Origin of the sequence: Phytopseudomonas seleniipraecipitans (assembly GCF_900102335.1) — a bacterium.
GTDB classification, from domain to species: Bacteria; Pseudomonadota; Gammaproteobacteria; order Pseudomonadales; family Pseudomonadaceae; genus Aquipseudomonas; species Aquipseudomonas seleniipraecipitans.
This window is the reverse complement of sequence record NZ_FNBM01000004.1, coordinates 56,340-111,248: the sequence shown is the minus strand read 5'-3', so window position 1 is coordinate 111,248 and position 54,909 is coordinate 56,340. Positions and strand designations below refer to the sequence as shown.

56 protein-coding genes, 1 tRNA gene and 1 pseudogene (1 of these 58 cut by a window edge) are annotated in these 54,909 nt (G+C 61.9%); 23 read left to right on the top strand and 35 right to left on the bottom strand.

The annotated features are described in order from the left end of the window. Positions 1-86: 86 nt before the first annotated feature. Positions 87-1,796: an amidase gene (locus BLS60_RS10530; protein WP_092367666.1), complete on the bottom strand. Its 1,710-nt coding sequence runs from the start codon at positions 1,794-1,796 to the stop codon at positions 87-89. A 228-nt stretch (positions 1,797-2,024) separates the two neighbouring features. Between BLS60_RS10530 and BLS60_RS10525 the strand changes: the two genes are divergently transcribed. From BLS60_RS10525 to BLS60_RS10510, 4 genes are all read left to right on the top strand, one after another. Next, a complete protein-coding gene (locus BLS60_RS10525; protein ID WP_070881950.1) occupies positions 2,025-2,597 on the top strand; it encodes a flavin reductase family protein in 573 nt (190 codons plus the stop codon). 80 nt (positions 2,598-2,677) lie between these two features. Next, positions 2,678-3,019 carry a hypothetical protein gene (locus tag BLS60_RS10520; protein WP_092367663.1) on the top strand — a complete coding sequence of 114 codons (342 nt, stop codon included), beginning with the start codon at positions 2,678-2,680 and terminating at the stop codon, positions 3,017-3,019. 125 nt (positions 3,020-3,144) lie between these two features. Beyond that, the gene (locus tag BLS60_RS10515; RefSeq protein ID WP_070881952.1) at positions 3,145-3,456 is read left to right on the top strand and encodes a DUF485 domain-containing protein; all 312 of its coding nucleotides are present in this window, start codon (positions 3,145-3,147) and stop codon (positions 3,454-3,456) included. Continuing rightward, positions 3,453-5,108, top strand: coding sequence for a cation acetate symporter (locus BLS60_RS10510; protein ID WP_070881953.1), 1,656 nt, complete (start codon positions 3,453-3,455; stop codon positions 5,106-5,108). The genes BLS60_RS10515 and BLS60_RS10510 overlap by 4 nt, the downstream gene beginning before the upstream one ends. Before the next feature lie 122 nt (positions 5,109-5,230). Here the strand turns inward: BLS60_RS10510 and BLS60_RS10505 are convergent, their stop codons facing one another. The 9 genes and pseudogenes from BLS60_RS10505 to BLS60_RS10465 all read right to left on the bottom strand — a co-directional run bounded on the left by BLS60_RS10505 (position 5,231) and on the right by BLS60_RS10465 (position 11,590). Then, positions 5,231-6,262: a GGDEF domain-containing protein gene (locus BLS60_RS10505; RefSeq protein ID WP_092367660.1), complete on the bottom strand. Its 1,032-nt coding sequence runs from the start codon at positions 6,260-6,262 to the stop codon at positions 5,231-5,233. 172 nt (positions 6,263-6,434) lie between these two features. Continuing rightward, positions 6,435-6,758, bottom strand: coding sequence for a GNAT family N-acetyltransferase (locus BLS60_RS10500; RefSeq protein WP_338061635.1), 324 nt, complete (start codon positions 6,756-6,758; stop codon positions 6,435-6,437). Positions 6,759-6,902: 144 nt separating this feature from the next. Continuing rightward, a complete protein-coding gene (locus tag BLS60_RS10495) occupies positions 6,903-7,235 on the bottom strand; it encodes a DUF2025 family protein (protein ID WP_092367658.1) in 333 nt (110 codons plus the stop codon). Between the two features lie 96 nt (positions 7,236-7,331). Next, the gene (locus BLS60_RS10490) at positions 7,332-7,586 is read right to left on the bottom strand and encodes a hypothetical protein (protein WP_092367655.1); all 255 of its coding nucleotides are present in this window, start codon (positions 7,584-7,586) and stop codon (positions 7,332-7,334) included. 134 nt (positions 7,587-7,720) lie between these two features. Continuing rightward, positions 7,721-8,126 (bottom strand): annotated as a pseudogene (locus BLS60_RS10485) (NUDIX hydrolase). A 3-nt stretch (positions 8,127-8,129) separates the two neighbouring features. Continuing rightward, complete coding sequence (locus tag BLS60_RS10480; RefSeq protein WP_092367652.1) at positions 8,130-8,723, bottom strand: hypothetical protein; 594 nt, start codon at positions 8,721-8,723, stop codon at positions 8,130-8,132. A gap of 179 nt (positions 8,724-8,902) precedes the next feature. Then, complete coding sequence (locus BLS60_RS10475) at positions 8,903-9,604, bottom strand: YebC/PmpR family DNA-binding transcriptional regulator (protein ID WP_070881960.1); 702 nt, start codon at positions 9,602-9,604, stop codon at positions 8,903-8,905. A gap of 117 nt (positions 9,605-9,721) precedes the next feature. Next, positions 9,722-10,228, bottom strand: coding sequence for a hypothetical protein (locus BLS60_RS10470; RefSeq protein ID WP_070881961.1), 507 nt, complete (start codon positions 10,226-10,228; stop codon positions 9,722-9,724). Between the two features lie 105 nt (positions 10,229-10,333). Then, a complete protein-coding gene (locus tag BLS60_RS10465) occupies positions 10,334-11,590 on the bottom strand; it encodes a serine hydrolase domain-containing protein (protein ID WP_070881962.1) in 1,257 nt (418 codons plus the stop codon). Positions 11,591-11,742: 152 nt separating this feature from the next. Here BLS60_RS10465 and BLS60_RS10460 point away from each other — a divergent pair, with 152 nt between their 5' ends. Then, entirely contained in the window at positions 11,743-11,988 is a 246-nt protein-coding gene (locus tag BLS60_RS10460) for a DUF2789 domain-containing protein (RefSeq protein WP_070881963.1), read from the top strand. On the opposite strand, the gene BLS60_RS10455 is transcribed toward BLS60_RS10460, so the two are convergent. After that, entirely contained in the window at positions 11,985-12,176 is a 192-nt protein-coding gene (locus tag BLS60_RS10455; RefSeq protein WP_070881964.1) for a hypothetical protein, read from the bottom strand. The genes BLS60_RS10460 and BLS60_RS10455 overlap by 4 nt on opposite strands. 117 nt (positions 12,177-12,293) lie before the next feature. Here BLS60_RS10455 and dgt point away from each other — a divergent pair, with 117 nt between their 5' ends. Next, positions 12,294-13,766, top strand: a complete 1,473-nt coding sequence (gene dgt, locus BLS60_RS10450; RefSeq protein WP_092367649.1) for a dGTPase — start codon at positions 12,294-12,296, stop codon at positions 13,764-13,766. Positions 13,767-13,768: 2 nt separating this feature from the next. Here dgt and BLS60_RS10445 read toward each other — a convergent pair whose 3' ends face one another. After that, complete coding sequence (locus BLS60_RS10445) at positions 13,769-14,503, bottom strand: sulfite exporter TauE/SafE family protein (protein ID WP_092367647.1); 735 nt, start codon at positions 14,501-14,503, stop codon at positions 13,769-13,771. 97 nt (positions 14,504-14,600) lie between these two features. Here BLS60_RS10445 and BLS60_RS10440 point away from each other — a divergent pair, with 97 nt between their 5' ends. Then, positions 14,601-15,431 carry an inositol monophosphatase family protein gene (locus tag BLS60_RS10440; protein ID WP_092367644.1) on the top strand — a complete coding sequence of 277 codons (831 nt, stop codon included), beginning with the start codon at positions 14,601-14,603 and terminating at the stop codon, positions 15,429-15,431. A 7-nt stretch (positions 15,432-15,438) separates the two neighbouring features. On the opposite strand, the gene BLS60_RS10435 is transcribed toward BLS60_RS10440, so the two are convergent. The 3 genes from BLS60_RS10435 to BLS60_RS10425 form a co-directional block, all read right to left on the bottom strand. After that, positions 15,439-15,855 (bottom strand): GFA family protein, encoded by a 417-nt coding sequence (locus tag BLS60_RS10435; protein WP_092367641.1) that lies wholly within the window; start codon positions 15,853-15,855, stop codon positions 15,439-15,441. A 281-nt stretch (positions 15,856-16,136) separates the two neighbouring features. Beyond that, on the bottom strand, positions 16,137-16,418 hold the full coding sequence (locus tag BLS60_RS10430) for a peptidylprolyl isomerase (RefSeq protein WP_070881969.1): 282 nt from the start codon (positions 16,416-16,418) through the stop codon (positions 16,137-16,139). A 283-nt stretch (positions 16,419-16,701) separates the two neighbouring features. Continuing rightward, positions 16,702-17,625: a LysR family transcriptional regulator gene (locus BLS60_RS10425; protein ID WP_092367638.1), complete on the bottom strand. Its 924-nt coding sequence runs from the start codon at positions 17,623-17,625 to the stop codon at positions 16,702-16,704. Positions 17,626-17,776: 151 nt separating this feature from the next. Here BLS60_RS10425 and BLS60_RS10420 point away from each other — a divergent pair, with 151 nt between their 5' ends. Both BLS60_RS10420 and BLS60_RS10415 read left to right on the top strand, forming a co-directional pair. Next, a complete protein-coding gene (locus tag BLS60_RS10420) occupies positions 17,777-18,040 on the top strand; it encodes a DUF2798 domain-containing protein (RefSeq protein WP_092367635.1) in 264 nt (87 codons plus the stop codon). Between the two features lie 121 nt (positions 18,041-18,161). Continuing rightward, a complete protein-coding gene (locus tag BLS60_RS10415; RefSeq protein ID WP_092367632.1) occupies positions 18,162-19,199 on the top strand; it encodes a DUF2167 domain-containing protein in 1,038 nt (345 codons plus the stop codon). Positions 19,200-19,288: 89 nt separating this feature from the next. On the opposite strand, the gene BLS60_RS10410 is transcribed toward BLS60_RS10415, so the two are convergent. The 3 genes from BLS60_RS10410 to stpA all read right to left on the bottom strand — a co-directional run bounded on the left by BLS60_RS10410 (position 19,289) and on the right by stpA (position 22,346). Further along, entirely contained in the window at positions 19,289-19,615 is a 327-nt protein-coding gene (locus BLS60_RS10410; RefSeq protein WP_070881973.1) for a hypothetical protein, read from the bottom strand. A 489-nt stretch (positions 19,616-20,104) separates the two neighbouring features. Then, positions 20,105-21,004 (bottom strand): bestrophin family protein, encoded by a 900-nt coding sequence (locus tag BLS60_RS10405; protein ID WP_092367629.1) that lies wholly within the window; start codon positions 21,002-21,004, stop codon positions 20,105-20,107. Between the two features lie 79 nt (positions 21,005-21,083). Then, entirely contained in the window at positions 21,084-22,346 is a 1,263-nt protein-coding gene (stpA, locus tag BLS60_RS10400; RefSeq protein WP_092367626.1) for a glucosylglycerol 3-phosphatase, read from the bottom strand. A gap of 107 nt (positions 22,347-22,453) precedes the next feature. Between stpA and BLS60_RS10395 the strand changes: the two genes are divergently transcribed. Further along, positions 22,454-23,332, top strand: a complete 879-nt coding sequence (locus BLS60_RS10395; RefSeq protein ID WP_092367623.1) for a CAP domain-containing protein — start codon at positions 22,454-22,456, stop codon at positions 23,330-23,332. A 112-nt stretch (positions 23,333-23,444) separates the two neighbouring features. Here the strand turns inward: BLS60_RS10395 and BLS60_RS10390 are convergent, their stop codons facing one another. The 11 genes from BLS60_RS10390 to napE all read right to left on the bottom strand — a co-directional run bounded on the left by BLS60_RS10390 (position 23,445) and on the right by napE (position 35,197). Then, a complete protein-coding gene (locus tag BLS60_RS10390) occupies positions 23,445-25,340 on the bottom strand; it encodes a M48 family metallopeptidase (protein WP_092367620.1) in 1,896 nt (631 codons plus the stop codon). Between the two features lie 14 nt (positions 25,341-25,354). Continuing rightward, positions 25,355-25,951, bottom strand: a complete 597-nt coding sequence (locus BLS60_RS10385) for a LemA family protein (RefSeq protein ID WP_070881978.1) — start codon at positions 25,949-25,951, stop codon at positions 25,355-25,357. A gap of 101 nt (positions 25,952-26,052) precedes the next feature. Further along, complete coding sequence (locus tag BLS60_RS10380) at positions 26,053-28,242, bottom strand: mechanosensitive ion channel family protein (protein WP_476742260.1); 2,190 nt, start codon at positions 28,240-28,242, stop codon at positions 26,053-26,055. 64 nt (positions 28,243-28,306) lie between these two features. After that, complete coding sequence (gene lpcA / locus BLS60_RS10375) at positions 28,307-28,894, bottom strand: D-sedoheptulose 7-phosphate isomerase (protein ID WP_092367614.1); 588 nt, start codon at positions 28,892-28,894, stop codon at positions 28,307-28,309. A gap of 7 nt (positions 28,895-28,901) precedes the next feature. Beyond that, positions 28,902-30,191, bottom strand: a complete 1,290-nt coding sequence (locus tag BLS60_RS10370; RefSeq protein WP_092367611.1) for a M18 family aminopeptidase — start codon at positions 30,189-30,191, stop codon at positions 28,902-28,904. Positions 30,192-30,391: 200 nt separating this feature from the next. Then, a complete protein-coding gene (locus tag BLS60_RS10365; protein ID WP_092367608.1) occupies positions 30,392-31,117 on the bottom strand; it encodes a 4'-phosphopantetheinyl transferase family protein in 726 nt (241 codons plus the stop codon). Positions 31,118-31,138: 21 nt separating this feature from the next. Continuing rightward, positions 31,139-31,735: a cytochrome c3 family protein gene (locus tag BLS60_RS10360; protein ID WP_070881983.1), complete on the bottom strand. Its 597-nt coding sequence runs from the start codon at positions 31,733-31,735 to the stop codon at positions 31,139-31,141. 9 nt (positions 31,736-31,744) lie between these two features. Then, on the bottom strand, positions 31,745-32,230 hold the full coding sequence (locus BLS60_RS10355) for a nitrate reductase cytochrome c-type subunit (RefSeq protein WP_092367606.1): 486 nt from the start codon (positions 32,228-32,230) through the stop codon (positions 31,745-31,747). Between the two features lie 11 nt (positions 32,231-32,241). Next, positions 32,242-34,746, bottom strand: a complete 2,505-nt coding sequence (napA, locus tag BLS60_RS10350; RefSeq protein WP_092367604.1) for a nitrate reductase catalytic subunit NapA — start codon at positions 34,744-34,746, stop codon at positions 32,242-32,244. Next, a complete protein-coding gene (locus BLS60_RS10345; RefSeq protein ID WP_092367601.1) occupies positions 34,743-35,003 on the bottom strand; it encodes a chaperone NapD in 261 nt (86 codons plus the stop codon). The genes napA and BLS60_RS10345 overlap by 4 nt, the downstream gene beginning before the upstream one ends. Before the next feature lie 26 nt (positions 35,004-35,029). Beyond that, positions 35,030-35,197: a periplasmic nitrate reductase, NapE protein gene (napE, locus tag BLS60_RS10340; protein WP_070881987.1), complete on the bottom strand. Its 168-nt coding sequence runs from the start codon at positions 35,195-35,197 to the stop codon at positions 35,030-35,032. 290 nt (positions 35,198-35,487) lie between these two features. Between napE and BLS60_RS10335 the strand changes: the two genes are divergently transcribed. The 4 genes from BLS60_RS10335 to BLS60_RS10320 all read left to right on the top strand — a co-directional run bounded on the left by BLS60_RS10335 (position 35,488) and on the right by BLS60_RS10320 (position 39,818). Then, positions 35,488-36,096 (top strand): outer membrane protein, encoded by a 609-nt coding sequence (locus BLS60_RS10335; protein WP_070882056.1) that lies wholly within the window; start codon positions 35,488-35,490, stop codon positions 36,094-36,096. Between the two features lie 70 nt (positions 36,097-36,166). Further along, on the top strand, positions 36,167-36,844 hold the full coding sequence (locus BLS60_RS10330; protein WP_070881988.1) for a response regulator: 678 nt from the start codon (positions 36,167-36,169) through the stop codon (positions 36,842-36,844). After that, positions 36,841-38,211, top strand: a complete 1,371-nt coding sequence (locus BLS60_RS10325; protein WP_070881989.1) for an ATP-binding protein — start codon at positions 36,841-36,843, stop codon at positions 38,209-38,211. The genes BLS60_RS10330 and BLS60_RS10325 overlap by 4 nt, the downstream gene beginning before the upstream one ends. Before the next feature lie 281 nt (positions 38,212-38,492). After that, on the top strand, positions 38,493-39,818 hold the full coding sequence (locus tag BLS60_RS10320) for a dicarboxylate/amino acid:cation symporter (protein ID WP_070881990.1): 1,326 nt from the start codon (positions 38,493-38,495) through the stop codon (positions 39,816-39,818). A gap of 170 nt (positions 39,819-39,988) precedes the next feature. Here BLS60_RS10320 and BLS60_RS10315 read toward each other — a convergent pair. From BLS60_RS10315 to mobA, 3 genes are all read right to left on the bottom strand, one after another. Further along, positions 39,989-40,065, bottom strand: a tRNA-Pro gene (locus tag BLS60_RS10315). A gap of 105 nt (positions 40,066-40,170) precedes the next feature. Next, positions 40,171-40,392 (bottom strand): YgdI/YgdR family lipoprotein, encoded by a 222-nt coding sequence (locus BLS60_RS10310; protein ID WP_070881991.1) that lies wholly within the window; start codon positions 40,390-40,392, stop codon positions 40,171-40,173. A gap of 110 nt (positions 40,393-40,502) precedes the next feature. After that, a complete protein-coding gene (mobA, locus tag BLS60_RS10305; protein WP_092367598.1) occupies positions 40,503-41,075 on the bottom strand; it encodes a molybdenum cofactor guanylyltransferase MobA in 573 nt (190 codons plus the stop codon). Between the two features lie 69 nt (positions 41,076-41,144). Here mobA and moaB point away from each other — a divergent pair, with 69 nt between their 5' ends. The 5 genes from moaB to BLS60_RS10280 all read left to right on the top strand — a co-directional run bounded on the left by moaB (position 41,145) and on the right by BLS60_RS10280 (position 45,820). Beyond that, positions 41,145-41,684: a molybdenum cofactor biosynthesis protein B gene (gene moaB, locus BLS60_RS10300; RefSeq protein ID WP_070881993.1), complete on the top strand. Its 540-nt coding sequence runs from the start codon at positions 41,145-41,147 to the stop codon at positions 41,682-41,684. Continuing rightward, positions 41,681-42,892 (top strand): molybdopterin molybdotransferase MoeA, encoded by a 1,212-nt coding sequence (locus BLS60_RS10295; protein WP_092367595.1) that lies wholly within the window; start codon positions 41,681-41,683, stop codon positions 42,890-42,892. The genes moaB and BLS60_RS10295 overlap by 4 nt, the downstream gene beginning before the upstream one ends. 106 nt (positions 42,893-42,998) lie before the next feature. Beyond that, positions 42,999-43,895, top strand: a complete 897-nt coding sequence (yegS, locus tag BLS60_RS10290; protein WP_092367591.1) for a lipid kinase YegS — start codon at positions 42,999-43,001, stop codon at positions 43,893-43,895. 122 nt (positions 43,896-44,017) lie between these two features. Beyond that, on the top strand, positions 44,018-44,947 hold the full coding sequence (locus tag BLS60_RS10285; protein ID WP_070881996.1) for a chemotaxis protein CheV: 930 nt from the start codon (positions 44,018-44,020) through the stop codon (positions 44,945-44,947). Positions 44,948-45,019: 72 nt separating this feature from the next. Beyond that, positions 45,020-45,820: an MOSC domain-containing protein gene (locus BLS60_RS10280; RefSeq protein WP_092367588.1), complete on the top strand. Its 801-nt coding sequence runs from the start codon at positions 45,020-45,022 to the stop codon at positions 45,818-45,820. Between the two features lie 98 nt (positions 45,821-45,918). Here BLS60_RS10280 and BLS60_RS10275 read toward each other — a convergent pair whose 3' ends face one another. Beyond that, positions 45,919-47,844, bottom strand: a complete 1,926-nt coding sequence (locus BLS60_RS10275; protein ID WP_092367585.1) for a transglycosylase SLT domain-containing protein — start codon at positions 47,842-47,844, stop codon at positions 45,919-45,921. Between the two features lie 384 nt (positions 47,845-48,228). Between BLS60_RS10275 and BLS60_RS10270 the strand changes: the two genes are divergently transcribed. Continuing rightward, positions 48,229-50,157: an ATP-binding cassette domain-containing protein gene (locus BLS60_RS10270; protein ID WP_092367582.1), complete on the top strand. Its 1,929-nt coding sequence runs from the start codon at positions 48,229-48,231 to the stop codon at positions 50,155-50,157. Between the two features lie 93 nt (positions 50,158-50,250). On the opposite strand, the gene BLS60_RS10265 is transcribed toward BLS60_RS10270, so the two are convergent. Beyond that, positions 50,251-50,694 carry a universal stress protein gene (locus tag BLS60_RS10265; protein WP_070882000.1) on the bottom strand — a complete coding sequence of 148 codons (444 nt, stop codon included), beginning with the start codon at positions 50,692-50,694 and terminating at the stop codon, positions 50,251-50,253. Positions 50,695-50,781: 87 nt separating this feature from the next. Here BLS60_RS10265 and BLS60_RS10260 point away from each other — a divergent pair, with 87 nt between their 5' ends. Beyond that, positions 50,782-51,219: a hypothetical protein gene (locus tag BLS60_RS10260; RefSeq protein WP_092367579.1), complete on the top strand. Its 438-nt coding sequence runs from the start codon at positions 50,782-50,784 to the stop codon at positions 51,217-51,219. Positions 51,220-51,254: 35 nt separating this feature from the next. Here BLS60_RS10260 and BLS60_RS10255 read toward each other — a convergent pair whose 3' ends face one another. After that, positions 51,255-52,082 (bottom strand): hypothetical protein, encoded by an 828-nt coding sequence (locus tag BLS60_RS10255; RefSeq protein WP_092367576.1) that lies wholly within the window; start codon positions 52,080-52,082, stop codon positions 51,255-51,257. Positions 52,083-52,513: 431 nt separating this feature from the next. Between BLS60_RS10255 and fadB the strand changes: the two genes are divergently transcribed. Further along, positions 52,514-54,661 carry a fatty acid oxidation complex subunit alpha FadB gene (gene fadB, locus BLS60_RS10250; protein WP_092367573.1) on the top strand — a complete coding sequence of 716 codons (2,148 nt, stop codon included), beginning with the start codon at positions 52,514-52,516 and terminating at the stop codon, positions 54,659-54,661. 30 nt (positions 54,662-54,691) lie between these two features. Then, on the top strand, positions 54,692-54,909 hold the 5' portion of the coding sequence (fadA, locus tag BLS60_RS10245; RefSeq protein ID WP_092367570.1) for an acetyl-CoA C-acyltransferase FadA. Its footprint extends 958 nt past the window's final position; the window shows 218 of its 1,176 coding nt (coding positions 1-218); it begins with the start codon at positions 54,692-54,694; its stop codon lies off the right edge, out of view.

The following is a 54,909-nucleotide window of genomic DNA, read 5'->3' as shown; positions in this document are numbered from 1 at the left end:
AGAGCCTTGGTGCAACTCAACTGCGCTCAGGCCAGGTGTGGAGAGGGCTGCAAGACCGGCCGCTCCGCGCCGGCCCCGCGGACCGATCAGTCCTTCGACAATGGCGGTGTACGTGGCGGAATCTGCCGTTTCGAGCCGGTGGACTCGTAAGCGCAGGCCAGCTTTAGCAACGCCGAATCGTCGTAGGCGCGGCCGGCAAAGGTCAGCCCGACCGGCATGCCGATATCCGTCATCACGCCCATCGGCACGGTGACCGTCGGCACGCCGAGGTGGCGAATGGCGAGGTTGCCGTTGGCGACCCACACACCATTGCTCCAGGCGATATCCGCAGAGGCCGGGTTTACATCGGCGTCTGCCGGGCCCACATCGGCAACGGTGGGGAACAGCACGGCGTCCAGCCCCAGCTGTTCCATCCACTGCTCGAGATCGATCTGCCGGGTTTTCTCCAGGCCGCGCAGCCCATCGGGCAGCGTGGCAATCTCGTTCCAAGGTGTGATCCCGCGCTGGGCCATGCGCACGTATTCATCCATGCCAGCAGCGAGGTCGTCCTCGCGGTTCGGCAGGGTGCCGGGGTCGTGGGGGAAAATCAGCGGGCCGTCGACATCGGCCAGGCGGTTCAGCTTGGGGTCGCCATTCGCACGCAGGAAATCGTCGAAGGCCCAACCGGACAGCTCCCACAACTCGTCATGCAGAAACTCCCTGGAAACCATCCCGCGGTTGTACACAGTCGGCGCGCCTGGGCGATCGCCCTCGCAGTTGGAAACCAGCGGGAAATCCACCTCGACTACGTTAGCGCCGGCGGCCTCCAGCGCCTGACGGGCGTTTTCCCATAGGGCGATCACCGAGGCGCGAGTGTGGATGCGCTGCCCGGTCGGGCCGCCGATGCCTGGCGATTCGCTGGTGCCTGCGTCGGGATCGGCGTTGATAAACATACGTGGCACGCCGAAGCGCTTACCAGCGAGCGCCGCTGCACCTGCGGCCAATGCCTGGTAAGCAGCGGGCCTGACCGACGACGCTTTGGGAATCGGCACCCAGTGCTGCAAGCGCCACAAGTCGCCGCGGGTATCGGCGTCATCGGCGACGATTACATCCAGCACCTCGAGCAGGTCGGCCATATTGCGCGCGTAGGGCACAACCACGTCCATGGTCGGGGTCAGCGGCCAGTTGCCGCGCACCGAGATCACCCCGCGTGACGGCGTATAGGCGCACAGGCCGTTGTTGGACGCCGGCCCGCGACCGCTCGACCAGGTTTCCTCGGCCAGGCCGAATGCGGCGAAACTTGCTGCCGTAGCGGTGCCGGCACCGTTCGACGAGCCCGAGGCAAAGGGCGCGGTGAGGTAATCCGGGTTGTACGGACTTTCGGCGCGACCATATACGCCGCGCTGCATGCCGCCATTGGCCATCGGTGGCATGTTGGTCTTGCCCAGGCAGATGGCACCCGCCGCGCGCAGCCGTTCGACCGTGAAGGCATCGCGATAGGCAACCAGGTCCTTGAAGGCCGGGCTGCCGGAGGCGGCGGTCATCCCCTTGACCAGGTAACTGTCCTTGGCCGTATAGGGGATGCCATCGAGTGGGCTTAACGTCTCGCCGCGCGCCCGGCGGCCATCGGACGCTTCGGCTTCGCGCACGGCATCCGGGTTGCGCACCACCACCGCATTGAGTGCGGTAGCCGTCTGTGGACCATCGTAGGCGTCGATCCTGGCGAGGTAAGCATTGACCAACTCGACGGCTGTGGTACGGCCGGATTCGAGCGCGGCGCGCAGTTGGGCGATGGAAGCTTCGGTTACCTCGATCATGGTCTCACCACTGTTAGCTGACAGGCGGGTGACGTGCTGCGTCACGCGGCGCCCGAATAGGTTGGTGGCTATCAAAGCCAGGCACGGGCATCGATTCTAGTGTGCTGGAGGCGTTAGGGGCAGTCCGCTCGCTCAAGTTGTTCCGGGCGCGCTCGGCACATGGGTAGCGCCGGAGACATGCCATGTGATGCTGTAAAGTGGCGCTCTGGTCTTTCAGAGAGGTTCGTCATGCATAACCCGATCAAGCCCGTTAGCCTCGACAGGGCCTACCGACTGATTAACCACGGCCCCACGGTACTGGTTTCGGCACGGCACGACGGTGTCGACGATGTGATGGCGGCCGCCTGGGTCTGTGCCCTGGATTTCGATCCGCCCAAGCTCACCGTGGTGCTGGACAAGATCACCGCAACGCGCGTGCTGGTCGAGCGCAGCGGCCTGTTCGTCATCCAGGTGCCCACGGTCGCGCAGCTGGAGCTGACTCACCAGGTCGGTACACGGAGCCTCAATGACGAGCCGGCCAAGCTGGCCAGTGTCGGCGTCGAGTGCTTCGGCCTGGGTGACCACGACCTGCCGTTCGTGGCGGGTTGCTCAGCCTGGCTGGCCTGCCGCCTGATCGCTGAACCCCATAACCAGCAGGCGTATGACCTGTTCATCGGCGAAGTAATCGGTGCTTGGGCGGACTCGCGGGTTTTCCACGACGGCCGCTGGCACTTCGAAGAGGCCGATCCCGCTTGGCGCAGCATCCATCATGTGGCCGGTGGTCATTTTTATGGGATCGGCGAGGCGCTGGGCAGCAAATAATCCGCCGTCGACGCTGTCTCAGCTAGGCATGGGGCCGCGGCGCCATTCGCCCGCTGCCTGAACCGTATTCGGAGCTCGAGATGAAATCACTGATCCGCTTCACCCTGCTGCTGGCCGCGCTGGCCACCACGGCGGCCTGGGCCGACGAGCGCACGCCGCAGACCATCCGCGTGATCCCCAAGGCATACATCAGCCCGGGCGCCAGCGGCAGTATCCAGACCTACGAGCGTCAGGAGCGTTACGACATTCACGGCGGCCAGTACATTCCGCGCAACATCGACTCGACTCGCTATGAAAGCGGCCAGCGCAGCTCGACGTTCGAGACCCGTGGCGGCATTCGGCAGAGCACCGAATACCCGAACGGTTATGAAATCCAGCGGTACCCGGGGCAGGGCACGCAGCAGTACCAGCAGCAGCGCTGACCGTACCGGAGCATTAGACTTTGGTCTAAAAAGCACCGGGCTTCGACTAAGGTCGTCTGTCGCCGGCTGAGCGCCGATTTACAGTTGTCCCAACCAGCATCCAGCTGGGTGAGGATAACAATAAAATGAACGACAGCATTTATCGGCGGATCGAGCAAAGTCCGCATTTCAAGGAGCTGGTAGCCAAGCGTGAGCGGTTCGCCTGGATACTCTCCGCCATCATGCTCGGCATCTACGTTGGCTTTATTCTGCTGATCGCATTCGTGCCAGGCTGGCTCGGAACACGTATCTCTGATAGCTCCCCGGTCACCTGGGGTATTCCAGTGGGTCTCGGCGTCATCCTCTCGGCGTTCGTGCTGACCGGCATCTACGTGCGTCGTGCCAACAGCGAGTTCGACAACCTGAACCAGGTGATCCTGGATGAGGTGGGCAAATGATTGGCCGTATTCTTTCCGCGTTGGCCTTGATGGCCCTGGCCCCTGCGTTGTGGGCCGATGCGCTGGCCGGCGATGTGCAGAAACAGGCGGTCAACACGCCCGCAATCCTGATGTTCCTCGCGTTCGTTGGCGGCACGCTGTGCATCACCTACTGGGCCTCGAAGCGCAGCAAATCGACTTCCGACTTCTACACCGCTGGGGGCGGTATCACTGGCTTCCAGAATGGTTTGGCAATCGCTGGTGACTACATGTCGGCAGCGTCCTTCCTGGGTATTTCCGCGCTGGTGTTCACCTCGGGCTACGACGGCCTGATCTACTCCATCGGCTTCCTGGTCGGCTGGCCGGTGATCCTCTTCCTGATCGCCGAGCGCTTGCGCAACCTGGGCAAGTACACCTTTGCTGACGTGGCGTCCTATCGCCTGAAACAGAAGGAAATTCGCACCCTTTCAGCCAGCGGCTCGCTGGTTGTGGTGGCGTTCTACCTGATCGCGCAAATGGTCGGCGCCGGTAAGCTGATCCAGCTGCTGTTCGGCCTCGATTACCATGTGGCGGTCGTGCTGGTCGGCATCCTGATGGTGATGTACGTGCTGTTCGGCGGCATGTTGGCCACCACCTGGGTACAGATCATCAAGGCGGTGCTGCTGCTCTCCGGTGCGTCGTTCATGGCCTTCATGGTGATGAAACACGTCGGCTTCAACTTCAACACGCTATTCACCGAAGCCATCAAGGTTCACGCCAACGGCGAAGCCATCATGAGCCCAGGCGGTTTGGTGAAAGACCCGATTTCGGCGATTTCCCTCGGCCTCGCGCTGATGTTCGGTACCGCTGGTCTGCCGCACATCCTCATGCGCTTCTTCACGGTTGGTGATGCCAAGGAAGCCCGTAAATCAGTTTTTTACGCCACTGGTTTTATCGGTTACTTCTACATCCTGACCTTCATCATCGGCTTCGGCGCGATTCTGCTGGTCAGCACCAACCCGGCCTTCAAGGACGCTGCTGGCGCACTGCTGGGCGGCAACAACATGGCGGCGGTTCACCTGGCCAACGCGGTAGGTGGCAGCATCTTCTTGGGCTTCATCTCGGCAGTAGCCTTCGCCACCATCCTCGCGGTGGTTGCAGGTCTGACCCTGGCAGGTGCCTCGGCGGTGTCTCACGACCTGTACGCCAGCGTGATCAAGAAAGGCAACGTCAACGAGAAGGATGAACTGCGCGTATCGAAGATCACCACGGTGTGCCTGGGCGTCCTGGCCATTGGCCTGGGTATCCTCTTCGAGAAGCAGAACATTGCCTTCATGGTCGGTCTGGCATTCTCGATCGCGGCGAGCTGTAACTTCCCCGTGCTGTTCCTCAGCATGTACTGGAAGAACCTGACCACCCGTGGCGCCATGATCGGCGGCTGGCTGGGCTTGATTACAGCGGTCGTGTTGATGGTGCTCGGCCCAACCATCTGGGTCACGGTACTCGGCCACGAGAAGGCGATCTTCCCGTACGAATACCCGGCACTGTTCTCCATCATCGTCGCGTTCGTCGGTATCTGGTTCTTCTCGATCACCGACAAGTCCGAATCGGCTGCGGAGGAACGCGCTCTGTTCCTGCCACAGTTCGTGCGCTCGCACACCGGTCTGGGGGCCAGTGGCGCTTCGTCCCACTGATCAACGGGCAGGACAAGAAAGGGGCAGCCTCAGGGCTGCCCCTTTTCTTTTGCGTAGTGATTGGTAATGGATGGCCGAGCTACACAGCGGAGGGCTCGCTCGCCTGGCATGGATAGCGCTTGCTAGGCCAGTTTCAGCGTCTCGCTGTGATCGATACGGATGCAGTTACGGCCGGCATGTTTGGCGTGATAGAGCTGTTGATCTGCCCGTTGCAGCCAGCTTTCCCAGGTCTCACTGGCGCGTAGGACCGCGCCGCCCATGGAGACAGTGACCGGGCCGCCCGGGCTCTTCAGATGTTCGGCGATGTCTGCCTGCAGGTGCTCAGCGGCGCTGAGCAGCCCGTGCTCGTCGGTGTTGTTGAGCAGCAGCAGGAATTCCTCGCCGCCAAAGCGAAACAGCCGGTCTGCATCGCGAATATTAAGGGTGATCCGTTCCACCAAACTGACCAGCACCTGATCACCCGCCTGGTGGCCGAAGCGGTCGTTGATCTGTTTGAAATGGTCGAGATCCATCAACAGAACGGCAGCGCTGGTGCGGTGGCGACGGCGAGTGGAGACGGCAATCTTCAGCTCCTCGTTCATTACCCGGCGGTTACGGGCGCCGGTCAATGGGTCGCGGGTCGCCCAGGCGTGCAGTTGTTCGCGTTGGTGCTGGGTGCGGTAGGCAAAAATGAACGTCAGTATGCTGGCCATCAGGGCTGTGACCAGAAACGACAGCATCTGATAGCGGCTTTCGAATACCGTGCCCGGCTGCAGCAGTGCATAAATCGACAGTGCCGCGACGACCAGCACCGTGGCGAGCAACGCCCGTGGCGGCGATACCATGAAAAAGTTGAAGAGGATCAGCGGGTAGATCCAGAACAGTCCGTTGACACCCAGATTGATGGTGATCAGCGTGGCGCACAACGAGAAGATACCGGCCAGGCAGACGCCAGGCTTGACCGTGTCGCCCGTGCGCCAGGCATGGATGACCGCCAGAACGGTCGAAAGCACGATCACCGTGTCGGCGATGCTGACCAGGTAATTACCGTGCAGAACTCGGTACACGGCGTACGGCGATACGCCGAGTACGCCGAACAGGCCCATGAGGGTGATGATCGAGAGTTGGAAGTCCTTGCGCAGCCGCACAAGCACACGCTTCACGTGAATAGCCATGACTGTCATCTAGGGGGTGGACGCACGCACGCTCGGTAACTGCAAGTCTGAATACCTGCAGATAGAGTCTCGAGGTGGCACAGCCGTTCACATTGGCGGGGTATGAAACGCCTTACAAGCGGGTAAAGTGGTCAAAGTGCCAGCATATGTGCCAGCAGGACCAGCGGTATTGTCAGCGCACCAGGGCGTTCAGGTTTTTAGTGCGACGATATCGAGCCAGACGCTCGCTCAGAGGCGCTGGCAGCTGCGCACAGAGTGCAAAACCCCGACGCTCGTAGAATGGCTGCAGATCCGGATGGCAGAACAGCCAGGTCGGCAGTTGAGCGTCGCCTAGCGCATGTTGGAGCAGGGCGCCTGCAACACCCTGCCTGCGGTGGCCGGCGGCAACCAGCAGGCTGGTGAGCCACTGGCCATGAGCGGCAGGCTGGAGGCACAGGGCGGCGACAATCTCATCATCCTTCGCGACCCATACGCGATGCTCAGATCGAGTGCGCATTGCAGAGCGCTGGCTGCGGTAGAACTTGTCCGCCAGCGGCCGTTGTTCGTCGGGCAAGAGGTAGAACGCCAGCATAAAGATCGTAAAGGATGGTGGGGCTTACAGTTTAAATTCCAGCTGCCCGCAAAAACCAGTTCGGCGTTATCAGGTCGGAGTTCGCAGATGGCGTTCGGCGCAGATTTCCGGCAGGTCTTCGCGGCGCAGGTAAACCTGCAAGGGTTCGCCGATATGCAGGCGCTCGTCGATGCGCAGCTTGCACAGCAGTTGCAGGCGGTCGCGCTTGAGCGTCATCAGCGCGGACGACGCAGTGCTTTCCCAAACGAATTCGCTGGTGGGCGTTATGCTGCTTTCGATGACGTCGAGGCCGAAGGAATCTTCGCTAAAACGCACAATGTGTTTGCCAGTCTTGCTATTAAAGCCGACAAAGCCTTGCAGCTGGTCGGCGGCGGCGCAGATGACGGTGGACGTTATGGCCATGATGAACCCTCGCGAATAACAGAGTGGATCACCACAGACTAAAGCTCGGGCGGCAATGGCCTTTGCCGCAGGTCAACGAATCATCGCGGGCGAGGCTCAACCTTCGGGAGTGATAGTGCGCAGTTGCTCAATGTCGCGTATCGAGTTCGACACCCGATAAGTAGGTGCCTGCAGCGCGCTACGAATCTTTTCGTAGTCCTCGTAAGAGAGGCCGCTACGGCTTAGAATTTCCAGCGCGTACTGCTTCACTTCTTCGTTGGTATACGGTCGCTCAGCCGCCGATTGAGGGCTGGCGCAGCCAGTGAGTAGCAGGGTGAGAGCAGTGAGCAGAGCGAGCAGTGAGCGTTGCATGAGAGCACCTGTGAACGAGTCCGTTTGTATGGTTCATAGGCTATTCACTGGGCGCATCGGGCAGAAATCATTCGCTTCGATAGTGGCTATCGCTGCTTCAGCGCAATTCGGCAATTTCTCAGCGCGCTTGGGTATCAGGCGTCTGGCCAGATCAGCGGCAATACGTGGCGGCGTAGCAGCGGCGCCAGATCGACGCTCCGCGGGTCGCTTGCACTCAGCCAGCGTAATTCTTCCAGTTCGGCCGCAGGCTGCACGGGATGTGGAAGTGGGGCGCGGAAGATATCAGCTTCGACCCGGGTGTCCGGCTCATTGGCTGCTGCCTCGCTGAAGTGCCCCCAACGGTGTGAGCGCCGAGGCGGGCAATTGCAGATGCAGCTCTTCGTCGAGTTCGCGTATCAGGGCTTGCAGCGGCGTTTCGCCGCTTTCGCGCTTGCCGCCGGGCAGCATGAACATCTGCGTGCCGCACTTACGCACCAGCAGCAGGCGACCTGCTTCGTCAAACAGGCAGGCGGCTGCAATGTGCAGGGTGCGTGGCGACATGGATCAATGCAAGGTGCTGGGGCGCATAAGCCCGTCGAGGAGACCGACTTTCACCGCCATCAGCGGCGAATTGTTGATCCACACATCGTCGATGACGATGGTGCGACCGATGTCTTCCTTGTCGGCGGCGACGAGCAGGTAGTAGGTGCCGTCCTCCGGTGCTTCGCCGTCCCAGCCGAGGGTAGTCATGCCGACCACGGTGGACGGGCGGGCAGGCTTGTTGGGGATCACCGTGCCGTAGGCATCCATCAGCACGGCGCGCGGCTTAAGGGCGAACTTGTTGATGCCCATACAGGTGTGATCACACAGCGAGTTGACGTTCAGGCGATAGCGCTCGCCCTGTTTCAACTGCAGGGAATACACCCGATAGTTGGACAGCGAGCTGCCGAACTGCATGTTGGCATTGCCGGCCTTGCCAGGCTGCAGGCTGGAATGTGAATCGAGCGGCAGCGGAACGACCTGGGCGTTGTGGATCGCCTCCAGGTTGCTGCGAATGATGCTGTCGTGGGCGGCCACCTTGGACGGCGACGGTGCCTGAGGCGCGCTGCTGCAAGCTCCGAGCATTAAGCAGGCGGCGAAGATAAATGACTTGTGCAAGATGAAGCTCCTGGGCGGCAAATTCCAATTTGCGAATTGCTCGCAAAGAAGGAAGCCGAGCAGTATATCCGGTTATTGCGGCGATACCGTGATGGATGCCCCAATTTCCCGTACATGGAGGATTTTTGAAGCGTGTGCTAGCGCCGCAGGGCCGAGGCCCTGCGGGCATTTATCCGTTCTTAGCCAGCCAGCCCCACGTAGACATTTTGCACGTCGTCGTGGTTGTCGATGGCCTCAAGGAACGCTTCAACCTCCTCGCGTTGCTCGGGTGTCAGGCTCGATACCGGGTTCTTCGGGCGGTAGCCGAGGGAGGCCGAATTGACGGTGAAGCCTTGCTCGGGCAGGGCACGACTGACCAGATCGAGATCGGTCGGCTCGGTGATGAACAGGGTGTTGCCTTCATCAGCTTCGTCGAAGTCCTGAGCGCCGGCTTCGATCGCCGCCAGTTCGGGATCGGCACCGCTGTCGCTGGAGGCTTCGATCAGGCCTACGTGATCGAAATCCCAAGCCACCGAGCCGCTGCTGCCAAGTTGACCCTTGCGGAACAACACGCGTATCTCCGCTACGGTGCGGTTCACGTTGTCGGTCAGGCATTCGACGATCAGCGGCACTTGATGCGGCGCAAAACCTTCATAGGTGGTGCGCTCGAAGTTGACGGTCTCGCCGCTCAGGCCTGCGCCTTTCTTGATCGCGCGGTCCAGCGTGTCCTTGGGCATCGAGGCTTTCTTGGCCTGATGGATGGCCAGGCGCAGCTTGGGGTTCATGTCCGGGTCGGCGCCATTACGTGCGCAGACCATGATTTCCTTGACCAGGCGGCCGAAAATCTTGCCCCTGGCGTTGGCGGCGGCTTCTTTAGGTTTGGCTTTCCACTGGGCGCCCATGTCTGTTCTCTCGGCTATGCGGATAATGGCTTGGCGCGGCCCTTGCTGGGGCCGCACGACGAATCTGGTGGCGGATTTTAATCGCTCGCCGCCGCGCTGGCACCTGCAAATCTCAGATCAGGGGGTTCGCACCAGGCCGTTGACCAGCTCCAGCGCCTTTTCGAACGAGGGATAGCCGCTCTTGGCGACGTCCAGCTCCGCGTAGTCGGCGCGATATTGCTCGGCGCGGATGGGGTCGGCCTCGTCAACCAGAAAGGGTTCGGACCAGATCTTGTACAGCAGCGCCACGGCATAAGGCTGGTGCTGCTGCGCGGCATCCTCCAGCTTGCTGAGTACCTCGTCGGTCTGCGGGCCTTCGCGGATCATCAGGATCGCCTGGTAGAACGCCACCTCGCCAAGCTCGTCCTCGCTTTCGGCGCGGCGTAGCAGGGCGCTGGCCAGTTCATGGGTTTCCATGTCGCCGGACGCCACCAGCAATTTGGCCTGCAGCATGTCGTTCTGGTGGAGCAGCTGGCGGTCCCGGCAGCTGTCACCGCTCAATGGCTCGTCGCAGGAGGTCGAGGCGCAGCCTGCCAGCATCAAGCTCAACAGCACGCAGCCAACGCCGTGTCGGCAATCAATCATAGGTATCCCTCAGGTAAATCTGATGTATCGACCAGCAGGGCGCGACGGGGTTCGGCCAATCAGCGATCTTAGTCCGCCAGCGCCCCGCCTGCACCTGGCCTTCGTTCAGCGCAGCGCTTTGATGGCGGCGCCGATGAACGCGTAGGTTTCCATTTCCCGCTCATCCATCTCCGGTTTTGGCCAAGTGCTCCAGATTACCGCCACGACTTTCTCTTTAGGGTTGATATAGAGGAACTGGCCAAAGATGCCTTGAGCTTCAAAGGCGCCACCAGTGTGCTCCGGCAGCGCTGCGGCGCCAGTTGGGAACAGCCACCACTGGTAGCCATAGCCAAGTGCATACTCGCCGTCGTACAGCTTGCCGGGCTCCAGGTGTGAGCCGGGCACTGCACGGGTGGCGCTCGCCAGCCAGTTGGCGGGCAGGATGCGCTCGCCGTTGATGACTCCGTCATTGAGGATGAACTGACCAAAGCGTGCGTAATCACGCAGCGTTGCGGACAGGCCGCTGCTGCCGATTTCCTGCCCGGCGCGGCTATCCAATTGCCAGAACGCGTCGCGCTCCATACCCAGTCGCGCCCAGATGCGTTCAGAGAGGTAATCGGCGCTGGTCATGCCAGTCGCGGCGCGAACCAGCTCGCTCTGCAGGTGCGACTCGCCGGTGCTGTAGGCGAATGTCGTGCCCGGCGTGTGGGCTTTCTTGAGTGCAGACATCTGCTTGAGCAGGGCGCCCGGGTTGTTGGCCAGTTGCAGCTCGAACATCCGACGCCGGTCGGATTTCGGGTCACGGTAGGTTTCGTCCCAGGCAGCGCCCGAACTCATCTGCAGCATCTGCTCGACGCTCACGCCGTCATAGGCGCCGCCTTTGAGTTGCGGCAGGTAGCGGGTCAGCGGGTCTTTGACGCTGGCGATTTTGCCTTGCTGCACCGCGGCGCCGACCAGGGTCGAGGAAATCGACTTGACCACGCTGAAGGACGTCCAGCGGGTGCTGGCATCGTTGCCCATCGCGTACTTCTCGAGCGCCACCTTGCCGTCCTTGAGGATCAGCACGCCACTGACCTGGTTACGACGCATAAACGCCGCGGTGTCCAGCGATTGGCCGTCGATGCTGTACTGCACGGGCACTTCGGCCCGTGCGGGCAATGGGTAGACCTGCGGGCCGCGGGGCACCGCGCGGGTGAAGAACAGATCGTCCATGTGACGGTAGGTGCCGGGCTGGTAGGCCTGGGGCAGCTCGTAGAGGTCCTGGGCACGGCCAATCAGTTCGGGTTTGTCAGCGGGAGGCGTCTGCGAGCTGGTGCAGGCGCTGAGCAGCAGGGCGATTGCAGACAGAAAAGGCGCGTTGCGACACGGGATTCCGATGCTCATGGTTATTGCCTGAAGGTGGGTAGTGGCATCAACCATAGCTGATATCGGCATCGAACTGGCAGGCCGCGCGGCTGGAGAGGTTGAACTGTCGTTCGGCTACCTCGCTCTACTCAACACTTGTACGAAAAACCACCCACTTGATGGAGAACCCCATGGAGCTTCCTAACAAAGACCTCGGCACCCTGTTCGAACAATTGGGGCTAGCGTCCGACCCCGCTAGCATCGACACCTTTATCGCCAAGCACTATCCGCTGGCCGACGACGTGAAGGTATCGGAAGCTCCATTCTGGAATCAGGCCCAGGCCGCTTTTCTCAAAGAAGAGCTGCTCGAAGACGCCGAGTGGGCGCCTGTGGTCGATGAGCTCAATGTGCGCCTGCACGAGAACAAGCCGGCTTAATCGGGCGAGGTCAGGCGTTGCAACTCACGCCTGACCATCGCGGCGTATTCGGGCGGCGACAGCTGATAGAGTTCGCTGGCCACCCAACCTAACCAGCGCGGGCCGAGAGTCGCCTGCTGAGCCAACAAGCGCTGTGCTTCACGGGTGGCTTGTTCGGCCTGCTGCTGGTGGAAATCGGCGCGGCTCATCTGTATCTCTCGTTTGCTGAATGGCAGAAGCGTACATGTTCTCCACGTGCAGGCGCTTGGTAAACCGCCTGCTGCGCGTTAGTCTCGGGCTTTCCGCGCCAGCTCGAGACGATAGCGATGCCGCCAGTGGTGAACTTCCAAGACAGGATCTGCGCATTGCGCCCTGGCGATCAGGCCGGCGGTGCAGCGGATGTTGATCTGCTCTACGCCTTCGAAAGTGATCGCGGGCGCATCATCAATTCCGCCGCGATCCGCCGCTTGCAGCAACGCACTCAGGTGTTTCCGCTGGAGCGCAACGCAGCAGTGCGCAGCCGTCTGACGCATTCCATGGAGGTGCAGCAGACCGGTCGCTTTATCGTCCGTACGCTGTATGCGCAGCTGGGTGATCGCGCTGCCGACTACGGCCTCGATGGTCTGCAGAGCGCACTGGAAAGCCTGGTGGAGATGACGTGCCTGATGCACGACATCGGCAACCCGCCGTTCGGCCATTTCGGCGAGTTCGCGATTGGTGAGTGGTTTGAAAGAGCGCTGGACGGGTTGTTCGCCGTGGCCTTGCCGCAGCCGCCGGATAACGATGAGCTGCATGCGCAGATGCGTGCCGACCTGCGCAACTTCGAAGGCAATGCCCAGGCCGTGCGGCTGGTGGTCAACCTGCAACGTTTGCGCCTCACCTACACGCAGACCGCCGGCCTGCTCAAATACCTGCGGCCCGCCTATCAACCAACGCCGGACAAGGGCAGCGCCAACGCCTACCTGAACAAGAAGCCCGGCTTCTACCTCTCCGAGGAAGGCTTCGTCGCCGGTTTGCAGCAGGCGCTCGGCCAGTGTCCAGGCACCCGCCACCCGGTGGCCTACATCATGGAAGCCGCCGACGACATCTCCTACTGCCTGGCCGACATCGAGGATTCGGTGGAGAAGGGCATCCTCGGCGTCGCCGAACTGGCTCCTCTGCTGATCGACACCTTTGCCGGCATGCAGTCGCCCGATGTGCAGATTCCGGGGTCGCGTCATTCGTTTCGTGGCCTGGTCAATCAGGCGCTGGAATCCTATCAGCAGGAAGAGATCAACAAGGCTGGCGAGTTCTTCGTCAAGCTGCGTGTCGGCATGATCCACCCGCTGGTGCAGCATGCGGCGCGGCAGTTCATCGACAATATCGAGGCGGTCTACAGCGGTACCCTCGACCGCGCGTTGATCGAGGACGACAGCCTGCCCCACGCCATCGTGCAGACGTTCAAGGACGTCGCCATGGCGCGGGTGTTCTGCCATCGCGAAGTGGAGACCCTGCAGCTGCAGGGCTATCGAATCCTTCAGGGGTTGCTGGACAACTACGGCGCCTTGCTGCGCGTCGACGCTCAGACCTTTCTTGACCTTACCGAAGGCAATTGCCGCCGCGAGGCGCACCTGCAGATGCTGGTGCGGCGCTTGCCAAGCCAGTTGCTCAAGGCCTATCGCCAGGCGGTACGTGAATGCGGCGAAGCGGATCGGGCGGCCTGGGAGTTCTACCACCGTTGCCGATTGCTGCAAGACTTCATCAGCGGCATGACCGACCAGCACGCCCAGGATGAGTACCGCACGCTATCGGCGCTGTAGTCTCAGATGTTCTTCCAGATCAGCTGCAGCCCCGCGATCAGCATGCCGATGCGGGCAATACGGTAGAACCAGGTGTGGTTGATGCGCGATTGCAGCCACAAGCCCGTCCACACGCCGAGCGGCACGATGGGTGCGAGCATCAGGCTGAGCAGCAGGTTTTCCCGGGTGAACTGGCCGAGCCAGGTGTAGGGAATCAGCTTCATGGCATTGGTCAGCAGGAAGAACAGGTTGATGGTCGCCACGTAACGCAGTTTCTCCAACTGCTGGGGCAGCAAATGCATCATCACCGGCGGCCCGCCGGCGTGGGCGACGAAGCTGGTGAAGCCGGCCAGTGATGACAGAATCAGGCCGCGTCTGGGCTGCAGCGGTCTTGGCGCCGGGTCGCTCTTGAGCAGCCCGAGGAGCACGAAGGAAATGGCGATGATGCCGATCAGCAGGCCGATAAGGTTGTCGTTGAGCAGTTCGAAGGTCAGCGAGCCGATACCAATGCCTATTATCGCGCCGGGCAGCATGACCTTGAGGTTGGCAACGTCCCACTTTCCCCAGTAAGCCTTGAGGCCGACCACGTCGGCCAGGCAGAGTATCGGCAGCATCACCGCCACCGCTTGCATTGGCGACGTAGCCAGGGCCAGCAGTGGCACCGCGATGCCGCCAAGGGCGCCGCCAAAGCCGCCTTTGGAAAGGCCGGTGAGAAAAACCGCCGGAATGGCGAACAGCAGCAGGTCGGCGAGAGTCATTGCATGGCAGCCCGATCAGGAAGCGCGCAGGGTAGAGGCTGTTGCCGCTGCCTCGCAAGCCGCCCATTCATACCGTCACCAAGGAGCACACCCGAACATGCCCAGCGCCAGTGAACTCGCCGATCTCGATGTGACCCTGACCGCTCGTTACGACTTCGCCAAGTGTGTTGCTCTGGCCGCTGCCGAGCGCGGCATGGCCTACTATGCGCGCCGCCGTAGTCTCATTGTCGAGCACAAGGGTGGCGATATGCAGGACGTGGTGAGCATCGCCGATCAGGATGTCGAGACCTTTATCCGTGGCGAGCTCGCAGCGCATTTTCCCGAGGATGGGATCGTCGGTGAGGAGGGTGGCAGCGGCGGCTTGCAGGCGCGCTGCATCTGGGTCATCGACCCTATCGACGGCACCGCGTGCTTTCTCAACGGCTTGCACAATTGGTGCGTTTCCATCGGCCTGCTGGTCGACGGCGAGCCGCTGCTCGGTGCGATTGCCGACCCCAATCATGACGAGCTGTTCCACGGTTTCATCGGGCACGGCGCGTTCGTCAACGACACGCCGCTGAAAGCTCACGACGCAGTGCATGTGCGTGAAGGTCTGGTCGGTGTCGGCACCACGCACCGTGCGGGAAAAGAGCATTTCCTGCCTTTTCTGAGTGGCCTGCTGGATGAGGGCGGCATGTTCGTGCGCAATGGCTCCGGCGCGTTGATGACGGCCTACGTCGCGGCCGGGCGCTTGATCGGATACTACGAAACTCACCTCAAGAGTTGGGATTGCCTGGCCGGCCTGGTGCTGGTGCGCGAAGCAGGTGGCCGGCACAACGATTTTCTACGCGGCGACGGGTTGCTTGGCGGCAACCCGTATCTGGTTGCAGCGCCCGGGGTCTATGCGCAGCTGGCAGCTCTGATAGGCCCATCACTGGACGCTGAGTGAACCAAGGTCAGGTTTGCCCGAATTCTGCGAACAGCTGCTCGCCCGTCAACTCACGCGTCTGGTTGGCGAAGCAGTAATAGTCCGGTTTGGCATCGATAAACACCTGGCTTTCGAAACGCCAGCTGTCCTCGCCCTCGAGCACACCGACCGGCACGGCATACATGTCGGCACTTTTCAGGCGATAGAACAGGTGCGTGCCACACTCGCTGCAGAACCCCCGCTCTGCCCACTCGGACGAGGCATAAACGCGCACATTCCGTTCGCTGTTGAACCGCGCGGCCTTGCCTTCGACCACCAGCAGCGGCCCGCCGCCCCATTTACGACAAGTAGCGCAGTGGCAAGCGCTGACGACTGGCTGTTCGATCTCTAACGTCAGGGTGACGGCACCGCACAGGCAGCTGCCGCGTTTTTCCATATGAGCCATGATGGATGCTCCTCGCGATGAATTCCCAGCTTAGATCGTCCCGCCACGATAGGGCCGCAGAGCAGACGAAGGGCGTGCCGGTCAGCGGCTCGATAAACTTTGGGGCGTGATGCGGATGCAGGGTTTGCGATGCGCACAGGCTGATCATCTCGTGGCACGCACAATTGCCGACAAGCAAAGCGGTAGCGAGGGGGCGCTGGCGGTTAACCGAAGGGAATTGGCCGGTCTGGCCGAGCCGTGAAGCAGAGGCCTGGTGCCGGGCGGCACCAGGCGCAGGGTGATCAGTCCTGGCGGCTGGTCACTTCGAGCAAGTGATAACCGAACTGGGTTTTCACCGGGCCTTGAACCACGTTGATCGGGGCGCTGAACACGACTGTGTCGAATTCCTTGACCATCTGGCCTGGGCCGAACGAGCCCAGGTTGCCGCCGTCACGGCTGGACGGGCAGCTGGAGTTGTCTTTGGCGACCTGGGCGAAATCAGCACCACCTTCAATCGCGGCTTTCAGTTCGTTGCACTTATCTTCGGTGGAAACCAGGATGTGGCGGGCAGTGGCTTTGGCCATGGGGGAATCACTCCATTCAAATGAGCTGCCGAGCCTACCGGATTCACCCGGCGAGTCAAATTCGTCGAAAGCCTGTGCAGGGTTCCCGCGCGCTTGAACGGGCGCTACGCAAGAGCTGCACCCTCAGCGAAGACAGACGAAGAAGCGCTGGGCGTTGCGGGTATCTTACCGGCAGTAAATGAACGCTGAATCGGAGCAGCGCTAGCACGCATCCGCCGCAAGCGACTTGCCGAGCCCGCTTGCAACGCAGAGTGGCCGACGCGCGGTAGCCGTTGCGCAGGTGCTAGGGCCGCCACTCATGGCGCAGGTTGCCATGCAGGTGCTCGATGAACGCGCGCACCTTGGGGGTTAGCTCGTAGCGGTCGCGTACGCACAGGTAGTAGTCCAGGGGCTCGCTCAGCGCCTGGCTGGCCGAGGGGTGCGGGACGCTGAACAAGGCCTCTAGCTGGCCGCTTGCGAGGTACGGCTCGGCGACGAAAGCCGCGAGGCGGGTGATACCGCCGCCGTTGGCCGCGACCCGGGCGAGCACGTCGATGTCGTCGCTGACCAGTGCCACGCGAATCTGCGCCTCGAAGCCAATGCCGTCGCGCATGAAGCGCCAGGGCATCAGACGACCATCCGCCGCGACCTTGAAGGCCAGGCAGTCATGTTCGCGCAGATCATCGGGGCTGGTCGGCGCGCCGGCTTTGCGCAGGTAAGCGGGCGATGCGCAGTAGATCGATGGCACGCTGGCAATATGTCGCGCCACCAGACCATCTTCCAGCTGCGCTGGAATGCGCACACTGACGTCCACCGATTCCTGGATATGGTTAACGCTGCGGTCGGTGGTGATCAGCTCGCAGGCGATATGCGGGTAGCGCGCCGTGAAGGTCGGTAGCAGAGGCGCCAGCACATGGCGGCCAAAGGCCGCGCTGGACGCGATGCGCAAGCGGCCCCGCGGGGCGTCGTGACCTTGGGTGGCGGCACTGCGGGCCAACTCGAGGTCACTCAGTACATCGCGCACCTGCTCGTAATACAGCACGCCACTGTCGGTGAGTGCCAGGCTCCGCGTGGTGCGAGTCAGCAGGCGCACGCCCAGCGAGGCCTCCAGCCTGGCGATGTTCTGGCTTGCGGCCGCCGCGCTGATCCCCAGTAAGCGGGCGCCTGCAGCGATGCTGCCGGTCTCCACCGCCTTCACGAAACTCTCGATACCGCGCAACGTATCCAAGGCTAAAGCTTTCAACCGAAGTGGCTATTGATAAGGTTTGCTTGATACTGACCTTACCTGTAGCCCGCTACCGCAAGCAACGGGCAATCCTGATAATGGCCGCCGATGTGGCCTGCAACGGCGCTTTTCGCTTATCTCAAGGATGTTATCCATGCACGAATCAACGCTTCGCCCCGCTCGCCGAAACTGGAAGCTGCCTGCCCGGCTGACGCCTGTCGCCTTTGCCTTCTTCATGTCCGGGATCATGGCGTTTCTCATGTGCCTGGTGATTACGGCGACCAACCGTGGCTTGAGCGATGGTTACCTGTCAGCCGTGCTGGACGCTTACGCGCTGGCCATGCCCGTGGCATTCCTCTGCGTAATGGGCGTGAGGCCGATCGTGATGCATCTGGTACGGCTCTCCGTGCGCTCGTGAGCGGCTCGCGGAAGGCAGCAGCTTTGTGAGGTGTATCTGGAAATGACAGGAAGTTACCAAATGATTCGGCGCTAAATGATAGGCTTGGCGCCTGAAATTCAAGCCAATCATGGAGTGTTACATGTACAAGGAGTTGATGCTGGCCAGCCTGCTGGCTGCGGTTGTTCCCCTGAGCTGGGCCGATCAGGCCCCAGCCACGCCGCAGCAGCAGGAGGCGCCCGTTGCCGAACCGGCTGATGACGGCACCATCAGTGAAGAGCAGTTCCTCGATAGTCTTACTTTCCGTTCCGGCAACGTGGTGGTTGGCAGCAACCTGGCGACCCTCGATCTTCCCGAAAACCTGGTGTTCCTCGACGGCGCCGATGCCGAGCGCGTGCTGGTCGAGGCCTGGGGCAACCCGCCTGACGAAAAGCTGCCTTTGGGCATGATCCTGCCCAAAGGCGTGTCACCGCTGGCTGACGAGTCTTGGGCGGTGACTGTCGAGTACGAGGAAAACGGCTACGTCTCCGACGAGGACGCCGCGGATATCAACTACGACGACATGCTCAAGGACCTGCAGGACGGCGCCGAGGCCGAGAACGCATGGCGCGCCGAAAACGGTTACGAGCCTATCGCCATTGTCGGCTGGGCATCGGCACCGCACTACGATGCCGAGGGCAAGAAGCTGCACTGGGCCAAAGAAGTGAAGTTTGGCGACAGCGATGAGCACATTCTCAACTACAACATCCGCGTGCTGGGCCGCAAAGGCGTGCTGGTGCTGAACTTCATCGCCGGCATGCACCAGTTGCCGCAGATCGAAGAGAACCTGCCGGCGGTGTTGGCGATGACCGATTTCAACGATGGCAACCGCTACGCCGACTTCAATCCCGACCTCGACCAGGTGGCTGCCTACGGCCTTGGCGCGCTGATCGCGGGTAAGGCCGCAGCCAAGGTCGGCCTGTTCGCTGCCGCCCTGATCCTGCTCAAAAAGGCCTGGTTCCTGCCCGTGCTGCTGATCGGCTGGGTATGGCGGCGCATGAGTGGAAAGAACAAGCAACCTCAACCCGTGGCTGTGGAGCCGCAAGTTCAACCTGAGACCAAGCCCAAGGCCGAGGCCGCGCCGGAGCGGACGTCCAGTGTGATGGATCTGAACAACCCGCGTGATGACGACAAGCGCTGACAGCCTTGTCGCTCTGACAAAGCCCCGGCCAATGCCGGGGCTTTTTATTGCTCGATCGTAGCGAGGCGTCGTTTCTGCGCGATGAGCTTTCAGCAATAGCGGTCGAGCAGGCGATCCTGACGAGCTTGCTGGCCCTGCCACTCATGCTCGAGGGTGCTAAGCACATTTCTCAGGAAATGTCGGTCGGCAGCGGCGCGGCGACCGACATAACCCTGACCACGGCGGTAGGTGCGCAGGCGAGTGCGCATCGTCGGGCGCTGGCTCACGAACGCGCACTCATCCTGGTCCGCCGGCAAGCAGTCGATACGTACTTCGCCGGATTCGCATACCCACAGAATGTGGTTGTCGAGGCTGTCCTTGCGCGTGGCGAACAGTTGGGCGAGTTCTTCGATGGTGGGTTGTTTGTTCAGGTTCATGGCGTGTACCCCTTCATTCTTTGATCTGTCTAGGGCTGCCGCGTGGCGTGCGGTGCCGTCGTTGCCCGTGGCGTTTGAGTGCTGCCGATAAGCGTGTAGCGACAGATGGATAGCGCTACGCGGAACGGCTAACCGAGGTCGGGCAGGCAGGGGAAAGGAGGTGGCGAAGACGTGACGGATGCAGGTGATCCGCAGATCAGCCACAGGCATCATGACAATGTCTCGCAAACACCCTCGTCCGTGCGGACGCTCGACTTCATCAATCTGCCTTGTGGGCAGTACATATCGTGGAACGCTCGGCTGGTGTTACCGAGCTTGCCCAAGTGCCCTTGTCAGGGCTCCCGTCAGGGGAGGCAGGTCCATCATGCAAAAGCGGACAGAGGCCGTCAACAGTTTTGTAGTGTTATTTTTAATCCACTACATAATTGCCGATAAACAGCTGGAGACCCCGTATTGTCGAGCCTGCAGCGTCTGAAAGTGACTTTGCAGTCATTGCGTTATGAGGCGGCCGTCGCGTTCGCGCTGCGCATCACGCTGCATCGATTCGAGGTTCTTTTCGATGGTCTCGCACAGCGCGTCCATCTGGATCTGATGCTCACTGACCTTGAACGGGCTCTGCAGGTCGGTGCCTACCCGCTCGATTGCCAACAGCATGAAGCCGACCACGGTAGAGGCCAGTGGCGTGAACCACTCCAGGGTTTCCACCAGGCCGATGGGCACAATCAGGCAAAACAGGGTAATGAACAGGCGCGGGAAATACACGTAGGGATAGGGCAGCGGGGTATTGGCGATTCGTTCCAGGCCGCCCTGGCAGTTGGACACATCGACCAGGGTGGATTCGAGGCGAGCCAGGCGGATGCTATCCAGCCGGCCGGCCTTGTATTCGTTGGCCAGCAGGGCAGCGGAGCCATTGAGAATATCGTTGGGAAAATTATTGGTGGTATGCCGCCGCTCGAACTCGTCGGCTGCCACGAACGCGCGGACTTCTTCATCGCAGGGCTCGTTTCGCAGGCTCGCCGACAGGCTTCGGATGTAGGCGACATGGCGGCGCAGCAGCACCACTTTGACTGGGTTGCCACCGCCGTGGTCATCGATCAGCGTCAGTACCTGGCGCGCCAGGCTGCGTGAGCTGTTGATCAGCCCGCCCCAGATGGTGCGCGCTTCCCACCACCGGTTGTAGGCACTGCTGTTACGAAAGCTGGTGAGCACCACCAGCGCGGAGCCGAGCAGGGTCAGCGGCATCGAGGGCATGGTGATCTTGCGGTCCAGGAACAGCATGTAGTCCACGGTAACGATAATGTCCCAGATCAACAGCCAGAACAGTGACCAGCCGACGTAGCCGAACGTTTTCAGAAGATAGCGGTAGCCGCGGGTGATGGAGTGGCGCACGGGGTTTCTCTGCGAGCAATGAAGGCGAAAGCGCAGAGCTTCGAACGTGCAGGCACGGCAAGGTTCTCGGGTTTCGCAATCAGCGCGTGAGACGTGCCTCGGCGAGGGCGCAGAAGAAGCCGATGTATTGCGCAGGGCCGCCGAGGAAAACGCTGTTTATGCGTAATGGATCATCTGCATCGGTGATGCCTTGCAATGCCGGCCAGGGCTCGCCCGGCTGGGCGCGCAGATAATCGCCATGCACGCCTGGACGCTGTACCTCGCCGTGGCTGCTGTCGATGTACAGCACGCGGTTGTCCTGTTCGAACGCGACGCCCAACGCCTGCACAAGCGTCAGAAAACCACGGTCGCTGCCACCGCGCAGCCAGGTAGCCGCGTCGCGCTCATCTGGTGAGCTGGTCAGGGTGTCACCGACACCGACCAGGCGTGGCATGTGGGCGGGATCAAAACGCTCAACGGCCAGTTGCAGGAGCGCATCGCTGTTGCTCGGAGCCTCGCGCACGTTGAAGTCCTCGCCCAGCGGGTAGACGCCCGTGCGCTGCTGGTAGACGCGGTTGAGAATAACCAGCACACCTGCTTCCTTGACGGCGCCGCGCAGCATGAACTGCAAATCCGTGGTTCCGGCGCTGCCAGCTTGGGCTGGGCGCATGCGCTCGCGGCCGGCAGCATCACGGCCAAGATTGGGCGCGTAATGGATGAAGAACGAGCGCTGCAGGCCTCGTCTCGCCGCCTCGCCGAGCAGTTGTTGAAGCAGTTCGGCGCTATCCGCCTGCAATTGGCCGTAAAGCGCAGGCTGAGCGTGCCAATGGTGGTAGAAGGCGTTGATATTGAGCGTCGGCGATACAGGATTGTCGAGCACGCTGCTCGCCAGCAGAGGGGCGATGGTCGCTCGATCCAGGCTGTAGGGTGGCCGGCTCAGCAGTCGCTGTAGTGATTCGGTCAGGAACCGTGGCGCCTCAGTAAGAAACGCCAGTTCCTCGGCACTGACGCCGGGGTGTGAGACCTGCCCGTAGCGGTCCTGCAATTGCACGCCACCGGCGGCCAGCCCCGGCAGATAGAGCCCCTGGTCACGGCAGTCGCTCACTGCGCCAACCGTCTGCTCGACAAGGCTATTCACGCCTCTGCTACCGATATGCTCGCCGTTGGTCAGTACCTGGAAATGTCCATCCAGTTGGCGCGCCGCAAGGATGTAGTGGTGTGGCAAAGTGCGGGTGAGCGGGTCGCGCACCAGATCCATGCAGACGCCATCCAGGTCCTGGATAATCAGTAGGTTATCGGTGCTGACAAGGCTGTCGAGCAGCGGTGCGCAATCAAGGCTAAATACGCAATCGTTCACAATCATGGGCTCGAGTCTAACGTGGTTTCATGCCATCGGGCGATTAGCTGAAGCGTTTCGCTCAACCCAGTGTCAATGTTCAGATAAGCAGTGCGGATCAAGAGGAAGCATGGATGAGTGATTCACCCAAGCACGTTCGGCAAGTGGCCGCTGTAGTGATGCTGCTTTGCACGAGCGCCGTCGGTAGCGCATGGGGCGATGATTCGGAGCAGTTGACCAGGCTGATCAACAACTACCGTGAAATGGGGCAAGGCTGTGACGGCCAGCCAAGCCCGGCCGCCGGCCCGCTGGCACCGGATCGTCGCCTGGCCGGGCAACGGGCGAACTCCTCCGAGCAGTTGCAACAGGCGCTTCAGCAAGCCGGCTATCAGGCCGCTGCCGTGCAGCTGATCCGCGTCACCGGGCCGACCAGTGCCGAGGCGGCGATGGTCATGCTGCGTCAGTCTTACTGCAAGCAATTGCTGGATGCACAGTTTGCCGATGTCGGCGTGTTGCATGAAGGCAACAGCTGGCAGGTTGTGCTCGGCCGCGCGCTGCTGCCGGCCAGGCTCGGCGACTGGCAGGAGGAGGGCAAGGCGATTCTTGCCGCCGTCAATCAGGCCCGCGGCGCTGCACGACGCTGTGGCGACCAGCCTTTTGATGCCGCCGAGCCGCTGACTTGGAGCGAACCCCTCGGCCAGGCCGCGCTGGCCCATAGCCGTGACATGGCGATGAACAGCCTGTTCAGCCACCAGGGCAGCGACCGCAGCCTGGTGGGCGCTCGCGCCACGGCCGCTGGTTATGCTTGGACGGTGATCGGCGAGAACATTGCCGCTGGCCAGGGCCGGGCGAAGCAGGTCGTCGAAGGTTGGCTGGCCAGCCCTTCGCACTGCTACAACCTGATGAATCCGGACTTCCGCGAGATGGGCGCGGCGTACGCCAGCAACCCGCAAAGCCAGGCGACTATCTACTGGACGCAGGTCTTCGGAGCCGTGGGTCGTTCAGGGCTCTGACTATCACGAGGCAGAGCCCTGTCATGGTCAACCAGGCGCGGGGGGCGCGTAGCGAACGTTTTGTTGTCCATCCTTGCATAGGCGGTGACGCATCGAGCGACAGCCACGCGCTTTAAGCCGGTGCCGCTTCCAGGTGATCACTCAGCAGCGGCGGCATCGGGCAATCCAACGTATCGGCCACGGCGCGCATCAACTCAGCTTCGCTGGCGCTGATGCGGCCGTCCTGCTCGATGCAGCGTGCCATGGCCTTTAACAGCTGCGGCTTTTGCAGCGGGCGCATCTGATTGAGCCGATGGAGCGCAGCGTTGAGTTCAGTGACGCTGGCTTCGGGCTGCTCGGCGAAAATTCTCGGGGTAAAAGGCAGGGTACTCCAGGCAGCCTGGAAGGCTTCGGACGCAGCGTGTTCGTGGCTGCTGCCGTGGCGCGCCAAGGCCGCCAACAGCACACAACTTTCATTACCCAGCGAGGCCAACGGCAAGCGGCCATCGACCGTGCGCTGCATGCCCAGGTTGCGTTCGACGATGCGCAGCAACGCCCATTCGATCAGGTCCAGTTGCTTGGTGCTGATCAACAGCGTGCCGATATCGCGCTTGAGGGTGACGAAATCCTGCGGCTCGAGTTGCTTGAGTGCCGGTATCGACAACTCCAGCAATGGCAGGCGTCGGCCAGCCGGCAATTGTTGCAGCGCGCTGCCCAGGTCCAGCAGGCGGTCAAAGATAAGCGGTGCGAGGTTCGCCTGCATCCAACTCATGCGTTGCTGGCGCGTATCCGCGTCGTGGCCGAGTAGCAGGCCGTAGAGGATCGCCAAGGCACCGTGCGGGTCGTGAGCCGCGTCGCGCAGTCGCTCGTCTATCTGCGCCAGGCTGTCTCGCGCTTCATCGATATGCAGCGATTGCGGCTCGCCTATGCTGGCGATGGCCACGCCTGCCGCCGCCGCGCTGAAGCCTGCCGTGGCCTCGTTTGACTCCGATGGTGGCTGAGCGGGGCGTTCGAAAACTTCGTCACCCAGCACCACGCCGTCCCAGTTCGGATCGATACGACGGATGCGCTCTTCCAGCGGCGGATGGGTGGCCATCATCTTGCTCAGCGCCAGGCCCTGGCCGAAATACATGTGGCTGTACTCCGCCGCATGGCTGGCTTCGAGCTGCGAGCCGCGGCCGAGTTTCTTCAGCGCGCCGGCGATACCGTTAGGGTTGCGGGTGTATTGCACCGCCGAGGCATCGGCGAGAAATTCGCGCTGGCGGCTCACGGCCGCCTTGATCAGGTTACCGAAGAAGGTGCCGGCGTAGCCGATGATCAGCAACGCCAGGCCGACCACCATGACCAAGGCGACGGCATTGCCACGACCCTTGTCGTTGGAACTGCTGCGCGGCGCATGGCGGGTGTGGCTGCCGCCGCGCAACACCAGTTCGCCGATCAGCCCGAGCAGTAGAATGCCGTTGAGCACTGCGACCAGGCGGGTATTGAGGCGCATGTCGCCGTGCAGGATATGGCTGAATTCGTGGGCAATCACGCCTTGTAGCTCGTCACGGGTGAGCGTCTCGATGGCCCCGCGGGTCACGCCGATCACCGCATCCTCGGGGCGCAAGCCCGCTGCAAAAGCGTTGATCGAGGTTTCTTCGAGCAAGTACACCGGCGGCACCGGCACGCCTGCAGCCAGCGCCATCTCTTCCACTACGTTGAGCACGCGCTGTTCGTGCAAGCCCTGCGGTTTGAGATTGAGCAGGCGCCCGCCCAACCGTTCGGCGACCACCTTGCCGCCAGCACTTAGCTGCAGGGCCTTGAATGCCCAGCCAAGGAACACCACGCCGACCACCACTAGCGCCACGCTACCGAGCAGCTGCGCATTGAGCGCCTGCAGGCTGTAGTTGCCGTACTGGTAGACCTGCCAGGCGATGGCTATCACCAACGTGGTGGTGCCGATCAGGGTGATCACCGCCAGCACCATCAGCATGAGCAGGCGCCCGGTGTTGCGCCGGGCGCGGTCTTGTTGTTCGAAAAAATCCATCTAATCCGCCGCGCTTAGAACGAGACTTTCGGAGCTTCCTGAATCGCCGCGCTGTCGGCGAACTCGAGCAGTGCGGCGTCGCTACCGTGGCCGAACGCACCGGCCAGCACCACCGGCGGAAAGCTCTGGCGGTAGGCGTTGTAGGCGGTTACCGCGTCGTTATAGGCCTGGCGGGCGAACGCTACCTTGTTCTCGGTGCTGGTCAGTTCTTCGCTGAGCTGCTGCATGTTCTGCGATGCCTTGAGATCCGGGTACGCTTCAACCGTGACGTTGAGGCGGCCCATGGCATTTTTCAGCACGCCTTCAGCGTTGGCCAGCAGGTTCATGCTTTGCGCGTCGCCGGGGTTTTGCGAGGCCTGCTTGAGGCCTTCGACCGCGCCGTTGCGTGCCGCGATCACCGCTTCCAGGGTTTCACGCTCATGGCTCAGGTAGCCCTTGGCAGTTTCCACCAAGTTGGGAATCAGGTCGTAGCGGCGCTTGAGCTGCACCTCGATCTGCGCGAAGCCGTTCTGGTAACGATTGCGCAGGCTGACCAGGCGGTTGTAGATACTGATCACGTAAACGACCACAGCGACCAGCACGGCAATGATGATCAGGGTGGAAATATCCATGGGATGTCCCTATCGATTGGCAAGTGTGCCGCCATGGTAGCGGAAAGTATGCAACCTGTATGGGCGAGACCGGGCTCGCCCATCGGGATGTGCGCTGGTTCCTACTGGTCAGCCGGATGCGGCTGGCTGGCATGGTTACTCTGGTGCGTCGGGCTGACGGCGGTCATCTGGATATTCAAACGCGGCGTCGCGAGGCTCAGCCCGGATTCGTCGAGGTGACGCTTGAGTGCCAGGTTGAACGCACGTGACACGTCCCACTGCTTGATCGGCGCGGTCTTGAAGCGTGCACGCAGCACCGCGTTGCCCGACTCGAAACTTTCCACGCCTTGAATCTCCAACGGCGACCAGATGTTGCGGCGCATCAGCACATCGTTGCGCAGCTCGGTGGCCACATCGCGCAGCAACTTGATGGCCGCGTCGATGTTCATGTCGTGGGGCACCGCAACGCGGAAGATCGCGTAGCCGAATTCGCGCGAGTAGTTCTTGATGCTCTTGATTTCGCTGAACGGGATGGTATGCACGATGCCGTCGATATCGCGCAGGCGCACCGTGCGAATGGTCAGCCCTTCGACAGTGCCAAGGTGGCCGCCGACATCGACGTAATCGTCGATCGCCAGGGAATCCTCGATGATGATGAACAGCCCGGTGATCAGATCCGCTACCAGCGATTGCGCGCCGAAGCCGATGGCCAGGCCGATGACGCCGGCACCGGCTAGCAGCGGGGTGACGTTCATGCCCATGTTGGCCAGGGCGACGATGGCGGCAATGATGAAGATAGTGATGAACAGCACGTTGCGGATCAACGGCATCATGGTCTGCGCACGGGCGTTGGTCTGGCCCTTGCGCGATCGCGTCAGCGCGTGATGAACCGCAGTGTCGCTGAGAATCCACACCAACCAGCCGCAGGCCAGGGTGGCTGCCAGGCCAATGAACTTAAGGCTGATCTCATGGCCGTCACCTTCGGCAAATCGGATCAGTGAGAACCCCCATACCCGCAGCCCCAGCTCGAGGAAGAACAGCCAGATAGCCACGCTCAGCAAGGCATGGAAGAAATTCTGGAAGCGTTCGAAATAGGCTGCATGGCGGCGATGACGCAGGCGCGTCCTGAGCATGCGCCGGCGGATCAGGCCGTTGATCACCATGCAGGTCACCAGCAGCACGGTACATACCAGTGCCTGGCGAAATGCCGTGCTGGTATCGCCTGCGGAGACGAAGGTGGCAGCCAGGGAAATCGCCACCAGCGCCAGTGCCGGCAGGTACCAGAAGCTGCCGAGCAGCTCGACCGTCTCGCTGATGCCGCGTTGCTTGAGGCGGCGCTCCAGCGGTTGGTTGCGCATCAGGTGAGCGATCGGGCGGCGGAAGCGCAGGATGAACAGCCCGGAGCACAAGGCTGCCAGCACATTGGTCAGCGTAGCGGTGGTGTGGGCCAGGTTGGCGCCAAGGCTGGCGACCAGACGTGGGTCGCTCAGCGCTTCACCGAACGCCGCGAAGCTGCCGATCAACCACAATGGCCGGAACGCGCGACGGCGGAGAATGTGCAGGGCGGTGCGCCGGTGCGGGCCGTCGAGTAGCGAGAAACCGATCACGCAGATCGCCGAAAAACAGGTACCCACTACCAGCGCGTAGGCGAGCACCATCGCCAGATCACGGCCCAGCGAGGCGGGCAGTACGTAGCTCAGATAGCCGGTGATCAGCAGTGCGGCGAACCACGGCCCGAGCTTGCGCAAGGCAAAGCGCAGCAGGTCACTGGGTCGCGGGCTTTGCGGCAACTCCTCGGCCAGCCCGAAGCGGGTGCGCACCTGATGGCTCAGCGCGCGCAAACCGAAAGCCAGCAGGCTCCAGACGCCAAGAATCAGTGCGAAGTTGCTGATCAGCGCCAGACGCTCCCCGGCTTCTGGCATCAACTCGGCCAGCTCATGTTTGCTGCGGGCGATTTCCAGTTGCCAGCGCGCCAGCGGGCTGTGCTCGCCGGAAAATTGCTTCTCGATGCCTGAAAGCGTACTGCCAATCAGCCCGAGCACGCCGTCACGCACATCGGGCTGCGCCTGTTGAGTGCCGTCGCGCAGGGTTTTCAAGTCATTGAGCAGCTGGGTGCGCTGCTTGTCGTTTTCCAGCGACTGGATCACCTCATCCAGCGAGCGGTCCAGGGTCTGCTCTGCCGAGGGCTGCGGATTCTGGCTGCCAGTGCTGGGAAACAGCCCGGGAATGCCTGCCGCGTGTACCGCGAAGCAGGGCAGGGCCAAGAGCACCAGCAACAGGAAACGTGGCAGCAGGTTGTTCAGGCGGGTCACGCGCCAGTTCTCCATCACTCAGGCGGCTTTTCAAGCTGCGGCGCCAGGTGACGCCGCAGCCTGCTCACGCGTAGTTTTCCGGGCTGAGGCTGCGCTCGACCAGTTCGATCAGGATGTGAATGACCTTGATGTGCAGCTCCTGGGTGCGGTCGGCGAAGTCGCCGCCCGGCGCGCAGATGCACACGTCGGCCAGACTTTCCAGCAGTGAGCCGGGCTTGCCGGTCAGGGCGATCACCTTGATGCCCAGTGCCTTGGCGGCTTCGGCGGCCTTGACCACGTTAGGGCTCTTGCCGCTGGTGCTGATGGCCAGCAACACGTCGCCCTCGCGGCCGTGGGATTCCACGTAGCGCGAGAAGATGTGGTCATAACCGAAGTCGTTGGCTACGCAGCTGATGTGGCTGGCGTCGCTGATCGATACGGCAGCGATGCCTGGGCGGTTCTTGCGGTAGCGCCCGGTGAGTTCCTCGGCGAAGTGCATGGCGTCGCACATGGAACCGCCATTACCGCAGGAAAATACCTTGCCCTTGGCTTCAAAGCTGGTCACCAGCAGGCGCGCGGCCTGCTCGATGTGGGTCAGGGTCTGCTCGTTGCCAAGGAAGGCATCGAGCGCGCGCTGGGCTTCGGTCAGGCTGTTGCGGATATGTTCGATCATGCAGGCCTCAGGGCAGGTCATGGCTGTTGTAGAAGGCGCCGAGTACTTTCACCAGATGCGCCAGATCCTGACTGCCGGCCAGCTCACGAATCGAGTGCATGGCGAAGGTCGGCAGGCCGATATCGACGGTGCGTACGCCCAGTTGGCTGGCGGTGATCGGGCCGATGGTCGAGCCGCAACCCATGTCGCTGCGGGTCACGAAGCTCTGTACCGGCACTTCGTTCTCCAGGCACAAGTGACGGAAGAATCCGGCGGTTTCGCTGTTGGTGGCGTAGCGCTGGTTGCTGTTGATCTTGATCACCGGGCCGGCGTTGAGCTTGGGGCCATGGTTGCTGTCGTGCTTGCTCTCGTAGTTCGGGTGCACACCGTGGGCGTTATCGGCCGAGACCATCAGCGAGCGCTGAATGGTGCGTACAAAACCGTCACCGTCCGGCAGCACGCGGCGCAGCACCTGCTCGAGCATCGGGCCGTCGGCCCCGCAGGCCGAACTGGAGCCGACTTCTTCGTGATCGGTGCACACCAATACGCAGGTTTCGTCGTCGCTGGCATCGAGCAGCGCCTGTAGGCCGGCGTAGCAGGACAGCAGGTTGTCCAGGCGAGCGCCGGCGATGAAATCCTGGTTGAGGCCGACGACCGCGGCGCTCTGGGTGTCGTAGAAGCTCAGTTCGTAATCCAGCACCGCATCGGCATTGAAATCGTGTTCCATCGCCAACTGCTCGCTGAGCAGGGCGCGGAAGTCTGCGCTTTCGCTACCCGCGAGCTGCGCGAGAATCGGCGGCAGTTCGTTTTGGGCGTTGATCGCCCAGCCCTGGTTGGCTTCGCGATTGAGGTGGATGGCCAGGCTGGGAATCACGGCAATCGGCTGGTAGAAGTCGATCAGGTCGCTTTCCACCTTGCCATCGCGGCGGTAGGTCACGCGGCCGGCCAGCGACAGATCACGGTCGAACCAGGGGGCGAGCAGGGCGCCGCCGTAGACTTCCACGCCAAGCTGGAAGAAACCCTGGCGTTGCAGCTCGGGGTTCGGCTTCACGCGCAGGCAGGGGCTGTCGGTGTGGGCCCCGACCAAGCGGATGCCCCCGTCGATCGGCGCACGGTGGCCCAGCTTGAAAGCGATGATCGAGGAGTCGTTGCGGGTCACGTAATAACGGCCGCCCGCTTCGGTCTGCCAGGGCGCGCGCTCGTCGAGGTGACGGAAGCCTGCAGTCTCGAGACGCATGGCCAGGCTGGCGGTGGCATGGAAGGGCGTGGGTGAGGCGTTGAGAAAATCGATCAGGCCTTGGTTCAGTTCTTCGCGCATGGGGCACTCCGGACGGCAATGCGGCCAAGTTTATCGGATTTGCCCGCGGCGCTGTTGACGTTTCCTTGCGTATGCTGGGATCAGTTCAGGTAGCCCGGTGTTGAGCGAAGCGATACCCGGGAGCTGTCTTGAGATCGGCGCCGTCTGCGCGTTCACCCTGGGGATCGCTGCGCTCAACCGCAGGCTACGAGAGCCGTTGATCAATCTGCGGCAATCGCCACCAGGCTGAGTAGCTGATTATCCAACTCGGCATACAGGCCACTGAGCTCGCTGCCGGCTGGCCACGCTTCGCTCAAGTCAATGAGCAGGCGCAGGCGTGCGGTCTGTTGCGCCGAGTCGATACTGAGCACTTCTGCATCTTGGAAATAGAAGCGCGTGAGCACTAGCGGATAGAGCGCCTTGAACAGGCTTTCCTTGAGGGAAAAGGTCAGGCTGATCTGCCAAGCCCGCAGCTCGGGCGTTAGAGGCGCGATGCGGCTTAGTTCGTCTGCGGTGAGAATCTCCCCCGCCAGCCGTTCGGCCCGTTCGCTCGACAGCCGCCGCTCGACATCCAGACCCAGGCCGCGCCACTGCTGCGCTGGCGCAACGATGGCGGCTGCCCAGCCCTGACTGTGGGTAATCGAGCCGCTAACCTGCTCCGGCCACTGTGGCGCGCGGTCCTCACCTACAGCTGGCACGCTTGCCACACCCGTTACCCGATACAGGGCTTCGCGAGCACACATACGCCCGGCCAGGTGTTCGGCCTGCCGCTTGGCAACGCCGCGAACCGGGTGCACACCAGCGGCCGCATAGTCGGCATCATCGACTAGCGCGGCGTCGAAATGCGTGCTGATCAGGTGCGCACCGAGCAATGGCTGAGTGAACGGCCAATGATCGTTTAGAGGGCTGCAGCAGCGGGGCAGGTGGGCTGTTTTCATGGCCGGCATTCTGCCGCGCTGCTCAGATCCTTACCAGCCGTGCACGCCGCTCATGTCCGGCAGTTTGTGGGCGATGCCCTTGTGGCAGTCGATGCAGGTGGCTTCGCCATTGGCCAGCGCGGTGGAGTGCATCTGCGCGGCGCGCTTGCTCTGGCGGGTGAAGTCCATGAAGTCGAAGTCGTGGCAGTTGCGGCATTCCAGCGAGTCGTTGGCCTTGAGGCGCGCCCACTCGTGTTCGGCCAGCTCGCGGCGTTTTTCGAGGAATTTCTCGCGGGTGCTGATGGTGCCGAAGATCTTGCCCCAGACTTCTTTGGAGGCTTGCATCTTGCGCGCGATCTTGTCCGTCCACTGGTGCGGCACGTGGCAATCGGGGCAGGTGGCGCGCACCCCGGAGCGGTTGTTGTAATGGATGGTGTCCTGCAGTTCGACATACACGTTGTCGCGCATCTCATGGCAAGAGATGCAGAACTGTTCGGTGTTGGTCGCCTCGAGCGCGGTATTGAAACCGCCCCAGAAAATGATTCCAGCGATGAAACCGCCCAGGGTCAGGAACCCCAGGCTGTAATGCACGCTGGGACGGCGCAGCACTGTCCAGTAAGCGCCAAGGAAAGCGAGCAGCGATTTCATAGTGCCTCCTCAGGGGTGCCCGGCGGGGTTGGCTTCTTGCTGCAAGAGCCGGTCGATGTTCTCGAAGCCGTTCTCCACCAGCGGCTTTACCTCGGCCTGGGTCACGTGGCATTGGGTGCAGAAATAGCGGCGCGGCGACATCGCCGCCAGCGGCTGGCCGTCACGGTCCATGTAGTGGGTGATGCTGATCATCGGCGCCTGGCTGCGCGCGCTGTTGGCGCGGCTGTGGCAGGCCAGGCAGCGGTTGCCGTACTTGTCCACCTGGTAGCCGGCGATGGTGTGCGGAATGGTCGGCGGTTGTTCCGGGTAGTTGCGCTCGCGGCGCATGTCCTTGTTCTCCTCGGGGGCGATGCGCGGCGCGGGGAATTCCTGGGTCAGGGTACCGCCGGGCCGCCTGCCATCCGGTGCCGGGGCATCCAGTGGGTAACCCAGGTCGGCGGCCAGCGCCACGCCAAAGGCGGCGAGCAGCAGCAGGGGCAGATAACGCACGTTCATCGCTGTTCTCCTCAGGCTGCGCTGATCAACTGGATCTTCACCGCGCACTTCTTGTAGTCGGTCTGCTTGGAGATCGGGTCGGTGGCGTCGAGGGTGACCTTGTTGATCAGCTTGTTGGCATCGAAGAACGGCACGAACACCAGGCCGCGTGGCGGCTTGTTGCGCCCGCGGGTCTCGATGCGCGCGCGAATCTCGCCACGCCGGCTGATCACCTTCACCTCGCTGCCGCGCCGGGCGTTGAGCGCGCGGGCGTCGTCCGGGTGCATGTACACCAGGGCATCGGGTACGGCGCGGTGCAGCTCGTCGACGCGTTGGGTCATGCTGCCGGTGTGCCAGTGCTCGAGTACGCGGCCGGTGCTCAGCCAGAACGGGTAATCGTTATCCGGCGCCTCGGCCGGCGGCTCATAGGGCAGGGCGAAGATGATCGCGCGGTTGTCCGGGTAACCGTAAAACTGCACGCCGCTGCCTTTGGCCACGTACGGGTCATGGCCTTCGCGGTAGCGCCAGCGGGTTTCCGAGCCGTCCACGACTGGCCAGCGCAGGCCGCGTTCTGTGTGGTAGCGCTCGAAGGGCGCCAGGTCGTGACCGTGGCCGCGACCGAATTGCGCGTATTCCTCGAACAGCCCCTTTTGCAGATAGAAGCCGAATGCCTTGGCTTCATCGTTGCGCAAGCTGCCTTCTGGTTCTTCAGTTGGGAACGCGTCCACCTGGCCATTCTTGTACAGCACCTCATAGAGCGTCTTGCCCTTGAGCTCGGGCGCCTTGGCGAGGAGTTCAGCGGGCCAGACTTCGTCGGTGGTGAAGCGTTTGGAGAACTCCACAAGCTGCCAGAGATCGGATTTCGCCTCGCCCGGCGCGCTGACCAGTTGATGCCAGAACTGTGTGCGACGTTCGGCGTTGCCGTAGGCGCCTTCCTTCTCGACCCACATGGCGCTGGGCAGGATCAGGTCGGCAGCCTGGGCGGAGACGGTCGGGTAGACGTCCGAGACGATCACGAAGTTGTCCGGCTTGCGCCAGCCGGGCAGCACTTCCTGCATCACGTTGGGGCCGGCCTGCATGTTGTTGCTGACCTGGGTCCAGTACACCTTGAGCACGCCGTCCTTGAGCATGCGGCTCTGCTCCACGGCGTGAAAGCCGGGTTTCTCCTGGATGGTGCCGGCGGGCAGCTTCCAGATCTTTTCGGCGGTGGCGCGGTGTTTCGGGTTGGTCACCACCAGGTCAGCTGGCAGGCGGTGGGAGAAGGTACCCACCTCTCGGGCAGTGCCGCAGGCTGAGGGTTGGCCGGTCAGCGAGAAGGGGCTGTTGCCCGGCTCGCTGATCTTTCCGGTCAGCAGGTGGATGTTGTAGATCAGGTTGTTGGCCCATACGCCGCGGGTGTGCTGGTTGAAACCCATGGTCCAGAACGAGACCACCTTGCGTTGTGGGTCGGCATACAGCTCGGCCAGCGCCTTGAGGCGTTCCGCCGGTACGCCAGATTCTTTGGCGGCGCGTTCCAGGGTGTAGGGTTTGACGAAGGCCGCGAACTGCTCGAAAGAGATGTCGCTCCAGGTATTGGCGTTCTTCGCGTTCCTCGCCTTCAGCTCCAGCGGATTGTCCGGGCGCAGGCCGTAGCCGATGTCGTCGGCGCCAAGGGCGAAGCGCGTGTGGTTGCTGACGAACTGCCGATTCACCGCGCCGCTCTGGATGATGTGGTTGGCGATGTAGTTGAGGATCAGCAAATCCGTCTGCGGCTTGAACACCATGGGGATGTCGGCCAGGTCGAAGCTGCGGTGCTCGAAGGTCGACAGCACGGCAACCTTGACGTCGGGCTTGCTCAGGCGCCGGTCAGTGACCCGACTCCACAGCACCGGATGCATCTCGGCCATGTTCGAGCCCCACAGCACGAAGCTATCGGTGGCTTCGATGTCGTCGTAGCAGCCCATTGGTTCGTCCATGCCGAAGGTGCGCATGAAGCCCATCACCGCCGAGGCCATGCAGTGGCGGGCGTTGGGGTCGATGTTGTTGCTGCGAAAGCCGGCCTTCATCAGTTTGTTGGCGGCGTAGCCTTCCCAGATCGTCCATTGACCGGAGCCGAACATGCCCACGGCCTGCGGGCCATGCTCGCGCAGCGCCTGCTTGAACTTGTCCTCCATGATGTCGAAGGCCTGCTCCCAACTGACCGGCTGGAACTCGCCCTGCTTGTCGTAGACGCCGTTCTTCATGCGCAGCAGGGGTGTGGTCAGGCGATCGACGCCGTACATGATCTTCGACAGGAAGTAGCCTTTGACGCAGTTCAGGCCGCGGTTGACCTCGGCCTTGATGTCGCCATGGGTCGCCACCACACGGTTGTCGCGGGTCGCCACCATGACGCTGCAGCCAGTGCCGCAGAAGCGGCAGGGCGCCTTGTTCCAATCCAGGCGCGTGGTGTCCGCGTCGGCCACTAGGTTGCTGGCGGTCGAGGCGAATGGCAGGCCTGCGGCGGCTGCGGCAATCGCGGCGGCCTGGGCCTTGGTGAATTCGCGGCGGGTCATGCTCATGGAGCGGCTCCTTCCGAGCTGAGGCATTCGTGATAAATCAGGGCCGCATTGAGCACGCCGGGCAGGGCGTTGATCTGCTCGATGCGCTGCATGATCAGTTGCTCGTCGGTGGCCTCGATCACCACCACGGCCTTGCCTTCTGGGCTGTGCTGATGCACTTCAAGGTCATTGAGCAGGCGCAGGTTGGCGAGCACCGCATCGAGCTGCTCGGGGCGGGCATGTACGACGAAACTGGCGATATGCAGGGGGGCGTCCATGTCGGGTTCTTGTGTCCGGTTAACGGTCAATGCGGCGGGCCGGGTGGGCCGAAGAGCATCTGCAGGAACCACACGGCGAACCCGTAGGCACCGACGAGGGCCACGGAGAGCAGCGGGAAGAGGAATATCACCAGGAACAGAAACAGCCGGCGTTCGCGGCGTTTTCCCCCGGTATCTTCGGATGGGCTGGGCATGGGCAGTTCTTCATCGGTCAGGCTGGTTGATGTGCCGCGATGCGAGAAACGGGCAGGGTGCTCGGTTCTCAGCGGTCTCTGTTTGTTATGCGTTGACTATAGTCACGTTTTCTGTGGGGGAATTGATCTTGGTCAATGATGCGGCGATTTTCCCTGTCAGTCGTGTGGAAATGGCCATTGGGCCGGCTGTTCAGGTGAGGTTCAGGAGGGGTTCAGCGAGGGTTCAGTCGACACCGGGCAGGATGATTCTCGAGTTTTTCATTCACCCACTGCCATTCGAGAGGCATCTCATGAAATCGACTCTTACCAAGCTGGCTCTGGCGACTTCCATGGTGTTCGGCGCTGCTACCGTCGCCCACGCCGACAACAATTTCGCCGGTCTGACCTGGGGCCAAACCAGCAACAACATCCAGAAGTCTTCGGCGCTGAATGCCAACCTCGGCAACCCGAACTTCGACAGCGTCATCAATAACAGCAGCACCTGGGGTGTCCGTGCCGGTCAGCAGAACGACGCTGGTCGTTACTACGCGACCTACGAATACATCTCTGGCAGCAACAACGGTCTCAAGCTGCGCCAGCAAAACCTGCTCGGCAGCTACGACGCCTTCCTGCCGCTGAACCAGGACGGCACCAAGCTGTTCGGTGGTGGCACGCTGGGTCTGGTCAAGCTGGAGCAGAACAGCGCGGGTGTCTCGCGTGACACCAATGTCGGGTATGCTGCCGGCCTGCAGGCGGGCCTGCTGCAGGAAGTCAACGAAAATGCCTCCGTCGAAGGCGGCTACCGTTACCTGCGCACCAATGCCAGCACCGAGTTCGCACCGCATGGCGAAGGCAAGGTCGGCTCTATCGACCTGCACAGCAGCGGCCAGTGGTACCTGGGTGCCAACTACAAGTTCTAATCTGTTGTAGCGGGTCCGGATCACCTCTGAGGTGATCCGGCTTCAATCCTGATGAAGAGGGAATACGACGATGAAATTGCTGGTCGTGGAGGATGAGGCGCTGCTGCGTCACCATCTCTATACCCGACTCGGCGAACAGGGCCACGTGGTGGACGCGGTCGCCAACGCCGAAGAGGCGCTGTATCGCGTCGATGAATACCACCATGACTTGGCTGTGATCGATCTCGGTTTGCCGGGCATCAGCGGGCTGGATCTGATCCGTCAGCTACGCAGCCGCGACAAGACCTTCCCCATTTTGATTCTCACCGCCCGCGGCAACTGGCAGGACAAGGTTGAAGGCCTCGCCTCCGGCGCTGACGACTATGTTGTCAAACCGTTCCAGTTCGAAGAGCTGGAAGCCCGCCTCAACGCCCTGTTGCGCCGCTCCTCCGGTTTTATCCAGTCGACTATCGAAGCCGGCCCGTTGCTGCTGGACATGAACCGCAAGCAGGCACTCATCGATGGTACTGGGATGGGCCTGACCGCCTACGAGTACCGCATTCTTGAATACCTGATGCGCCATCATCAGCAGGTAGTGCCGAAAGAGCGCCTGATCGAGCAACTGTATCCTGATGACGACGAGCGCGATCCCAACGTGATCGAAGTGCTGGTCGGTCGTCTGCGTCGCAAGTTGGAAAGCAGCAACGGCTTCAAACCTATCGAGACGGTGCGCGGCCAGGGTTACCTGTTCACTGAGCGCTGTCGATGAAGGCAGGCTTCAGGCGTTTGCGCGAGCATTGGGTCTCTTCCCTGCGGCTGCGCCTGATGCTTGGCAGTGCGGTGCTGGCAGTGTTGTTCATGCTGGCGCTGTTGCCCGCACTGCGCAGTGCGTTTTTGATTGCCTTGGAACAGTCAGTGGAAAAGCGCCTGGCCGCTGACGCCGGTGCGTTGATATCCGCAGCCCGTACCGACGAGGGCAAGCTGAGAATGCCCGAAAAGCTGCCTGACGAGGAATTCAATATTCCCGATGCGGAGCTGCTGGGATTCATCTATGACCGCGACGGCAATCTGCTCTGGCAGTCGCGCTCTGCCCGCGATATATCGGTCTCCTATCTGCCGCGTTATGACGGGCGTGGTGATCAGTTGCTGCGCGTTCGTGACCGCCAGGGCGTCGAATTTTATGTCTATGACGTAGAGATCAAGCTGCTGCGTGGCGAGAGTGCCGCGTTCAGCATCGTCACCATGCAGCCGGCCAGCGATACCCGCGCGCTGTACCACGACTTCATGACCCAGCTGTACCTGTGGCTGGCTGGCGCGCTGCTGGTGCTTCTCGGCCTGCTGTGGTTTGGCCTTACCTGGGGCTTTCGCAGCCTGCGCGGGCTGCGTGAAGAGCTGGACGAGGTGGAGGCTGGCACGCGCGACCGGCTCAGCGATGACCATCCCCGCGAGCTGCTGCGCCTGACCGGCTCGTTGAACCGCCTGTTGGACAGTGAGCGCCAGCAGCGTGAGCGCTATCGTCATTCGCTGGACGATCTGGCGCACAGCCTGAAGACGCCACTGTCGGTGTTGCAAGGCGCAGCGGAAGTCATCGCGGCCAAGCCTGAAAACCGCGAGCAGTCGCATATCCTGCAGGGGCAGATTGAGCGCATGAGCCAGCAGATCGGCTACCAGCTGCAGCGCGCCAGCCTGCGCAAAAGCGGTCTGGTGCGCCACCGTGTGCCGCTGGCGCGGGTGGTGGACAACCTCTGCGAGGCACTCGACAAGGTTTATCGCGACAAACAGGTGGCGGTGTTGCGGCAGTTCGATCCTTGGCTGGAAATCCCCATGGAGCGCGCCGCGTTGCTCGAGTTGCTGGGCAATCTGCTGGAGAATGCCTATCGCCTGTGCCTCGGGCAGGTTCGGCTTTCCGCGCGCATCGAGGATGGCGCCTGCCACCTCTGCGTCGAGGATGATGGGCCGGGCGTGCCGGTCGATCAGCGCGAGCGTATTCTCCGTCGTGGCGAACGCCTGGATGCTCAGCATCCGGGGCAGGGCATTGGCACCGCAGTGGTCAAGGACATCATCGAAAGCTACGAAGGTGAGCTGTTCCTCGAAGAGTCCGAACTGGGTGGCGCAGCGTTCCGGGTGCGGCTCTGATCCTGCCTTGCTAAGCGTGGTGGGAATCCGCCACGGTTAGCGAAGCCTTCGTGCGGAAAGCCGCCACGATGATCTTTCGAGCACCCTTTATTCCCTCCGAACACCCTGATAATCAAAGCTTTTACTGTTTTCATGTGTGTGGCATGGCCCTTGCTCTTGCTGCGTCAAGGTTGCGTTTTTCGCACCTCTAACAACCCCTCTAGGTCATGAGGGTTGGCGCCTAAACAAGAAAGTGGTGCGGACGTCGCAGGATGTCATTGCCGTGCCCATGAGGATTCACCATGACTGCCACAACGAATGACGTTGTCCGTCAACCGTTCTACAAAATGCTTTATGTCCAGGTACTGTTCGCCATCACCGTGGGCATCCTTCTCGGTCACTTCTACCCGGAAACAGGTGTTGCCCTCAAACCGCTCGGTGACGGTTTCGTCAAATTGATCAAGATGGTTATCGCGCCCATCATCTTCTGCACCGTGGTCAGCGGTATCGCCGGCATGCAGGACATGAAGGCCGTCGGCAAGACCGGCGGCTACGCGCTGCTGTATTTCGAGATCGTTTCCACCATCGCGCTGATGATCGGCCTGGTCGTGGTCAACGTGGTGCAGCCGGGCGTTGGCATGCACATCGATCCAGCTACCCTGGATGCCAGCAAAATCGCTGCCTATGCCCAGGCGGGTGAGGCACAGAGCACCATCGGCTTCCTGCTCAACGTGATCCCTTCCACCGTGGTCGGCGCGTTCGCCAATGGCGATATCCTGCAGGTGCTGTTCTTCTCGGTGATCTTCGCCTTCGCCCTGCAGCGCATGGGTGAGTTCGGTCGGCCAGTGCTCGAGTTCATCGATCGCATCGCTCACGTGATGTTCGGCATCATCAACATGATCATGAAGCTCGCGCCCATCGGTGCCTTCGGCGCCATGGCCTTCACCATCGGCCAGTACGGTGTCGGCTCGCTGGTGCAGCTCGGTCAGCTGATGATCTGCTTCTACATCACCTGCGTGTTCTTCGTGCTAGTGGTGCTCGGTGGTATCGCTCGTGCTCATGGTTTCAGCGTGCTGCGCCTGATCCGCTACATCCGTGAAGAGCTGATGATCGTGCTGGGTACCTCGTCGTCAGAGTCGGCGCTGCCGCGCATGCTGACCAAGATGGAAAAACTCGGCGCCAACAAGTCGGTCGTCGGCCTGGTGATTCCTACGGGTTACTCCTTCAACCTCGACGGTACCTCGATCTACCTGACCATGGCCGCGGTGTTCATCGCTCAGGCCACTGACACGCCGATGGACATCACCCATCAGATCACCCTGTTGCTGGTGCTGCTGGTGGCCTCCAAAGGCGCAGCCGGCGTGACCGGCAGTGGCTTTATCGTCCTGGCCGCTACGCTCTCGGCGGTCGGTCACCTGCCGGTCGCTGGCCTGGCACTGATCCTCGGTATCGACCGTTTCATGTCCGAAGCCCGCGCCCTGACCAACCTGGTCGGTAACGGCGTTGCCACTCTGGTGGTCGCCAAATGGTGCAAGCAACTGGACGAAGACACTCTGCAGCGAGAGCTGGCTTCCGGTGGTCGCCCTGAAGCCGTGATCGCTCCTGAGCCAACAGCCGGCAAGGTTTGATGATCGCCGATGTCGTCGACTTTCCCGGCTAGGGGAAGGTCACTGGCCCGCCCATCTGGCGGGCTTTTTTTGGCCTGTTACAAAGGAGGAGCACCAACTGCCAAGGGCAATTTCGACGTAAAGGGCAGAAACGAAAAAACCGGCCACTAGGGCCGGTTTTTTTGGGGATTTGGTCGGAGAGACAGGATTCGAACCTGCGACCTTCTCGTCCCGAACGAGACGCGCTACCAAGCTGCGCTACACTCCGAATTCGCCAAATTGTACTGAAAAAGTTTTGCAGCACAAGGGGTTAGCGCGAAATTTTTGAGCGGGTGTCGCACTGCGTACGAGCACCCACTAGCGGCAAACGAGCTTACAGTTCCTTGACGGTGCGAACCTGGTCCTTGTTGACCTTGGTGCGCTTGCCATCCAGCTGTTCGAACTCGTAGAACCCGGTGTCGTCATCGAAGTCCGGGCGATCCACGGTCTGGATTTCACGGCCGTCGTTCAGCGTGATCACCGATGGGGTGGAGCAACCTGCCAGGGTTACCAGGCCGAGCGCGAGTAGAAATGCAGCGATAGTCCGTTGTTTCATGGCATGTCTCCTTAAACCGAAGCTAAATGATTACTTGGGCTAAGACGGGCACGTCGAGCCCAAGTTCCACCCTATTTATCCGCTTCGCTGGCGTGTCTCGCAAGCCTGCTTTATTCGAGCAACTCGGCGGAATTGATATTGCTCAGCCGCGAATCGTCCGGGGTGCAGACCAGCGCTGCGGGCTGATGGGCCTGCAGCCAGCGTTGCATGCTGCGCTGGCCGTCCCGCCAGGCTTGCTCGAGAGAGGGCAGCAGACTGACGGGGATCACCGCGAACAACGGTTCCCAATGGCCGTCACGCTGCGCCATCACTGGCCTCTCGCCGGCCAGCGCAAGCAGGTCGGCGAGTAACGCGCGGTCAACCCTCGGTGCGTCACAGGGGAGCACCAGCAGGAGCGGGTGATGGGCAATCTGCAGAGCGGCGCGGATGCCGGCCAATGGCCCTGGATAGTCGCTGCTGTCATCGCTGACCAGGCGGTCCGCGTAGGGCGCGTACGCCTCGTGGTTACGGTTGCAGGAGATGATCAAATCATCGGTCAGTGGTCGCACCTGATCGTGCAGCCAGGCAATCATCGGCCGGCCTCGCCACGTCATCAGACCCTTGTCACGGCCGCCCATGCGTTGCCCTCGACCGCCAGCGAGGAGGACCACGGAAAGGCTTTGCGGTGGGGCTGCAATAGGCATGGCAAGGGGCTCCGGAGGTGGCGCTGTGGTATAACACCGGCCATTGTTCACGACAACTGGAAGCCCGCCATGAGCCACAAGGCCGATGCGCCATTCGTGCCCCTGAATATCGCCGTGCTGACCGTCAGCGATACCCGCACGCTGGAAACCGACACCTCTGGACAGCTGTTCGTCGACCGCCTGAAAGCGGCCGGCCATAACCTTGCCGAGCGTGTGTTGCTCAAGGATGACCTGTATAAGATCCGCGCCCAGGTCGCCACCTGGATCGCCGAGGATGTGGTGCAGGTCGTGCTGATCACTGGCGGCACAGGCTTCACCGGTCGCGACAGCACGCCGGAAGCGGTGGCCTGCCTGTTGGACAAGCAGGTCGACGGCTTCGGCGAGCTGTTCCGGCAAATTTCCACCGTCGACATCGGCACCTCGACGATCCAGTCCCGCGCGTTGGCCGGCCTGGCCAACGGCACACTGGTCTGCTGCCTGCCGGGTTCGACCAACGCCTGCCGCACCGGCTGGGACGGCATCCTCGCGGAACAGCTCGACGCCCGTCATCGCCCCTGTAACTTCGTGCCGCATCTCAAGGCTGCGCAGCCTTGCGAGAGCCGCGGATGAGCGAGCCGCATTCGCCCCTGATGCCGGTAGAGCAGGCGCTGGCGCGGTTGCTGGCGCTGGCTGAGGCCACGCCAATCGAAGGTCTCGAGCGAGTCGATCTGGCCCAGGCTGACGGCCGCGTGCTGGCCGAGCCGATGATTGCCGGGCTCGATCTGCCGCCCTGGCCGAACAGCGCGATGGACGGCTACGCCCTGCGCCTTGGCGACTGGCAGGGGGAGGCGCTGGCGGTAAGTCAGCGCATTCTCGCTGGCACCGCCCCGGCTGCGCTGCAGCCTGGCACCTGCGCGCGCATTTTTACCGGCGCGCCAGTGCCGCAAGGTGCCGATACGGTGGAAATGCAGGAGAACGTCACCCTAGGCGATGACGGCCGTGTGCATTTCAAGCAGCCGATGAAAGTCGCTCAGAACATTCGTCCGCAGGGGCAGGAAAACCGCAAGGGTGAAACGCTGCTGAGCGCTGGTACGCGTCTTGGGCCGGTCGAGCTGGGCCTGGCCGCTTCGATTGGTCTGGCGCAGGTGCCGGTGCGCCGTCGGCCTCGTGTCGCAGTACTGTCTACCGGTGACGAACTGGTCGAACCGGGCCAGGCACTGGGCGCTGGGCAGATCTACAACAGCAATCGGTATCTGCTGGTCGCCTGGCTGCAGCGCCTGGGTTGCGAAGTCGTCGATGGCGGTATTCTGGTCGACGATCTCGAGCGTACCCGTGAGGCGCTGGCCGCGTTGCAGGATGTCGACCTGATCCTTTCCACGGGCGGTGTGTCCGTCGGCGAGGCGGACTTCCTCGGCATTGCCCTGCGCGAGGCCGGTGAACTGGCCTTGTGGAAGCTGGCGATCAAACCGGGCAAGCCGCTTACCGTAGGCGACTTTCGTGGTCGCCCGGTGATCGGTCTGCCGGGAAATCCCGCCTCCACGTTGGTGACCTTTGGCCTGTTGGCGCGGCCTTATCTGCTGCGCCGGCTGGGCGTGCAAAAAGTCGAGCCGCTGGGTTTCGCGGTGCCTGCCGCATTCAGTTGGAGCAAGCCAGGTAAGCGCCGTGAGTACCTGCGCGCACGCCTGGAAAACGGTCGAGTGGTGCCGTATTCCAATCAAAGCTCCGGAGTGCTGCGCAGCGCGGCATGGGCCGAGGGTTTGGCCGAGGTGCTGGAAGGTACGACGCTTGAAGAAGGCGACAGCTTGCGCTTCATTCCCATGAGTGAGCTGCTCGGCTGAGGTGTACGATCGTTGTGCGATGAGACAGCGCGAGTAGCCGTGATTATTTCGCCTGTCCGCTGTCTGCATAAACAGCATCGTTTTCAATCCCGCTTCCGGAGCCGTTATGCAAGAGCGTAAAGCGCTGTTGATCCTTCATGGTAAGCAGTCCCTCAACGAGGACGTGCGTGCTGCGGTCAAGACCCAGCGCGAGCTCGGCTGGGACCTGGCCGTGCGCCTGACGTGGGAGGCAGGCGACGCCCAGCGTCTGGTGGCCGACGCCTTGCAGGCAGGTTATCCGACTGTGATAGCCGGCGGTGGCGACGGCACGTTGCGCGATGTTGCCGAAGCGATGGCCAAGGCAGAGACGGACGCCAGCCTGGCCTTGCTGCCGCTGGGCACTGCCAATGATTTCGCCAATGCAGCCGGCATTCCGTTGCCGCCTTCCGAGGCGCTCGCACTGCTCGATGTGCCCGCGCAGCCGATCGATCTGGGCGAGGTCGATGGTCAGCTATTTCTCAATATGGCCACCGGTGGCTTCGGCTCCAATGTAACCGCCAATACCTCTGAGGAACTCAAGCGGGTGCTCGGTGGGGCTGCCTATATGCTTACTGGCTTGACCCGCTTTGCCGAAGTGCGCTCTGCGTTCGGCCGTTTCAAAGGCCCGGACTTCCATTGGGAAGGGGAATTTCTCGCCTTGGGCATCGGCAACGGGCGCCAGGCGGGCGGCGGGCATGTGCTGTGCCCGCATGCCCGCGTCAATGATGGTCTGCTGGATATCTGCATCGTGCCGGCTGCCAACGACGTCGTGGGTACCTTGGGAACGCTGTTTTCCGGAAGCCTGAACGGTATCGAAGGCGTGTCGGTTACCGCTCGTCTGCCGTGGTTGGAAATCGATGCCCCTGAAGGGCTCGATCTCAACCTCGATGGTGAGCCTCGCGAAGGCCATACCATGCGCTTTTCCGCACGCCCGCAAGCGCTTCGGCTGCATCTGCCGCAGAACTCTCCATTGCTGCGCGACTGAACACTCAGCTGATGGCTTATCGCCAGCAGCTGAGGCAGGATGACAGTGCGCTACGCCGCCTTCAGTAACTTCATTGCCGGCCGATAGCTTCACATGAACATCACGCCTCACAGGAGCGAATAATGGCCGGTATTCTCGACAGCGTTGACCAAAGAACGCAGCTGGTGGGCGAGAACCGCCTGGAAATCCTGATGTTCCGGCTGGCAGGCCGGCAGTTGTTCGCGATCAACGTGTTCAAAGTGCAGGAAGTCCTGCAGATGCCCAAGCTGACGCTGATGCCGCAGCGGCATCGGTTCGTCTGTGGGGTGATTCATCTGCGCGGCCAGACGCTGCCGGTAATCGATCTGTCCCAAGCCATCGGCATGCGACCAATCGTGCCGGATGAGCGCAGCACCATTATCGTCACCGAATACAATCGCTCGATTCAGGCATTCCTGGTCGGCGGCGTCGACCGCATTCTCAACCTCACCTGGGAATCTATCCTGCCACCGCCTGGCGGAGCAGGGCGCCATCATTACCTGACGGCGATCACCAAGGTCGATGATCAGTTGGTGGAAATCATCGACGTGGAAAAAGTGCTGGCCGAAATTGTGCCTTACGACACGCGCATCTCCAGTGATCGCCTGGCCGATCCGCTGCTGGAAAAGGCGCGCGGTCGTGAGGTGCTGCTGGTCGATGATTCCAGCGTCGCCCTGTCGCAGTTGCGCGACACGTTGTCCCAGCTCGGCATCAAGATGCATGTAGCCACCGACGGCCTGAAAGCGTTGAACATGCTCAAGGCCTGGGCCGATACCGGCCAGGTGATGACCGACAAGCTGCTGATGATCTTCACTGACGCCGAAATGCCGGAAATGGACGGCTATCGCCTGACCACGGAAATTCGTCTGGATGCACGTCTGCGTGACCTCTATGTGGTCCTGCACACCTCGCTGTCTGGCAGCTTCAACGATGCGATGGTGAAAAAAGTCGGCTGCGACAACTTCCTCTCCAAATTCCAGCCCGACAAGCTGGTCGACGTGATTCGCGAACGCCTGACGCTCGACGAGCAATAAACCGGGCTTGGCTTGAGCGAGGCCGGCGGTTTGCGTATAACCGCCGTTTCGCTCATGTCAGGACGCCGAGCCATGCATCTCTCTTCCCTCTACCGCTTCCCTCTCAAGTCCGCCATGGGCGAGTCGCTTCCTGTTCTGCAGCTCGACGGTCTGGGCGTAGTGGGCGATCGCCGCTGGATGCTGGCAAGCGAAGAAAATGGCCGCTTTCTGACCCAGCGCACCTTTCCGCAAATGAGCCGCCTGAGGGCGCGCTGGAATCAGGCAGGCGGCCTGACGCTCGAAGCGCCTGATCGGCCTGCTCTTGAGGTGGCGCTTCCTGATCCGGATGAGGCGCTGCGTGGGGTAATCATCTGGCGCGATGCCATGCGCGTGCCGGACGCGGGTGACGAGGCCGCGGCCTGGGCCAGTGAGTTCATCGGCAAGCCGTGCCGCCTGGTGCACGTGCCCGAGCAGCGGGCTCGCTACATCGAGGGTAATGTATCGGGGGGCGAAAAGGTCGGCTTCGCCGACGGCTTTCCGCTCCTGCTGATCGGCCAGGCCTCGCTGGATGATCTGGCGACGCGAGTTGGCCGACCGCTGGAGATGCTGCGCTTTCGCCCCAATCTGGTGGTTCAGGGCAGTGAGCCGTATGCCGAAGACAGCTGGAAGCGCATCCGCATCGGCGACGTCGAGTTCACCGTCGCCAAGCCCTGCTCGCGCTGCATCATCACCACCATCGACCCACAGACCGGCGAGCGCAGTGCGGACCGCGAGCCGCTGACCACCTTGCGCAGCTACCGCCAGCGCGAGGGCGAAATCCTTTTCGGGCAGAACCTGATCAATCACACCAGTGGCGAGCTGCAGGTCGGGATGCCGGTCGAGGTGTTGGCGTAGGTTGATGCGCCCATCCCTTATGTAGGCCGGGTCGAGCGCAGCGACACCTGGGAGGATTCAGGTGTCGCCAGGCGCAATCGGGGATGATTGCAGCCGCCTCACTGATCGAAATAACGCTCGTGCCAGCCTACCAGCGGTTGTGGGGCGTTGAGCTTGTCGCCGTAGATCACCGCGTAAGACAACACGTTCTGCACATATTGGCGGGTTTCATTGAAGGGGATGTTTTCCACCCACACGTCATAAGACAGGTGGTTGGCCCCACGCAGCCATTGGCGCACGCGACCGGGGCCAGCATTGTAGGCCGCCGAGGCCAGGACGCGGTTGCCGTTGAACTGGCCATAGATCTGGCTCAGGTAGGCGGTGCCCAACTGAATGTTCACGTTGGGCAGCAGGGTGTTGTTGGGGTTGCTCAGTGGGATGCCGAATTTGCGCGCGGTTTCCTTGGCGGTAGCGGGCATGACCTGCATCAGGCCCATGGCGCCGGCGTGAGATTTGGCATCGGCCATGAAGCCGCTTTCCTGCCGGGTGATAGCGAACACCCAGCTGGAGTGCAGGCCGCGCTTCTTGGCTTCGGCGGTCAGCGGCTCGCGGTGGGCCATCGGGAAGCGCACATCGAGGTCATCCCAGTACTTGGCCTGGCTGATGGTGCGAATGGCCGGGAAGTACCACTCCATGTCGTAAGCCAGGCGGGCTTGGGCCACCAGCTCGTCACGGTCGAAATGGCGGCTGGCGTGGTACCACTCGCGGCGGCCATCGACAATCTGGCCGCGGTCATGGAATTCCATGGCGCGGCGGATGCCTGGCGCGTTGCGAACCTTCTTGATCACACTGGCGTTGAGCGGTAGCGGCGCGTTTTTCAGGTAATAGGGTTCTTTGACCTGATCGGCCGCCATGAATCCGTAGAAATCCCGCTCCTTGGCCAGACTCTCGAACAATGGCTGGGCTGCCTTGCCGTTGGGCTGCGCCAGTTGCAGGCTGCGCGCCTTCCAGTAGCGCCAGCGGTTAGTGCTGGCCAGCGATTCCGGCATGCGGCTGATCAGCGTGTAGGCCTCGTCCCAGCGGCCAAGGCGTAGCAGCAGCCGCGCGCGCCATTCGCTGACGGTGTCATCACGCAGATTGGGATCGTACTTGCCCATCACGTCGAGCGCACGCGGGTCGAAACGACGCGCCAGAGTCAGGCCGATCTCGTTGGCGATGGCCACTTTCTCCTGCTCGGAGAACTGCATGCGCTGGGAGTAACTTTCGAGCAGGCTCAGCGCCTGCTCCGGATCCTGACGCGCGAGACGGCGCAAGCCGAGACTGACCACGTCGCCCATGGCGTCGTCCGCCGGGGTGAAACGCGCAGTCTGGGTGAGGATTTGCGGTTTCTGGCCCACCTCTACAAGCAACTTGCCGTGGTTGCTGAGGGTTGGCAGGTCCTTGCTCAGGAACGTGGCCAGGCTGTAGTTGCGCGCCTCGGCCGCCAGCTTGGCGCGCTGCCAGCGGCGCAGTTCGGTCAGTTGCCCTTCGGCTGCCCAGCGGTCGAACAGTCGGTCGCAGGCTTCGGGCTGCGACTTGCCCACCAGCCAGAGTTTCTCGGCACTGGCATAGCCCTCGGCGGTTTGCCCCTGGCTGAGCTGACGCTGACCGTTGAGGCAGTCCAGTTCGGTGAAGTTGAGCCCCGGGTCGTAATACTTGGCGAAGGTCTGCCACTCGCCGCGTTCGGCCAGCCAGCGCAGCCAGCGCAGTTTCATCCAGCTGGCCTGCGGCAAATCACCATGGGCGGCAAGGAATGCCTCAATTTCGGCATTGCTGGCCCATTTCAGGCGCGCGGTCAGTTCGTCATAGGCCAGGTAGGGCGTCAGCGGATAATCGCGCAATTCACGGGCATAGCGCTCATAAGGGCCTTTGTCACCCTTGGCTAGTGCGGCCTTGGCCTCATCGTAATACTGGCGTTGCTGGCTCAGGCTCGCTGCCTGGCTCAGGGTTGCGGTGGTGGCGCAAAGGATCAGGCAGGACAGCAGACTGGGCAAACGACAGCGCATGGCACTTCCGGGGATCATCTCGTGGACGGGCGCGATCTGGCTGATGCCGGTCGCTCGATGCCCTTGGGGCGGTTACCGGTCAGCGCGGCAGGCTGGCTCGGCAGTTGCGGGCGCGCTAATGACAACGGGCGTTAGCTTAGCCTTTTGCCCGCTCGGCGCGAAAGGGCCGTGGCAGGATGGCGCATGTCTGTTTATGTCACATCGACGGCCGGCACTGAAGGGTTCACAGACGCCGAGGGCCTTCTCGGTTAGAATACGCCCCCGGTTTTTGGCTGGCGCGTGCGCCGTCCAGATCAGTTTCGTGGTGGTCGGCTACAGGGCGAACCCATTGGTGGCGTTCGCAGACCTTTCGCCCATCACTCCAGCGTATTGTCGAGGCAACCCATGACCCTGCTCAAGTTCACCGATGTTTCCCTGGCCTATGGCGCCATGCCGCTGCTGGACAAGGTGTCTTGGCAGATCGCTCGCGGTGAGCGGGTGTGCATCATCGGCCGTAACGGGACGGGTAAGTCGAGCATGCTCAAGCTGGTCAAGGGCGACCAGAAACCCGATGACGGCGCCGTATGGCGCGCGCCGGGGCTGAAAATCGGCGAATTGCCGCAGGAACTGCCGGTGGCCGACGGGCGTACCGTGTTCGATGTGGTCGCTCAGGGCCTCGACGGCGTTGGCGAGCTGCTGGCCCAGTATCACCATCTGGCGCAGAACTGCGCCACCGAAGACGATCTGAACAAGCTGATGCACGTTCAGCAGGAACTCGAAGCCCGCGACGGCTGGCGTCTGCAGCAACTGGTCGACAGCACCCTGAGCCGTTTGCAGCTGCCGGCTGACAAGACCCTCGCCGAGCTTTCCGGTGGCTGGCGCCGCCGGGTGCTGCTGGCCCAGGCGCTGGTCAGCGAGCCGGATCTGCTGCTGCTCGACGAGCCGACCAACCACCTGGATATCGGCGCGATCGCCTGGCTGGAAGAAGCTCTCAAGGATTTCCAGGGCGCCGTGCTGTTCATCACCCACGACCGTTCCTTCCTGCAGAACCTGGCCACGCGCATTCTCGAGCTGGACCGCGGCGGCCTGATCGACTGGAACGGCGACTACGCCAGCTTCCTGGTGCACAAGGAGGCCGCGTTGGCCGCCGAAGAAACCGCCAATGCGTTGTTCGACAAGCGCTTGGCCCAGGAGGAAGTGTGGATTCGCCAGGGCATCAAGGCCCGGCGTACCCGTAACGAAGGCCGTGTGCGTGCCCTTAAAGCGTTGCGCGTAGAGCGCAGCGAACGCCGTGAACGCACTGGCAAGGCCAACATTCAGCTCGACACGGCGGAGAAGTCCGGCAAACAGGTGATGGTGCTGGAGAACGTCAGCTTCCATCATCCGGAAGGCCCATTCCTGATCAAAGACTTTTCCATGGTCCTGCAGCGCGGCGACCGTATCGGCCTGCTCGGCGCCAACGGCACCGGCAAGACTACGCTGCTGAAACTGATGCTCAGCGGTCTGCAACCGACCAGCGGCAAAGTGGAGGAGGGCACCAAGATCGATGTGGCCTACTTCGATCAGCTGCGCCACCAGCTGGACCTGGAAAAGACCGTTATCGACAACGTCGCCGAAGGCCGCGACTTCATCGAGATCGACGGTCAGAACCGCCACGTGCTGAGCTACCTGGGTGACTTCCTGTTCAGTCCGCAGCGTGCCCGTACACCGGTCAAGGCGTTGTCTGGTGGTGAGCGTGCGCGCCTGCTGCTGGCCAAGTTGTTCAGCAAACCGGCCAACCTGCTGGTGCTCGACGAACCGACCAACGATCTGGACGTAGAAACCCTCGAGTTGCTCGAAGAAGTACTGTTGACCTTCAAGGGCACCGTGCTGATGGTCAGCCACGACCGGGCATTCCTCGACAACGTGGTCACCAGCACCCTGGTATTCGAGGGCGAAGGCAAGGTGCGCGAGTACGTCGGGGGTTACCAGGACTGGCTGCGCCAGGGCGGCTCGCCGCGCTTGCTGGGTGTGGGCGAAACCAAGTCCGGCAAGGCCGAGCTGGGCTCCGCCGTCGTCGAAGCGCCTGTCGTCGCCTCTGTTGCCGAGCCGGTAGCGGAAGCCGCGCCGATTGCCAAGAAGAAGCTCAGCTACAAGCATCAGCGCGAGCTGGATGCCATACCTGAGCAGATCGATGCGGCCGAGCAGAAGATCGCTGAGCTGGAAGCAAAAGTTGCCGACCCCGCGTTTTACCAGCAGTCCGGTGAGCATACCTCGGCCGTCCTGGCGCAGCTGCAGGCACAGCAGGAAGAGCTGGAGCGGCTGGTCGAGCGCTGGGCTGAACTGGAAGGCTGATGACGTTACAGGGCGAGCACGAGCCATCTGCCCGGTGAAGAGTGTCGAAAAAACGCCGGGCTTTTGCCCGGCGTTGTTCGCTATGAGGTTCGCTTAGGCCGACGGTTTCTTCAGGCTGACCGCCAGCACATCGCAAGGGGCGCCGTGCAACACGTCATTGGCGGTCGAGCCGAGTAGCAGCGCCAGGCCATGTCGGCCGTGGCTGCCGACAATGATCAGGTCACAGCGCTGCTCGGCCGCCAAACGGTGGATTTCCTGGCGCGGCTGGCCGTAAGCCAGGTGGCGGCTTTCAGCTTCGAGTTGAGGGTACTTGAGCGCGAAGGCATCGAGGCGTTCCTTGGCCTGTTCGAACTGCTGCTGCTGCAGCATCGACAGATCCATCGGCACGTCACCGCCGAAGGCCATGGCCATTGGCTCAACGATATGCACCACGGAGAGTTTCGCCTGGGTGCTGTTGGCCAGAGCCTGGGCGCGCTTCATTACCGGGTCGCACTCCTCGGTCAGATCGACGGCGACCAGAATGTGCTGGTAGGACATGAGATTGTCTCCTTACGGGGTGACCAGTGATTTCAAGTATGGCTGGTTTGAGCATTTACCACAGGTTAAGCGGTCGAGATAGAAATTATGACGGGATGGATCGTTGTTGCGTTGCTGGTTGTCGCGCTTAGCCCACTGGTCTGGCTGGTCCCGTCGCGGCGTCAGCGTGGCCAAATGGATGTGCGCATGCAGGCGCGGCGCATGGGATTGACCATGCAGCTGGCCCGCACCGAATGGCCGTACTGGATGAGCAACACGCCGCCAAACCCGTGCCCGCAGTACCACCATCCGCGCCCACGCGGGCGCCAGGACAGCTGGAGCTACTGGCAGAGCGAGCCGGGCAAGTGGCTGAACAAATGGCAGGAGCCGTGTGCAGACAACGCACTTGCCGAGCAGCTCGGCACCTTGCCGGCGGACGTCTACAAGGCTGAGGCGACCCCGCAGATGGTCGCGCTGTTCTGGGGCGAGCGGGCTCAGCCTGAATCGTTGCAGGCCGTTGCTGCCTTTCTCAAAGCGCGCGCCTGAGGCTCTGTTCAATGGCCGGCGCATGGCGCGATCGGTCATGAGCGAGCGTTTTCCATAGGCGCCTGTGCATACAGGTCAGCAACTGTCAGCAGGCCGTTGATGATGCTGTCCGCGTACTTGTTGACCAGAAACGGAACGCTCTTCTCGTTGTAGTTACGCAGCGACTTTTCGATATAGCGCCACTTGGTCGTCACGCCCTCCAGCGTCTCGTCAACGTCCGTGTTGTTGTCTGGCAGCGTGCGCAGTGAAGCCAGACGTGCAGAGAAATCGTCCACAAGGTCTTCGATCGGTCGTTCGCTGCTGTCTCCGGAAAAGCTTGCGCCTACCGCTGCACTGCGCGCTGCGTAGCTGACTGCGATGTTCTGCATCAGCAGGGCGAGCTGGCGGGTGTTATCGGATTGCTCGGATATCGCCGCAGCGTCTGAACGCCTCAGTGCTTCGTACAAGTCCTGGCAGGTCAGCAGGAGTTGCCGGTTACGAGCCGCCATGTCGGCGACCGGTTGCAGATCTGTGTAGCCCTGTTTGGCCAGGGTGGCCATCAGGGTGGTCAGGTTCTGGTCATAGGCTTGCCATTGCTGCTGCAGTTGCGTGTGCAGGTGAGCGGCGCCGACGTCCTGCATGTTCGCCAGTTTCTGCAGCTGCTCGCGGGCGGTTTGCCGCGATTGCTCGATCATCCGCGCATAGCGCTGATCACCTTCCATGCTGTTGTACATGTAGAAGTCGCCCAGGCTTTTTTGCGCGGCCAGATGCAGGCGCTGCAGATGCTGCGCGTGCGACGCAATGTCGATGGCAGTAGCTGTACCGGGTACAAAGAAGGCCGTGAGCAGGGCAAAGAGAGAGATGGCGTGCAGGCATTTCGGCATGCTGATACCTCGCGGAAGTCGCGTCGTTATTGTTGTTTTGGTCATTCGGTGGCAGCCGAATCGCGCGACTCTAACCGGCGCCCCTGGATTTGGCTAGCGCCGCGCTGTGCTACAGGCATGCCCGCCGAATGATGCATTATCGACGCCGATGATTGACTTTTCGTCGCACGCTTTGCTGGCCAGTATTGATTGGTAGTGGCCGCGGTGACTCGCTACAGAACGCCAATTGACAATCATCAGCTTTTCCGTAAAGGTGTGCTTACCCAAATCAAACGGGCGTATGAATTGAGTGTTTGCCTGTCTGGCAGGGCCCAATCCAGTCCGAATACCGCATCGGTGGGTGGCAGATTTTTCGTCTAGTGTTTGTGGCGCGAGTCTGCTGGTTGGCTCCGGTGTGTACTGTTCAGATTCCCTAGCGTGGAGATCAGTTGATGATTTACGAAGGTAAAGCCATCACGGTTCAGGCTCTTGAAAGCGGCATCGTCGAACTGAAGTTCGACCTCAAGGGTGAGTCCGTCAACAAGTTCAATCGTCTAACCCTGGGCGAACTGCGCCAGGCGGTCGATGCGATCAAGGCCGACGCCTCGGTCAAAGGCGTGATTGTCAGCAGTGGCAAGGGCGTGTTCATCGTCGGTGCCGATATCACCGAGTTCGTCGAAAACTTCAAGCTGCCGGAAGAGCAATTGGTCTCCGGTAATCTTGAAGCCAACCAGATCTTCAGCGATTTCGAAGACCTCGCAGTGCCAACGGTCGTTGCGATCAATGGTATCGCCCTGGGTGGCGGTCTCGAGATGTGCCTGGCCGCCGACTACCGGATCATGGCCGAAGACGCCAAGATCGGCCTGCCCGAAGTCAAACTGGGCATCTACCCGGGGTTCGGCGGCACCGTCCGCCTGCCGCGCCTGATCGGCACCGACAATGCGGTCGAGTGGATCGCCTCCGGCAAGGAAAACCGTGCCGAGGAAGCCCTCAAGGTCGGCGCAGTGGATGCCGTGGTCAGCGCTGACAAGCTGCAGGCTGGTGCGCTGGACCTGATCAAGCGCGCGATTTCCGGCGAGCTGGATTACAAGGCCAAGCGCCAGCCCAAACTTGAAAAACTCAAGCTCAACGCGATTGAGCAGATGATGGCCTTCGAAACCGCCAAGGGTTTCGTTGCCGGCCAGGCCGGGCCGAACTACCCGGCGCCGGTCGAGGCGATCAAGACCATTCAGAAAGCCGCCAATTTCGGCCGCGACAAGGCCCTGGAAGTCGAAGCCGCCGGTTTCGCCAAGTTGGCCAAGACCTCGGTTGCCGAAAGCCTGATCGGTCTGTTCCTCAATGACCAGGAATTGAAGAAAAAGGCCAAGGCTCACGACGCCATCGCTCACGACGTGAAACTGGCTGCTGTGCTGGGTGCAGGCATCATGGGCGGCGGTATCGCCTACCAGTCGGCGTCCAAGGGCACGCCGATCCTGATGAAGGATATCCGCGAGGAAGGCATCCAGATGGGCTTGGGCGAAGCCTCCAAGCTGCTGGGCAAGCGTGTCGAGAAAGGCCGCATGACCACTGCGCAGATGGCCGAGTCGTTGAGCGCCATCCGTCCGACCATGTCCTATGGCGATTTCGGCCATGTCGACATCGTCGTCGAAGCCGTGGTCGAGAACCCCAAGGTCAAGCAGGCCGTACTGGCCGAGGTAGAGGCTGCGGTCAAGGAGGACACCATCCTGGCGTCCAATACCTCGACCATTTCTATCAGCCTGCTCGCCAAAGCGCTCAAGCGTCCGGAAAACTTCGTCGGTATGCACTTCTTCAACCCGGTGCACATGATGCCTCTGGTCGAAGTCATCCGCGGCGAGAAATCCAGCGACAAGGCGGTTGCCACTACCGTGGCGTACGCCAAGAAGATGGGCAAGAACCCGATCGTGGTCAACGACTGCCCGGGCTTCCTGGTCAACCGCGTGTTGTTCCCGTACTTCGGCGGCTTCTCCAAGCTGCTGAGCTTTGGAGTCGACTTCGCGCGTATCGACAAGGTCATGGAGAAGTTTGGCTGGCCGATGGGCCCGGCGTATTTGTCCGATGTCGTCGGTATCGACACCGGCCACCACGGCCGCGATGTGATGGCTGAAGGCTTCCCGGATCGCATGGCAGTTGAAGGCCGTACTGCGGTGGACGTGATGTACGAAGCCAATCGCCTCGGCCAGAAGAACGGCAAGGGTTTCTACGCCTACGAGACCGACAAGCGCGGCAAGCCGAAGAAGGTCACCGACCCTGAGGCTTACGAGCTGCTCAAGTCGATCGTGGTGGAACAGCGCGAGATGAGCGACGAGGACATCATCAATACCATGATGATCCCGCTGTGCCTGGAAACCGTGCGCTGCCTGGAAGACGGCATCGTCGACACGGCTGCGGAGGCCGATATGGGCCTGATCTACGGCATCGGTTTCCCACCGTTCCGCGGTGGCGCGCTGCGCTACATCGACAGTGTCGGGGTTGCCCAATTCGTGGCCCTGGCCGACAAGTACGCCGATCTGGGCGCGCTGTATCAGCCGACCGAGAAACTGCGTGAAATGGCCAAAAACGGCCAGACCTTCTTTGGTTAATCGCGCAACGATTGGAGCGAGAGTGAATTTATGAGCCTGAATCCAAGAGATGCAGTCATCGTCGACTTCGGCCGTACCCCGATGGGACGTTCCAAGGGCGGCATGCACCGTAATACCCGTGCCGAAACGATATCGGCGCAGCTGATCAGCAAGCTGCTGGAGCGCAACGACAAGGTTGACCCGAAAGAAGTCGAAGACGTCATCTGGGGTTGCGTCAACCAGACCCTCGAGCAGGGCTGGAACATCGC

Bases quoted from the DNA above. Each gene is read 5' to 3' on its own strand.
- BLS60_RS10530 (WP_092367666.1), bottom strand. From the start codon at position 1,796: ATGATCGAGGTAACCGAAGCTTCCATCGCCCAACTGCGCGCCGCGCTC.
- BLS60_RS10525 (WP_070881950.1), top strand. From the start codon at position 2,025: ATGCATAACCCGATCAAGCCCGTTAGCCTCGACAGGGCCTACCGACTG.
- BLS60_RS10520 (WP_092367663.1), top strand. From the start codon at position 2,678: ATGAAATCACTGATCCGCTTCACCCTGCTGCTGGCCGCGCTGGCCACC.
- BLS60_RS10515 (WP_070881952.1), top strand. From the start codon at position 3,145: ATGAACGACAGCATTTATCGGCGGATCGAGCAAAGTCCGCATTTCAAG.
- BLS60_RS10510 (WP_070881953.1), top strand. From the start codon at position 3,453: ATGATTGGCCGTATTCTTTCCGCGTTGGCCTTGATGGCCCTGGCCCCT.
- BLS60_RS10505 (WP_092367660.1), bottom strand. From the start codon at position 6,262: ATGGCTATTCACGTGAAGCGTGTGCTTGTGCGGCTGCGCAAGGACTTC.
- BLS60_RS10500 (WP_338061635.1), bottom strand. From the start codon at position 6,758: ATGCGCACTCGATCTGAGCATCGCGTATGGGTCGCGAAGGATGATGAG.
- BLS60_RS10495 (WP_092367658.1), bottom strand. From the start codon at position 7,235: ATGGCCATAACGTCCACCGTCATCTGCGCCGCCGCCGACCAGCTGCAA.
- BLS60_RS10490 (WP_092367655.1), bottom strand. From the start codon at position 7,586: ATGCAACGCTCACTGCTCGCTCTGCTCACTGCTCTCACCCTGCTACTC.
- BLS60_RS10475 (WP_070881960.1), bottom strand. From the start codon at position 9,604: ATGGGCGCCCAGTGGAAAGCCAAACCTAAAGAAGCCGCCGCCAACGCC.
- BLS60_RS10470 (WP_070881961.1), bottom strand. From the start codon at position 10,228: ATGATTGATTGCCGACACGGCGTTGGCTGCGTGCTGTTGAGCTTGATG.
- BLS60_RS10465 (WP_070881962.1), bottom strand. From the start codon at position 11,590: ATGAGCATCGGAATCCCGTGTCGCAACGCGCCTTTTCTGTCTGCAATC.
- BLS60_RS10460 (WP_070881963.1), top strand. From the start codon at position 11,743: ATGGAGCTTCCTAACAAAGACCTCGGCACCCTGTTCGAACAATTGGGG.
- BLS60_RS10455 (WP_070881964.1), bottom strand. From the start codon at position 12,176: ATGAGCCGCGCCGATTTCCACCAGCAGCAGGCCGAACAAGCCACCCGT.
- dgt (WP_092367649.1), top strand. From the start codon at position 12,294: ATGCCGCCAGTGGTGAACTTCCAAGACAGGATCTGCGCATTGCGCCCT.
- BLS60_RS10445 (WP_092367647.1), bottom strand. From the start codon at position 14,503: ATGACTCTCGCCGACCTGCTGCTGTTCGCCATTCCGGCGGTTTTTCTC.
- BLS60_RS10440 (WP_092367644.1), top strand. From the start codon at position 14,601: ATGCCCAGCGCCAGTGAACTCGCCGATCTCGATGTGACCCTGACCGCT.
- BLS60_RS10435 (WP_092367641.1), bottom strand. From the start codon at position 15,855: ATGGCTCATATGGAAAAACGCGGCAGCTGCCTGTGCGGTGCCGTCACC.
- BLS60_RS10430 (WP_070881969.1), bottom strand. From the start codon at position 16,418: ATGGCCAAAGCCACTGCCCGCCACATCCTGGTTTCCACCGAAGATAAG.
- BLS60_RS10420 (WP_092367635.1), top strand. From the start codon at position 17,777: ATGCACGAATCAACGCTTCGCCCCGCTCGCCGAAACTGGAAGCTGCCT.
- BLS60_RS10415 (WP_092367632.1), top strand. From the start codon at position 18,162: ATGTACAAGGAGTTGATGCTGGCCAGCCTGCTGGCTGCGGTTGTTCCC.
- BLS60_RS10410 (WP_070881973.1), bottom strand. From the start codon at position 19,615: ATGAACCTGAACAAACAACCCACCATCGAAGAACTCGCCCAACTGTTC.
- stpA (WP_092367626.1), bottom strand. From the start codon at position 22,346: ATGATTGTGAACGATTGCGTATTTAGCCTTGATTGCGCACCGCTGCTC.
- BLS60_RS10395 (WP_092367623.1), top strand. From the start codon at position 22,454: ATGAGTGATTCACCCAAGCACGTTCGGCAAGTGGCCGCTGTAGTGATG.
- BLS60_RS10390 (WP_092367620.1), bottom strand. From the start codon at position 25,340: ATGGATTTTTTCGAACAACAAGACCGCGCCCGGCGCAACACCGGGCGC.
- BLS60_RS10385 (WP_070881978.1), bottom strand. From the start codon at position 25,951: ATGGATATTTCCACCCTGATCATCATTGCCGTGCTGGTCGCTGTGGTC.
- lpcA (WP_092367614.1), bottom strand. From the start codon at position 28,894: ATGATCGAACATATCCGCAACAGCCTGACCGAAGCCCAGCGCGCGCTC.
- BLS60_RS10370 (WP_092367611.1), bottom strand. From the start codon at position 30,191: ATGCGCGAAGAACTGAACCAAGGCCTGATCGATTTTCTCAACGCCTCA.
- BLS60_RS10365 (WP_092367608.1), bottom strand. From the start codon at position 31,117: ATGCCGGCCATGAAAACAGCCCACCTGCCCCGCTGCTGCAGCCCTCTA.
- BLS60_RS10360 (WP_070881983.1), bottom strand. From the start codon at position 31,735: ATGAAATCGCTGCTCGCTTTCCTTGGCGCTTACTGGACAGTGCTGCGC.
- BLS60_RS10355 (WP_092367606.1), bottom strand. From the start codon at position 32,230: ATGAACGTGCGTTATCTGCCCCTGCTGCTGCTCGCCGCCTTTGGCGTG.
- napA (WP_092367604.1), bottom strand. From the start codon at position 34,746: ATGAGCATGACCCGCCGCGAATTCACCAAGGCCCAGGCCGCCGCGATT.
- BLS60_RS10345 (WP_092367601.1), bottom strand. From the start codon at position 35,003: ATGGACGCCCCCCTGCATATCGCCAGTTTCGTCGTACATGCCCGCCCC.
- napE (WP_070881987.1), bottom strand. From the start codon at position 35,197: ATGCCCAGCCCATCCGAAGATACCGGGGGAAAACGCCGCGAACGCCGG.
- BLS60_RS10335 (WP_070882056.1), top strand. From the start codon at position 35,488: ATGAAATCGACTCTTACCAAGCTGGCTCTGGCGACTTCCATGGTGTTC.
- BLS60_RS10330 (WP_070881988.1), top strand. From the start codon at position 36,167: ATGAAATTGCTGGTCGTGGAGGATGAGGCGCTGCTGCGTCACCATCTC.
- BLS60_RS10325 (WP_070881989.1), top strand. From the start codon at position 36,841: ATGAAGGCAGGCTTCAGGCGTTTGCGCGAGCATTGGGTCTCTTCCCTG.
- BLS60_RS10320 (WP_070881990.1), top strand. From the start codon at position 38,493: ATGACTGCCACAACGAATGACGTTGTCCGTCAACCGTTCTACAAAATG.
- BLS60_RS10310 (WP_070881991.1), bottom strand. From the start codon at position 40,392: ATGAAACAACGGACTATCGCTGCATTTCTACTCGCGCTCGGCCTGGTA.
- mobA (WP_092367598.1), bottom strand. From the start codon at position 41,075: ATGCCTATTGCAGCCCCACCGCAAAGCCTTTCCGTGGTCCTCCTCGCT.
- moaB (WP_070881993.1), top strand. From the start codon at position 41,145: ATGAGCCACAAGGCCGATGCGCCATTCGTGCCCCTGAATATCGCCGTG.
- BLS60_RS10295 (WP_092367595.1), top strand. From the start codon at position 41,681: ATGAGCGAGCCGCATTCGCCCCTGATGCCGGTAGAGCAGGCGCTGGCG.
- yegS (WP_092367591.1), top strand. From the start codon at position 42,999: ATGCAAGAGCGTAAAGCGCTGTTGATCCTTCATGGTAAGCAGTCCCTC.
- BLS60_RS10285 (WP_070881996.1), top strand. From the start codon at position 44,018: ATGGCCGGTATTCTCGACAGCGTTGACCAAAGAACGCAGCTGGTGGGC.
- BLS60_RS10280 (WP_092367588.1), top strand. From the start codon at position 45,020: ATGCATCTCTCTTCCCTCTACCGCTTCCCTCTCAAGTCCGCCATGGGC.
- BLS60_RS10275 (WP_092367585.1), bottom strand. From the start codon at position 47,844: ATGCGCTGTCGTTTGCCCAGTCTGCTGTCCTGCCTGATCCTTTGCGCC.
- BLS60_RS10270 (WP_092367582.1), top strand. From the start codon at position 48,229: ATGACCCTGCTCAAGTTCACCGATGTTTCCCTGGCCTATGGCGCCATG.
- BLS60_RS10265 (WP_070882000.1), bottom strand. From the start codon at position 50,694: ATGTCCTACCAGCACATTCTGGTCGCCGTCGATCTGACCGAGGAGTGC.
- BLS60_RS10260 (WP_092367579.1), top strand. From the start codon at position 50,782: ATGACGGGATGGATCGTTGTTGCGTTGCTGGTTGTCGCGCTTAGCCCA.
- BLS60_RS10255 (WP_092367576.1), bottom strand. From the start codon at position 52,082: ATGCCGAAATGCCTGCACGCCATCTCTCTCTTTGCCCTGCTCACGGCC.
- fadB (WP_092367573.1), top strand. From the start codon at position 52,514: ATGATTTACGAAGGTAAAGCCATCACGGTTCAGGCTCTTGAAAGCGGC.